Here is a 55,680-nt window from a genome sequence, read left to right as displayed (position 1 = left end):
GACTGGGGGATGTCCCCCTCCGCGTCCCGGAGGGTCTCGGCGTAGGTGCGGACGTTGGTAAGGGGGGTGCGGAGCTCATGGGAGACGTTGGCCACGAACTCCTTGCGCCGCTCCTCGTTGCGGTGCTGCTCCGTCACGTCGTGAAGGACGATGAGCACGCCGCCCCGCTCCCGGTCGGAGAAGGGGGCCAGGTAGACCTCCAGGGTTTTATCCCCGGCCTCCAGCTCCCCCTCGGCAAAGCTGGGCCGCTGGAGGGCCAGCATATCCCCAAAGGGGAAGAGACTGCCGAACAGTTCCTCATAGGTGCACTCCGGCCCCACGGGGCGCTGGAGCATGTCATTGGCGGCGGGGTTGCAGTGGATGAGCTTTCCGCCGTGGTCAAAGGCCACCACGCCGTCGGTCATGTGAAGGAAGAGTGTGTCCAGCTTGTTCCGCTCGTTCTCCACGGCGGCCAGGGTGGACTGGAGGACCCCCGCCATCTCGTTGAAGGTGCCGGTCAGCACGCCGATTTCGTCCGTGGACTCCACGGGCAAAGCGCCGCCGAAGTCCCCGGCGGCCATTTTCTCCGCCCCGGCGGTGAGCTTTTCAATGGGGCCCACCATGGTTTTGGAGAGGGGGAAGCTCAAGAGCACGGAAATCAAAAGGCCGATGACCAGGGCCTGCATGATGATTTGGAAAAGCTGGCTGTTGAGGCCGGAAACGGTGTCCCGGTTGTCCAGAATATAGATGATAAAGGCGTTGTCCCCCCCGAAGATGGGGATGGCGGCGTCCATGTAGTCGGCGGTGATGTCGCTGACGTCCCCGATGCCCGCCTCGTCCCGGCGCAGGACGGCGTTCCGGGCGGTGAGGAGGTTGGGGCTCTGCTCCCGGGGCATGGCGCCCTCGGCGGCGGAGCCGTTGAGATAGGCCCCCGTCTCCCCGTCCAGGACGAAGTAGTTCCGGGTGCGGTAGTCGATGCCGAGCTTTCCGGCGGTGAGCTCCATCATGTCGTGGACCCGGTCGGCGCCGTCGTCCTGGGCGGCCTCGCCCCGGAGGGAGGTGACGAACTCCCGCTGGTCCGCGCCGAAGACGCTGTCGATCTGCTGGTAGAAGGTGTTGGTGAAGAAGTTGGAGACGTTGATGGTCAGGAAGGCCCCCACCACCGCCATGAGGGAGGTAATGAGCAGCAGGAGTATCAGCGTCAGCTTCATGTGCAGGCTGCGGAACACGGCGGCGCCTCCTTTCTAGAGAGCTGGCCTTTCGGTCAGTTCACCGCAAAATAGTACCCCGCCCCCCGGCGGGTCAGGATGAACTGGGGGCTGGCGGGATTTTCCTCAATCTTCTCCCGGAGGCGCCGGACGGTGACGTCCACGGTCCGCACGTCGTCCCCCACATACCCGTAGTTCCAAACCTGCTCCATCAGGTCCACCCGGGAGTAGACCTTGTTGGGGTGGCTGGCCAGGAAGGTCAAAAGCTCATACTCCCGCTGGGTCAGGTCAATGGCCTTTCCCGCCCGGAAGACCTGATGGCTGTCTGTGTTAATCGCCAGGTCCCCCGCCACCGGCATGGCGCTGTCCGCCGCCGCGGCTCCGGCGGGGGAAGCCATGGAGGTGCGGCGGATGTTGGCCTCCACCCGGGCGATGACCTCCCGCATGGAAAAGGGCTTGGTGATATAATCGTCCGCCCCAATTTCCAGGCCCCGGACCTTGTCGTCCTCCTCCTCCCGGGCGGTGAGGAGCAGGATGGGCACGTTGTCCCCGTCCTTGCGCAGGGCCCCGCACACGTCAAAGCCGATCATCTTGGGCAGCATGATGTCCAGCAGAATCAGGTCCGGCTTTTCCGTCCGGGCCATCCGCAGTCCCTCCTCGCCGTCGTAAGCCTCGATTACGCGGTAGCCCTTCCGCTCCAGGTTGAAGCGCAGGATGTCCACGATGTTTTTCTCGTCCTCTACAACGAGAACGGTCTTTTCCTCCGTCATGCTCGACCTCCAAACTGATTTGCGCCCCTGGGACGGCCCGTTTCACGGCGTCACAGGTTCAGCAGGATTTTCGCCTTCAGCACCGCCGCCACGGTCTTGGCGTCCTCGATTTCCCCCTCCAGGCAGCGGCGGACCATCTCGGCGAAGGGGATGCGCTCCACGCTTAAAAACTCGTCCTCGTCCAGGTGCTGGGCCTCCATTTTGAGATCCTGGGCCAGGTAGAGGTGGAGGGTTTCGCCGTAGCAGCCCGGGGAGGGCAGAATGCGGCCCAGGGAGCGGTAAATCCCAGGCACCGCGCCGGTCTCCTCCCTCAGCTCCCGGAGGCCCGCCGCATAGGGGTCCTCTCCGGGGTGGTCCAGCTTCCCGGCGGGAATCTCCATCAGGGTCCGGCCGAAGGGATAGCGGTACTGGGTCACCGTCAGCACGTTGTTGTCCCCGTCCAGGGCCAGGACGGCGACGCCTCCCGGATGGTCCACCACCTCCCGCGAGGCGGTTTCGCCGTCCGGCAGCTCCACCGTGTCCACATGGACGGACACAATCCGGCCGGTGAATTTATCCTCCCGGCCAAGCTTCCGCTCCGTCAGGTCCATCTGTTCGCGCATAGCTCCGCGTCCTTTCCAAACAGGCCCCGGAGGGGCCCGGTATTTCCTGATATTGCCGTTCCTGGTAGGGATTATACCACGCCGGGGGAAAAATGAAAAGAGAAAATGTCCCCGGAGTTCGGAGCTTCTAAAAAAGTTTGGCCCGTTCATAAAATACCTCTTGTATTTGGGAATGAAAAGGCGTATGATGAATGCAATAAGCCACAAGATATAGTGGGATTGGAAAGGAACGGCAACAAATGAGATGGAGCAAACGGGCGGCGGCGCTGCTGGCATCGCTGCTGCTGCTTTTGACCGCAGTCCAGGCGGGAGGCATGGGCAAGGAACCCTCCGCAAGGGAGAGGCCGGTTTTGAACACCCGGCTGACGGCCCCCGGCGAGGAGAGGGAAGCCTCGAAAATTCCGGAGCTGACCGTGGTAACGCCGGAGCCGGTGAAGGAACCGGAGAGGGCCGCGGAGAGCGCCAAACCCGAGGCCCGGACGGCGGAGGCCGCTTCCGGGAAGGAACGGAAGGACCCTGTTTTTCCGGAGGCGGAGGACTGGCAGATTCTCCTGGTGAACCCCTGGAACGAGATGCCGGAGGACTATGAGGTGACCCTGAAAACCCTGCCCGACGGGAACAAGGTGGACGAGCGGGCCTATGAGGATCTCACCGCCATGCTGGAGGCCTGCCGGAAGGCGGGGCTGCAGCCCAAGATCTGCTCCTCTTACCGGACCCAGTCCAAGCAGACCTACCTGTACAACAACAAGATCGCCCGCCTGCGGAACGCGGGCTACAGCCGGAAGGCCGCCGAGGCCGAGGCGGGCCGCTGGGTGGCCCGTCCGGGCACCAGCGAGCACCAGCTGGGCCTGGCGCTGGACATCGTGTCCCAGTCCTATCAGGCCCTGACCAAGAAGCAGGAGAAGACCGCCGAACAGAAGTGGCTGATGGAGCATTGCTGGGAGTACGGCTTCATCCTCCGCTATCCCAACGACAAAAGCGAGATCACCGGTATCGGCTACGAGCCCTGGCACTACCGCTATGTGGGCCGGGAGGTGGCCCTGGACATCCGGGACAGCGGGCTTTGCATGGAAGAGTACTTACTGCTGCGGGAGGAGACTCTGGAAAAACAGGCGTGAATATGGCGGAGGCGGCGGAAGCCGTCTCCGCTTTTTGTCGAACTTGTCCAAGGTGACTTGGATTTTTCGTGAAAAAGTCCCGAAAAATGTGGATTCTTCCGTTGAAAAGCGGCGGGGAGTGGCATATAATAAGAAACCGTGAAATTTTGTCTTCCATTCTACGGCGGGACCTCCGCCCTTTCAAAGGAGTCTGTGAACTTATGCGGAATGAACATCTGAGAAATATCGCCATCATCGCCCACGTCGACCACGGCAAGACCACGCTGGTGGATGAGATGCTGAAGCAGGGCGGCGTTTACCGGGAAAACCAGGAGGTCGTCGACCGGGTCATGGACTCCGGCGACCTGGAGCGGGAGCGGGGCATCACCATCCTGGCCAAAAACACCGCCATCCAGTACGGGGACACCAAAATCAACATCGTGGACACCCCGGGCCACGCCGACTTCGGCGGCGAGGTGGAGCGGGTCCTCAAGATGGTCAACGGCGTTATCCTCCTGGTGGACGCCGCCGAGGGCCCCATGCCCCAGACCCGCTTCGTGCTCTCCCGGGCGTTGGAGCTGGGCCACCGGGTCATTGTGGTGGTGAACAAGATTGACCGGCCCGACCAGCGGGTCTATGAGGTCATTGACGAGGTGCTGGAGCTTCTCATGGACCTGGACGCTACCTCCGAGCAGCTGGACAGCCCCATGCTCTTTTGCTCCGGGCGCAACGGCACCGCCTCCTGCTCTCCCAGCGTCCAGGGGACGGACCTCAAGCCCCTCTTCGACACCATCCTGGAGTATATCCCCGCCCCGGAGGCGGAGGTGGATCTGCCCTTCCAGATGCTGGTTTCCTCCATCGACTACAACGAGTTCGTGGGCCGCATCGCCATCGGCCGCATCGAGCGGGGGACTTTGAAGCAGAATCAGGAGATCGCCGTTTGCAACTACCACGACCCGGAGGCCGTCCTCCGCAAGGCCAAGGCCACGGCGATTTACGAATTTGACGGCCTGGGCCGCAAACCTGTCACCGAGGCCTTCGCCGGGAACATCATCGCCATGAGCGGCATCCCCGACGTCACCATCGGGGACACCATCTGCGTCCCCGACACGGTGGAGGCCCTGCCCTTTGTGAAGATCTCCGCCCCCACCCTGGAGATGACCTTCTCCGTCAACGACTCCCCCTTCGCCGGGCGGGAAGGGAAGTTCGTCACCTCCCGCCAGATCCGGGAGCGCCTTTTCCGGGAGACCCTGCGGGACGTGTCCCTGCGGGTGACGGAGACGGACAAGGAGACCGCCTTCAACGTGGCGGGCCGGGGGGAGATGTCCCTCTCCATCCTCATCGAAACCATGCGCCGGGAGGGCTATGAGTTCCAGGTGTCCCCGGCCCGGGTGCTCTATAAGGAGATCGGCGGAAAGAAGTGCGAGCCCATCGAGCGGCTGGTGGTGGACGTGCCCGCCGACTGCGTGGGCGCGGTCATTGAGAAGCTGGGCCAGCGGAAGGCGGACATGGTGGAAATGACCCCCGTGGGAAGCCGGATGAAGGTGGAGTTCCTGGTCCCCGCCCGGGGCCTCTTCGGCTACCGCAACGACTTCCTCACCGACACCAAGGGCGAGGGCATCATGGCCTCCGTCTTCGACAGCTACGCCCCCTATAAGGGCGACATTCAGCGCCGGGGCAACGGGTCCCTCATCTCCTTCGAGACTGGGGAGTCCATCACCTACGGCCTCTTCAACGCCCAGGAGCGGGGCACGCTGTTCATCGGCGCGGGCATCCCGGTCTACGGCGGCATGGTCATCGGCGTCAGTCCCCGGAGCGAGGACATGACGGTGAACGTGTGCAAGAAAAAGCAGCTGACCAACACCCGGGCCAGCGGCTCCGACGACGCGCTGCGGCTGGTGCCCCCCAAGCAGATGAGCCTGGAGCAGTGCCTGGAATTCCTGGCGGACGACGAGCTGCTGGAGGTGACCCCCAAGAGCCTCCGGATGCGCAAGAGCATTTTGGATCACGAAAAGCGGATGAAGGCCCTGCACGGGAAGAAATAAAAAGGACGGAGGCGCACAGGCGGCGCCTCCGTTTTTGCGTATTCCCTTGGGGGGGCTCAGGAAATCATCTCGCTGCCGATCTGGTAGCCGTTCCAGGTCGAAACCTGCCCCCACCCGGCGGAGCAGTCGTAGAAGCCGTACGCCCCCAGGGAGGACCGCCACTTCTCCGCGTTGAAAAACAGCGTGGGCAGGGAATAGCTCTCCCCCTCATGGTCCTCGCTGGGCGTGATGGAGAAGAGGCACCCGTCCTCCCAGCGGACGAACGCCGCCCCCTCCGGCGCGCCGTTCCCCAGGGGCTCGGAGGCTAGATAGCCCTGCTCCTTCAGCTCCTCAAACGTGGCGGCAAAGGCCACCACTCCATGGAGCTCCCCAAAGCGGTGGACCAGCGCCAGCTTCTCCCCCTCCGTCAGCTCCCCGGGGGCCTGGGAGAGGTCCAGGGCAATTTGGGAAACGTCCTCGTTCAGCGCCGGGTCCTTCTGCCAGAGGTCGTCCAGCACCTGGAGGTACAGCCCGCAGAGATCAAACATAGTCCCGCCGCCGTTCCGCCCCCGGCCACGGGACCAGGCGGAGACGGAATACACCTCCCCCAATTGGGCCGGGAAGCTCTCCAGCACAGTGCCGTTGAAGGCCACGTCCACCGCCATGCCGTCCTCCAGGACCGACGGCTCCGCCGCCTCGCCGTCCAGGGTCACGGGCACGTCCTTTACGTTCAGCCGGTAAACCCCGGTCCCGCCGTAGAGCCCTTCGTCCAGCTCCGCCAAAAGCAGATTTCCGTCCTCCGCCCCGTCCACAACGCGGCAGGTGAGGACCGTGGGCTCTTCGTCCTCCGCCAGGGAGGACGGGACGCCCGCGGGGTCCGCCGGGGCCGCAGGGCCCTCCGTCCGGGCCGGGGACTCCGGCGTTTCCGCCGCCGGGGCGCAGCCCGTCAGCAATAGGCAGAGGGCCAGAATAAACACGCGTTTCCAGAGCTTCATAAAACCGCCTCCTTTTCCCGTTTAGACGGAAAGGGAGGCGGTTTGGTTCCAGGGTTATTCCCTTTTTTTCAGCCGCCGCAAAACCACGCCCAGCAGCCCCCCTGCCAGGGCGGCGGCTCCCGCCGCCCACGCCTGAAACAGGGCCGTGTAGTTGTACAGCCAAAACACGCAGGGCAGGGTCAGCGCCGCGCACGCCGCCGGGTAGAGAAGCCACCAGCGGCGGAGCCGGGTTCCCAGAGGACAGGCGCTGAAAAAGCAGAACAGCGGCAGGACCAGGAAGGGGTAAAAAATTCCCGTCAGCACCGGGAAATCCCGGGCGTCCGCCAGCCGCAGGCCCGGGGGCAGCAGCAGCTCCACCGCCGCCGCCAGAAGAAGGTACGGGGCCAGGGTTTTCCAGGGCGGGTCCGCCCCCTCCAGGCCGGAGGATTTCCGAATGGCCCACACGTCGGACTGCCACTCCAGAAACCGGACGGACCATTTCAGCACGTACAGCAAAAGCAGCAGGCCCAGGAGGCACAGCCAGCTCTCCCGGATGGGGAACCACCGGCACCGCCACCCCGCCAGGGAGAACACCGCCGCCGTCCCCAGAAAATGGGCCCCGGACCAGAGGAGGGTCCGCCGCTCCAGGAGGAAGGGAACCTCCATGGTGTTCAGCGCCGCCCCCAGGAGGCCGGACCAGAAAAACTGGGCCAGGGCCGCCGCCACCGGGCTTCCATAGGCCTCCGCCATGGCCCCGGGCACCACCAGCAGATTTCCGCCCTCCGGCCTGGGGATGGTGAAGGCGTTTCCCAGCACAAACACCAGATAGACCAGGGCGATTCCCCAGGGGAAGCCCGCCTTGGCCCGCCGGAGGAATTCCCGCCGGACTTCGGATTTGCTCATATCCCCAGCACCTCCTTGATTTTCTTCACGTACCGCCGGGAGACGTAGGTGGCCACGCCGCCCTCCAGGGTCACCCGGATGGTGCCGGAAAGGCTCAAATCCAGGGCCGTCACCCGCTTCCAGTTGACGATTTCCGAGTGGGACACCCGGACAAAGGCCTTCCGGTCCAGCCGCTCCTCCAATTCATACAGCCGGAGGCGGACGGTGTAGATCTCCCCGCCCAGGGCCTGGGCCCGGACCTCCTTGTCCTCGCCGTAGAACCGCAGGACCTCCCCCGGGTCCAAGGGCACGGCGGTCCCCTCCCGGAAGAGCGTCAGCCGCTCCGGCTCCTCCAGCCGCGCCAGCAGGGCCCGGAGCTCCTCCGTCTCCCCCGGGGAGAGCACCTTTATCAGCAGCTCCTCCAGGGCCGGGTCCAGGGTCACGTCGATTTTCAAAGCGCCCGCCTCCTCTCTGCCCTCAGTATACCCAAAGCGGGCCCCGCCGTCCAGGGCTCTTGGACCATCGGCCCCGGAGGGGGGACGGACGGTCAAAACGCCTCCCCCGCGTTTGGCAGGGGAGGCGCGGCTTTATTCGGGGCTTCTGGGATAGGGCTTCGGGTCGTCGGTCAGGCCGACTAAATAGTCGATGGAAACCTTGTAAAGGCGAGCAATTCTGGCAAGAATGCTCAATTTTGGTTCATGCACGCCCAATTCATAATTTTGGTATGCCTTTTCCGTAATATCGCAGTAAATGGCAACCTTGATTTGGGTCAAGCCTGCCTCATCCCGGCATTTTCTCAACCGTTTTGCCAAAATATCTCTCACCCCAAACACCTACAATCGTTCTTAACAAATGAAGTATAGGAGATTAGAATGCAAATAATACCAAAGAAACTTCCGGTATGATTATAGGTGAGGTGAGTGCAATGAATTCTGAAATTCCCCAGGCCTTGTATGAAAAGACCCTTGAGCAGATGGTCATGGTTTACGTAAATTCCCTTTTGCAAAATTTTTTGAAATGGGGCTTGACAAAGCGAAAATTATGTGTAAAATAAGCAATAGATTAAGAAACTAAAGAATTGCTTATACGGAGGTGGACCATGACCAAGCGGGAGCGGCAGCTTTTGAACTGGATTGAGGAAAACCCCCTCATTTCCCAAAAGGAGCTGGCGGACAAGGCGGGGATCACCCGCTCCTCCGTCGCCGTGCATATCTCCAACCTGATGAAAAAAGGCTACATCACCGGCAAGGGCTACATCGTCCAGACCGCCCCCTATGTCACCGTCGTGGGGGGCGTGAACGTGGACATCGGCGGCCGCCCGGAGGCGGCTTTGGTTGCGCGGGACTCCAACCCCGGCGCGGTCCACTCCTCCCTGGGGGGCGTGGGGCGGAACATCGCCCACAACATGGCCCTGCTGGGCCTGGACGTGCGGCTGCTGACCGCCTTCGGGGACGACCTCAACGCCCAGAAGCTGGCCGCCAGCTGCGGGGAGCTTGGCATCGACATCTCCCAGTCCCCCGTCATTCCCGGCGGGCGGACCTCCACCTACCTCTTCATCAACGACGAGCGGGGGGACATGGCCCTGGCCGTCAGCGACATGGAGATTTACCGGCACCTGACCCCCCAGGCCCTGGCCCAGCGGCACAAGCTCCTGGACGCCAGCCAGGTGGTGGTCATCGACACCAACATCCCCGAGGAGAGCATCGCCTGGCTGGCGGAGAACTGCGCCGCCCCCCTCTTCGCCGACCCGGTGTCCACCGCCAAGGCCGTGAAATTAAAGCCTGTCCTGGGCAAGCTCCACACCCTGAAGCCCAACCGCCTGGAGGCGGAGCTTCTCTCCGGCGTGCCCATCACCGGCGAGGCCAGCCTGAACAAAGCCGCCGACGCCCTTTTGGAAACCGGCCTGCGCCGGGTGTTCATCTCCCTGGGGGCGGAGGGCGTGTTCGCCGCGGACCGCAGCGGCCGGGTGCAGCTGCCATGTCTCCCGGCGGAGCTGGTGAACGCCACCGGCTGCGGGGACGCCTTCATGGCCGCCATCGCCTGGGCCTATCTCCGGGGCACGGATTTGGCGGACACCGCCCGGGCGGGCCTGGCTGCCTCCTCCATCGCCATGGAGAGCAGGGAGACCATCAACCCCGCCATGAGTGAGGAGGCCCTGGAAAGCCGCCTGATCAACGCTTGATCCATCTCAAATTCATATATTTTTGGAGGTCAGCATCATGAACATGAACAAGTATCTGGACGTCGCCCCCGAAGTCAAGGAAGCCCTGGAAGCCGGGAAGCCGGTGGTGGCCCTGGAGTCCACCATCATCTCCCACGGCATGCCCTATCCCCAGAACGTGGAAACCGCTTTGAAGGTGGAGGCCATCATCCGGGAGAACGGGGCCGTCCCCGCCACCATCGCCGTCCTGGGCGGCCGCCTGAAGGCGGGCCTCTCCCCCGAGGAGATTGACTATCTCGGCAAGACCGGCGCGGGCGTGGCCAAGGCCAGCCGCCGGGATCTCCCCATCCTGGTGGCCCAGGGACGGGACGGCGCCACCACCGTCACCACCACCATGATCATCGCCCACATGGCGGGCATCCAGGTCTTCGCCACCGGCGGCATCGGCGGCGTGCACCGGGGAGCCGAGACCACCATGGACATCTCCGCCGACCTGGAGGAGCTGGCCCGGACCCCCGTCATGGTGGTCTGCGCCGGGGCCAAGTCCATCCTGGACCTGGGGCTGACCCTGGAGTACCTGGAGACCCACGGCGTGCCCGTCATCGGCTACGGCACCGAGGAGCTCCCCGCCTTCTACACCCGGAAGTCCGGCTTCGGCGTGGACTACCGCATCGACACCCCCGCCGATCTGGCGAAGTCCTTCTATGTGAAGCAGGACATGGGCCTGGTGGGCGGCATGCTGGTGGCGAACCCCATCCCGGAGGAGTACTCCATGGACGCGGACGTCATCGGAAAAGCCATCTCCGACGCGGTGGACGAGGCGAAGGTCAAGGGCATCCACGGCAAGGAAACCACTCCCTTCCTGCTGGCGAAGATCAAGGAGCTCACCGGCGGCAGCTCCCTGGACAGCAACATCCAGCTGGTGTATAACAACGCTAAGCTCGCCGCCAAGACGGCGGTGGAGCTGGCAGCTCTTGCCAAGAACTGAAACCTGTGTTAAAATGGACCGGCTGGGAAAGCAGCCGGTCCATTTTTCCCGCTCCGAAATGAGGTGTACATATGAAGACCGCCCTTCTCTCCGCCGGGTCGCGGGAAAAATTTCTGTATCTGCCGGAGGAGCATAACGACTTCCTCTGGGCCGTTGTCGGCTCCCCCTGGGGGCTCCTGGCCTGCTGGCTGGTGCTGATCAATCTTATCACCTTCCTGGCCTTCGGCCTGGACAAGTGGAAGGCCAAGCGGAAGGAGAAAAAGGAAACCGTCCGCCGGATTCCCGAGAAAAACCTCCTCCTCCTGGCCGCCGCCGGGGGCAGCGCGGGGGCCCTTTTGGGGATGAAGGTCTTTCACCACAAGACCCTCCACAAGGCGTTCCGGTTCGGTGTGCCGCTGATTCTGGCCCTGCAAATAATCATTCCCTTCGGCCTCTGGCTGTACTTCGCCGTCATTCGATAATCCAAAAGGACAACGTTTGCGTACCGGCGGGCGGAATGCCCGCCTTTTCTATCCGGCAAAACGCCTAAAACCCGGGTTTCTATTTGTCAATCCCGCCGAAAAGACGCTCTTTAAGGCGGAAAACGTTGACAATGCTTCCCGGGCTGTCTATAATAATTAACAACTCAGCGACCGGGGCGGCTGGCGCATCGCAAACGTTTCCGGTCTTTTTGAACAGGTGATGGAAGAAGCGGTTTCCGCCGCTCCTTCCCTTTTCTTTGCGCCCGAAGGGGCATTTATTTGGAGAGGAGCGAGTCCAGTGCTGCACCAATTGGATTACCTGCGGGAGGTCAACACCGTCTCCGTGCTGCTGCGGCTGACCCTGGCCATGTTCTGCGGCGGCATGATCGGCCTGGAGCGGGCCAGGAAGCACCGCCCGGCGGGCTTTCGCACCTATATGCTGGTGTGCATGGCGGCGGCGCTGACCATGCTGCTGAGCCAGTATGAGTCCTATATGCTCCACCACGTCTGGGCGGAAAAGGCCGCGGAAATCGGCATCCGCACCGACGTGAGCCGCTTTGGCGCCCAGGTCATCAACGGCATCGGCTTTTTGGGCGCGGGCACCATTTTGGTGACGGGCCAGCAGAAGGTGAAGGGCCTGACCACGGCGGCGGGCCTGTGGGCCTCGGCCTGCATGGGCCTGGCGGTAGGCGCGGGGTTCTACGAGTGCGTGGGGCTGGCGTTCCTTTTGATCTTCCTGGTGGTTCACCTGCTTCCGGCGGTGGAGCTTTACATTGTGGAAAACGCGAAAAACATGAATATCTACGTGGAGTTCCAGTCCCTGGACAACGTGGCGGAAATCATCAACCGCATCAAGGCCAAGGATGTGACCATCTACGAGGTGGAGGTGGACCACGGAAAGCAGACGCCCTCCCAGCACCCCAACGCCATCTTCTCCCTGCGGATGAACCGGCCGGGCACCCACGCCAAAATCCTGGCCGCCATCTCGGAGCTGGAGGACGTGTATGTCGTCCACGACATCTAAGCGGATAGGAGGAGAACGGGATGTTGACGTTATTTGACGGCCTGCGGGACGTGACCATCTGGTCCGTGGCCCTGCGGATGACCCTGGCGGTTGTCTGCGGCGGCATCATCGGCATCGAGCGGGAGTACAAGCGCCGCCCGGCGGGCTTCCGCACCCATATTTTAATCTGCCTTGGCGCGGCCATGACCACCCTGACCAGCCAGTACCTCTACCTGGTCCTGGGCCAGTACACCGACATGGCCCGCCTGGGTGCCCAGGTGGTGGCGGGCATCGGCTTCATCGGCGCGGGCACCATCATCGTCACCCGCCGCCAGCGGGTGAAGGGCCTGACCACGGCGGCGGGCCTCTGGGCGGCGGCCATCATCGGCCTGGCCCTGGGCGGCGGCTTCTACGAGGGGGGCCTCTTCGCCACCTTCCTGATTCTGATTGCGGAGCTTTTCTTCTCCCGGGTGGAGTACCGGATGCTGCAAAACGCCCCGGAGGTCAATCTCTACGTGGAGTACAGCGACAACAAGACCATGGACACGCTGCTCCAGGAGTTCCGGGAGCACGGGCTGAAAATCCTCAACATGGGCATCATCCACTCCAAGTCCAACGAGGAGCACAACGCCTGTGCCATCTTCACCCTGCGGCTCCACAAGGGGCTGGACGTGGAGCATTTGAAGCAGGAGATTCTGGCCACCGCCGGAGTGGTTTCCGTGCGGGAGCTGTGAGCGGATGGGACCGGGGGCGCGCGGCGTTCCCGGTCTTTTGTCCGCCTACAGAAAATATCCGTCTCTATATTGCGGACATTTTGTGAAAATGCACGATTGACAACGGGGGCGGGGCGTGTTAAGGTAATACCAAATTGGATACCGGCAAAGGAAATCCCCGGAAACAGGCCCTCGGGCCGAGGGACCGGGGACGGATGCGGCTCTGGAGAAGCCCGGAAACGGGTACCGAAGGTGCAAGGCGGCGCGTGGGAGCGTCCGCCGAATCTCTCAGGTAAAAGGACGGAGTGGAACGGCACGGGGGGGATTCCCCTGTTTCCGTCCTCTTGTTCGGAGCGGCGCGGGCCGTTCCTTTTATTTTTAGGAGGGAAACAATCTATGTTACAGCAAGTGCAAGCAACGCTTCTGCCCATTGTGCAGGCCATCAACGCCTATCTGTCCGACTACATCCTGGTGGGGCTTCTCATCGCCGTGGGCCTGTGGTTCTCCATCAAGACCCGTTTTGTCCAAATCCGCTGCTTCGGCGAGGGCATGGGGAAGGTGTTCGGCAGCCTCTCCCTCTCCGGCGGGCGGCATGAGGGGGGCATGAGCTCCTTCCAGGCCCTGGCCACCGCCATTGCCGCCCAGGTGGGCACCGGCAACATCGTGGGCGCTTCCGGCGCGATTCTCACCGGCGGCCCCGGGGCCATCTTCTGGATGTGGATCATCGCCTTCTTCGGCATGGCCACCATCTATTCCGAGGCCGTCCTGGCCCAGGAGACTCGGGTGAAGGACAAGGACGGCAGCATCCAGGGCGGTCCCGTGTACTACATCACCACGGCTTTTAAGGGGGCCTTCGGCAAGTTCCTTGCGGGCTTCTTCTCCATCGCCATCATCCTGGCCCTGGGCTTCTTCGGCTGCATGGTCCAGTCCAACTCCATCGGCTCCACCTTCCAGACCGCTTTCGGCGTGCCCTCCTGGATCATCGGGGTCATTCTGGTGGTGATCTGCGGCGTGATTTTCCTGGGCGGCGTGCAGCGCCTGGCCTCCGTCACGGAGAAGGTCGTCCCCATCATGGCGGCCCTCTTCGTCCTGGGCGGGCTGGTGGTGCTGGTGGTCCGGGCCAAGTACCTCCCCGCCACCGTGGCTATGATCTTCCGGTACGCCTTCCAGCCCCAGGCCATCCTGGGCGGCGGCTTCGGTGCGGCGCTGAAAATCGCCCTGAGCCAGGGCGCCAAGCGGGGTCTCTTTTCCAACGAGGCCGGTATGGGCTCCACCCCCCACGCCCATGCGCTGGCCAACGTGTCCTGCCCCCACGATCAAGGCGTGGTGGCCATGATCGGCGTGTTCATTGACACCTTCGTGGTGCTGACCCTCAACGCCCTGGTGATCATCTCCACCCTCTACACCGAGGGCGGTCCCCTGGCGGGCGGGTATACCGGCTCCGTCACCGAGGTCATCGGCAAGGCCAATCTGGCTCAGACGGCCTTCGGCGTGGTGTTCGGGGAGAACCTGGGGGCCATGTTTGTGGCGGTGTGCCTGTTCTTCTTCGCCTTCTCCACCATCCTGGGGTGGAACCTCTTCGGCAAGATTAACATGACCTACCTGTTTGGAAAGAAGTCCATCGTGGCTTATACGCTGATTGCCCTGGTGTTTATCTTCCTGGGCACCCTGGCGTCCAACGACCTGGTGTGGGAGCTGTCGGATATGTTCAATAACCTGATGGTTATTCCCAATGCCATCGGCCTCTTCGGCCTGACCCGCCTGGTGGTCAAGTGCGTGAAGTGAGATTTCGCCTTTCGGCAGAAAAAAGAGACAGCTCGGAATGGGCTGTCTCTTTTTACGGGCCCCCACAGGGGGGGATTGTACTCGCCCTTCGGGCGGGGAGGATTTCAGCCATGATGATGGCTGGTGCATTGCACCCCCCATTTTCTCTTTTTCTTGCCAGAAGAAAAAGAGAAAACGGGCCGTGCACGGTCCAAAAGAGAAAAAGAAGTATCGCCCCTGCGGGGGGACGAGGGACGGGGGGCGCGCAAGGCGTGCCTCCGTTTTTTACGAATGTCTCCAGCCCGCGGCGTAGCCTTAGCGGGGGTTTTGGTGGTTGTCGAATGGACCAGCTCCTCTTTCCGCTGCCGCTGATGCTCCGATAAACGAACCCGTAGGGGCCGCCGCCCTGCGCCCGCCGTTAGCGGCTTTGCCGCTTACGGCGGCGGCGTACCCCTTTCGGGTGCTCGGCGGCCCGCTTTCCCGGAACCTCCATGCTACCCATGGCCCATTCTTTCCGGGCCCACCCTTCTCCCGGTAGACCATTTCCATAATGGGACCATTCCGGTAGACCAGAAAACCCTCTTTGTGGGGCCTGACCCCCTGGTCAGGCCATTCCCCCAGGAATTGCCCTTCTCCCGGCAGACCATTCCTTCCGGGATTGCCTTCCTACCGATAGACCACCCTGTAGGGGCGGACCTATGTGTCCGCCCGCTTCCGCAACCACTCTTTTACCGGTGTTCCTCCTCCAAGGGCAGCGGAGCAAGGCCCACCAATTGGTCCAAGGTTACTCCATAGAGATCGGCCAACTTTACCAGCGTAGGAGCTGTGGGTTCCCGTTCATCTTTTTCATAACGTTCATAGGTTTTGGCGGAAAGCTCAAGAACCCTGGATACCTTTTCGCGGGACAATTTCTTAACTCCGCGCAAGGCCAATAAATTTTTAGCTAATTGTTCCATCGTGATACCTCAAAAGCCTTGACAGACCTTTCGGTCTAATGTTATAATGGTCGTAGACCGAAAGGTCTAGAACAAAGACGCCCTGTTCCCTTTCAAAAAACGGAACTGACTAAGGTTTTCTCTTTATGAAAGGAGCCGATTTCATGGAAGGATTCCTCCACGCTCTCTACGAATACGCCCAGGAGCAGCACGTCCCGTCCTACCTGGAAACCTGGGAATACCGCCGGGCCACCTGTGACCTGGAGGAGGACTGGGCCTCCTTCCGCTCCACGCTGACGGCGGAACAGGAGCAGCGCCTGAAAGCCCTCCTGAACCGGGAGCGGAACGCCGCCTGTCTGGAGGACCAGGCCATTTTCTCCTGCGGCCTCTCCATGGGGGTGGGCCTTGGGCGGCTTTAGGCCCCCCGCAGCTCCGCAATCCGGGCGGGGATGTCCGCCGCTTTATAAACCGCGCTTCCCGCCACCAGCACGTTGGCCCCGGCGTCAATGCAGGTCCGGCAGGTGTCCGGGGCCACGCCGCCGTCCACCTCCAGCTCACAATCCGGGTTCTTCTCGTCGATGAGCTTCCGCAGGGCCGTCACCTTCGGCATCATATCCGCCATGAACTTCTGCCCGCCAAAGCCCGGCTCCACCGTCATGACCAGAATCAGCTCCACCTTCGTAAGGTACGGCAGAGCCGCCTCCGCCGGAGTCTTAGGCTTGAGCACAATCCCCGCCTTTTTCCCCTTGGCGTGAATTTTGCCGATGGCGGCGTGGATGTTCTCCTCCGTGTCCGCCTCCACATGGACCGTCACCAGGTCCGCCCCGGCGTCGCAGAACTGCTCCACGTACCGGACGGGCTGGGTGATCATCAGGTGTACGTCCAGGGGCAGCTCCGTGGTGGGCCGGATGGACTTCACCACCGGGACGCCGATGGTGATGTTGGGGACAAACACCCCGTCCATCACGTCCACATGGACGTAGTCGGCGGCGGCGATGCGTTGGATATCCCGCTCCAGATTCGCAAAATCGGCGGAGAGGATGGACGGCGCGATTTTGATCATGAAAAGCCCCTCTTTTCTCTCGGCGCGGCGGCGGAAGGACCGGGACACGCGGTCCGGGCCCGGTGACGGGCGCGCGGGGCGGCGCATAGGATGGCTTGAGCGGCCCGAGCGCCTCCAACTCCGCGCAGCGTCCGCCCCTACGTCCGGCGCCGCCGCTTTTTTGAATATAGGGAACCGGCCTCCGGACCCCCGTCCGGCGGGCCGGTTCCCCCCTAGTGTAACAAACTTCCGGCCCAAAAGCAACCGAGGACCGGGATATTTTTTGTCCGCCGGCGGGGCGGAAAATTTTGTTGCAAAAACATCTGCAAAATTTCCCGAAAGTGTGATAGGATAAAGAGTAAAGACGATTTGAAAAGGAGGCGGCGCTATGGCGTATGACGTGCTCGTCATCGGCGGGGGCCCGGCGGGGCTGTCGGCGGCCCAGAACGTCCGGGCCCGGGGGAAAACCGCGCTGGTAGTCTCCAATCCCCTGGAGGAAAATCCCCTCTGGAAGGCGAAGGAAGTGGACAACTACCTGGGCCTTCCCCGCCTCAGCGGAGCGGAGCTGCTGACGGCCTTCCAGCGCCACGCGGAGTCCTCCGGGGCGGAGTTTCTGGAGGGCCGGGCCCTCAGCGCCCTGCGGTCCGGGGAGAGCTGGTATGTGAGCGTGGGCAACACGATGGTTCAGGGAAAAGCCGTGGTCCTGGCGGCGGGCGTCGTCCGGGGAAAGAAGCTCCCCGGAGAGGCGGAGCTTCTGGGCCGGGGCGTCAGCTACTGCGCCACCTGCGACGGGATGCTTTACCGGGGAAAGCGGGTGGCCGTCCTGGGCTGGACCCCCTCGGCGGAGAAGGAAGCCGCCTTCCTGGAGGGCATCGGCTGCCAGGTTCTCTACCTGGATAAACCCCGGGACTGCGCGATCCGGGGCGCGGAGAAGGTGGAGGCCGTAACCTGCGGCGGCGTCACGGAGGCGGTGGAGGCCGTCTTCCTCCTGCGGCCCGCCATGGCCCCGGGGGACCTGTTCCCGGGCCTGGAGACGGGGGGCGGCTTTGTGGCGGTGGACCGGGAGATGCGGACGAACCTCCCCGGCGTGTTTGCCGCCGGGGACTGCACCGGCGGGCCCCTACAGGTATCCAAGGCCGTGGGCGAGGGCCTGACTGCCGGGCAAAAAGCGGCGGCTTTTGCCTCGGCGGTGAAATAACCAATCAAAAAAAAGGAGACGAACGAAATGACATTGCAGCACTTGACAACGGCGGAATTTGACGCGGCAGCGGGCAAGGCCCCTCTGGCCATGGTGGACTTCTGGGCCCCCTGGTGCGGGCCCTGCCAGATGCTGGGCCCCGTCATGGAAAACTTGGCGGCCCAGTACGAGGGCAAGGCCCTGGTGGCCAAGGTCAACGTGGACGAGGAGCCGGAGCTGGCCCGGCGCTTCGGCGTGATGAGCATCCCCACGGTGGTCTTTTTGAAGGAGGGCCGGGAGTTTGACCGGAAGGTGGGGGCCTTCCCTCCCGCCGCTTACCAGGAGGTATTGGACAAGTCCCTGTAAGGGCCGTCCCAAAACGCGAACAAGCGCCCGGAATCAAGAGATTCCGGGCGCTTGGTTTTATGGCGCGGAGGCAGGACCAGGGGGCTCTTACGCCTCCCCCTTCTCCCCGTTGGCCCGGGCCTCGTTGTCCAGGTCCTCCTGGTCCTTGGGGATGGCGATGTTGAGGATGATGGCCAGCACCGCCGCCGGCACGATGCCGGAGCCGCCGAAGATCAGCTGCACCGGCTGGGGCAGGCCCGCCAGGGCCCCGGCGGTGGCGCCCAGGCCATAGCCCAGGCCCATGGCGATGGACACGATGGTCACCACCCGGTTGGTAACGCCGTACTTGGTCAAAAGCTTGATGCCGGACACGGCGATGGAGGCGAACATCATCACCGCCGCGCCGCCCAGAACGCTCTGGGGCATAATGGAAATCACCGCCGCCAGCTTGGGGCTCAGCCCCGCCAGCACCAGGAACACCGCGCCGCAGGTCAGGGCCATGCGGTTGACCACCTTGGTCATGGTCACTAGGCCCACGTTCTGGGAGAAGGACGTGGTGGGCAGGGAGGAGAACAGGGAGGAGATGACGGAGCCCACGCCGTCGCACACCACGCCGCCGGAGAGCTCCTTGGCGGTGGCCTCCCGGCCCATGCCGCCCTCGATGCAGCCGGAGATGTCCCCGATGGTCTCCACGGCGGTGACCAGGAACATGATCAGGATGGAGAGGATGGCGTGGAGGTTGAAGGTGGGCTTCACCGGGAGAATCTGCGGCACGGAGAACCATTTCGCCTCGGCGATCCGGGACCAGTTCACATACCAGGAGGCGGTGAAGGCGTTCCCCTCCGCGTCCACCAGCTCATGGGGCAGCAGAATGCCCATGACGGAGGCCACAATGTAGCCCACGATGATTCCGCAGAGGATACAGGAGGTGGATGTAATACCCTTTGTAAAGTGCTTCAGTACCACGATAACCGCCAGCACCAGCAGGCCCAGCAGGAGGTTTGGCAGGGAGCCGAAGTCCTTGGCCCCGCTGCCTCCGGCGAAGGAGTTCACGCCCACGCTGATGAGGCTCAGGCCGATGGCCAGCACCACGCTGCCGGTGACCACCGGCGGGAAGAACTTCCGCAGGGGCTTAATGAAAAAGCCCAGGGCCGCCTCGCAGACGCCGCCCACCATGGCCGCGCCGATGATGGCGCTGTAGGCCAGGATGCCGCCGCCCATGGCGGGGTTGGCGGCCACGCCCTTCATGACTCCCAAAAAGCCGGAGCTGGTGCCCATGATGATAGGCACCTGCCCGCCCACGGGGCCGATGGACCAGAGCTGAATCAAGGTGATGAGGCCCGCCGCCAGCATGGCGTTTTGGAGCAGGGTGACGTACAGCGCGGGCTCCTCGCTGGTAATGCCGCAGATGCCGCAGATGATCATCAGCGGCGTCAGGTTGCCCACGAACATGGCCAGTACGTGCTGCATCCCCAGGGGGATGGCCTGGCGCAGGGGAATGCGCCCGTGGAAATCGTAGGGGCTGGCGTACTCTGCGGTCTTCTGCTTCACTTCGTTTTTGTTCATCTTTCTTTCCACCTCATTTTCTGCGCCCCTTGGGCCGGGGCAGGCCGCGGAACCGCCGGACGCCCGGCCCCGTCTTTTTCTCCCTCAGCATTCTGGATCAATCGGCCGTGCGCACCCCCTTAAAGCGCAAAAAAGAAGACTACAAAATCCGCTGCTCATAAATCAGGGACAGCAAACAATGTAGCCTTCCGGCATTGTTATCATAACATAGGTCCACCTCTTTGTCAATCCTGTTTGCAGTATTTACAGGCCCGAAAAAATGTGCTACACTAAATCCGTTTGACAAGGAGGGATGCTATGAGCAGCCGGGAAGCCGTTTTGTCGCTTCTGCGGGGGGAGGAGGGCTTCCTCTCCGGCCAGGAGCTGAGCCGCCGCTTGAAGCTCAGCCGCGCCGCCGTGTGGAAGGCGGTGGACGCCCTGCGGGGAGAGGGCTACGAAATCGAGGCCCGGACCGGCCTGGGTTACCGCCTCACCGCCGCGCCGGACGTGCTGACGGAAGCGGAGATTCGGAGTTTTTTGGGCCCCACCCGCCTCGTGGGCCGGGAGCTGCGGTGCTTCGAGGAGCTGGACTCCACCAACAACTATCTGAAGTCCTGGACGGACGGGCCGGACGGCGCGGCGGTCACCGCCGAGAGCCAGACGGCGGGCCGGGGCCGGATGGACCGCTCCTTCCAGTCCCCCAGGGGCCAGGGGATCTACCTCTCCGTGCTTCTCCGGCCGCCCCTGCCGCCGGACCGGCTGCCGCCGGTGACGGCCCTGGCGGGCGTGTCGGTGTGCGCCGCCGTGGAGCGGGTCTGCGGCGCGCGGCCGGGGCTGAAATGGCCCAACGACCCGGTGCTCTGCGGGAAGAAGCTCTGCGGCATTTTGACGGAGCTGTCCCTGGAGGCGGAGACGGGGCGGGTCCAGTCCCTGGTGCTGGGCATCGGCGTCAACGTGGCCCAGGGGGAGGAGGACTTCTCGCCGGAGGTGCGGGAGGTCGCCACCTCCCTGCGCCAGGCCCTGGGGCGGTCTGTGTCCCGGCCCCAATTGACGGCGGCGCTGCTGGAGGAGCTGGACCGGGCTTACGCCGCGCTGCTGGCCGGGGACCTGTCGGCCTATCTTGCGGCCTACCGGAGCCGCTGCGTGAACCTGGGGAAAACCGTCCGGCTTCTTCCCTTCGGCGGCGGGGAGCCGGAGACCGCCCAGGCGGTGGACATCGACGAGGAATTCGGCCTGGTGGTCCGGGGGGCGGACGGGAAGGAGCGGACGGTCCGCTCCGGCGAGGTCTCCGTCCGGGGCCTGTGGGGCTATACGGAGTAACAATAAGGAAAGAGGCATTTCAATGAACGGCAAGAACAAATTCCAGCAGCTCTGGGAGCTCTTTTGGACCTTCGCGAAAATGGGGGTCATGACCTTCGGCGGCGGCATGGCCATGCTGCCCATCCTCCAGCGGGAGGTGGTGGACAGCAAGGGCTGGGCCACCGAGGAGGAGCTGACGGATTATTACGCCATCGGCCAATGCACCCCGGGCATCATCGCCGTCAACACGGCCACCTTCATCGGGCAAAAATGCGGCGGCATCTCCGGGGGCATCGTGGCCACCCTGGGGCTGGTGTTCCCCTCCGTGGTGATCATCTCCATTCTGGCGGGGCTGATTTCCAACTTTGCGGACCTCAGCTGGGTGAAAAACGCCTTCGCCGGGATTCAGGTCTGCGTCTGCGTGCTGATTTTCAACGCGGTGCTGAAGCTCTTGAAAAAGTCCGTGGTGGATAAGCGGACGGCGGCGATCTTCGGCGTGGTCCTTCTGGGGGGCGTATTTTTGAAGCTCTCCCCGGTGTGGTTCGTCGTCGGCTCGGCCCTGACGGGCATTTTATTGAAAAATCTGGAGGCGAAGAAGGCATGATTACCACCTGTTTGCAGCTCTTCTGGGAGTTTTTCAAGACCGGCCTCTTCGCCGTGGGCGGCGGCATGGCGACCCTGCCCTTTCTCCAGGCCATCGGCGAGTCCACCGGCTGGTACACCTACACGGATCTGATGAACATGCTGGCGGTGTCGGAGTCCACCCCCGGTCCCATCGGCATCAACATGGCCACCTACGTGGGCTTCACGGCGGCGGGCATCCCCGGGGCCATCATCGCCACCCTGGGGGAGGTGACGCCCTCCATCATCGTCATTTTGATTGTGGCGGCGGTGCTCCACAGCTTCCGCAATAACAAGTACGTGGACCAGGCCTTCTACGGCCTCCGCCCCGCCTCCACGGGGCTCATCGGCGCGGCCTGCGCGGCGGTGGTGCTGGAGGTGCTGACCACCGTCCAGCTGGCAGCCCAAAGCGGGGGCATCGTCAAGACCCCGGCCCTCAGCGGCGGGAGCCTCCTCAACGTGCCGGGGCTGCTGCTGGCGGCGCTTTTGATTGTGCTGACCAACTTTGCGCCCAAGAAGGTGACCGGCCTCCACCCCGTCGTCTTCATCGGCCTTTCCGCCGTGGTGGGCGTGGCCTTCGGCTTTGCCGGGGCGTGAGAACAAACGGAAAGAGAGGGACCGGACGGTCCCTCTCTTTTTCATTTCTGATACTCGAACTCAAAGCCGTCCATGGACACGGTGTCTCCGTCCTGAATGCCCATTTCCTCCAGCCGCCGGAACACCCCCGCGTCCCGCAGGGCCTTGTCGAACCACATGCGGCTCTCATAGTCGGCGAAGTTGACGTTGGCCATCAGACGCTGGAGCCAGGGGCCCTCCACCATCCAAACGCCGTCCTCATGCTGGATGTCCAGGGGGGCGGAGGCGTCCGCCTTGGGAGCCCGGGGCACGTAGTCCGGCTCGTACACGGCGATGGGCGGCAGCACGGACAGCCGCTCCGCCGCCAGCTGCACCAGCTCCCGGGTGCCCTTGTGGGCGGCGGCGGAAATCTCCACCAGGGGATAGCCCAAGGCCTCCACATGGGCCCGAAGGGCCTCCAGCAGGGCCGGGTCCTCCAGGATGTCCGTCTTGTTGGCGGCCACAATCTGGGGCCGCTTTGCGAGATTCGGGCTGTAGCGCTTCAATTCCTCGTTGATGGCGTCGAAATCGGCCACCGGGTCCCGGCCCTCGCTGCCGGACACGTCCACCACATGGACCAGCAGGCGGCAGCGGTCGACGTGGCGGAGGAAGTCGTGGCCCAGGCCCGCCCCCTCGCTGGCCCCCTCGATAATGCCGGGGATGTCCGCCAGGACGAAGCTGACGCCATCCTCCACCCAGACCACCCCCAGGTTGGGGAAGAGGGTGGTGAAGTGGTAGTTGGCGATCTTGGGCTGGGCCTTGGAGACAACCGACAGGAGGGTGGACTTGCCCACGTTGGGGAAGCCCACCAGGCCCACGTCCGCCAGAAGCTTGAGCTCCAGAATGACATCGTGGCTCTCTCCGGGAAGGCCCGCCTTGGCGAAGCGGGGGACCTGGCGGGTGGGGGTGGCGAAGTGGCTGTTGCCCCAGCCGCCCCGGCCCCCCCGGCAGAGGACGAAGGGCTCGCTGCCGCTCATGTCGGCCATAATCTCGCCGGTTTCGGCCTCCCGGACCAGGGTGCCCCGGGGGACGTGGATGGTGAGGGACTGGCCGTCCCTGCCGGACTTCCGGCCCCCCTGGCCGTCGGCGCCGTTAGCGGCGGAATATTTGCGCTTATAGCGGAAGTCCATCAGGGTGGACATATGGTCGTCCACCTGGAGGATGATGGAGCCGCCCCGCCCGCCGTCGCCGCCGTCGGGGCCGCCTGCGGCGACATATTTCTCCCGATGGAAGGCGATGGCGCCGTTGCCGCCATTGCCGGCTTTTACCGTGATTTTTGCTTTATCAATAAATCCTGATGCCATGGGGGCCTCCTTGCGTTTTCCCCCTGAAAAGGGGGGGATTTTTCCGGCCCTTCGGGCGGGGCGGATTGGATACCAGCGATGGCTGGTGCATTGCACCCCCCATTTTCTCTTTTTCTTCCAGAAGAAAACGAGAAAACGGGCCGTGCACGGTCCAAAAGAGAAAAAGAAGTATGGGCCCTGCGGGGGGACGAAGGACGGGGGACGCGCAAGGCGTGCCTCCGGTTTTTACGAATGTCTCCAGCCCGCGGCGTGGTGCGGGCTGGGGTTTGGAGGTTATCGAATGGACTTTCTCCTCTTTTCGCTGCCGCTACCCTGGCGGTAACGGCTCACGGCCCGCCAGCTGGTCCAGGGTGATGCCGTAGAGATCGGCAAAGGCGCAGAGAACGGTTAAGTTTGGTTCGCGCTCCCCGGTTTCATAGCGGCGATAAGAGCTGTAGGAAATGTTGCACTTTACAGCTACAATTTCTGCACTGTAATTGTGGCCTTTTCTTAGTGTGAGTAAATTTTCAGAAAAAACGCTCATAGTTTTTCCCTCACCTATTGACAGGCCAACTTGGCCCGAGTATAATGTCTATATGGATTAACCCAAACGGAAAAACCCAAATAGAAAGCGAGTGGTTTTATGGAACTGCTATTCCATACGCTCTACTCTTACGTCCAAGAAAATCAAGTTTTCCGCTATCTCCAAACGCCGGAATACCGTCGGGCGGTATCAAACATAGAGAAGGACTGGGTAAGGTTTCGATCGACTCTGACGGCAGAGCAAAGTAATCAGCTGGACGCGCTGTTGGCGCGCGAGAGGGAGGTTGCGCTTATAGAGGATAAAGCATCATTTTGCAGCGCTCTATCTATCGGAATCAGTTTAGGACGGCTTTGAGCGGACCAGGTAGCGCCAGCGGAAAGAGCAGCTTGTCCATTCATCGAGGAGCAAACCCTCGCCCGCACTACGCCGCGGGCTGAAGACATGCGTACCCGGAGGAAGCACCCCTTGCGCGTCCCCCGTCCCACGTCCCCCCGCAGGGGCGATACTTCTTTTTCTCTTTTGGACCGTGCACGGCCCGTTTTCTCTTTTTCTTCTGGAAGAAAAAGAGAAAATGGGGGGTGCAATGAACCAGCCATCATCATGGCTGAAATCCTCCCCGCCCGTCAGGGCGAGCAAAAGCCCCCTCCCCTGCCAAGGGGAGAAAAAAGGACCCGGACAGGATGTCCAGGCCCTTTCAACGCTCACTCAGCCTCGTAGACAGAGACCTGCTTGCGATCCTTGCCCAGCCGCTCGAAGCGGACCGTGCCGCTGGCGGTGGCAAACAGGGTATCGTCGCTGCCGCGGCCCACGTTCACGCCGGGGTGAATGTGGGTGCCGCGCTGGCGGACGAGAATGTTGCCCGCCAGGACGAACTGGCCGTCCGCCCGCTTGGGGCCCAGGCGCTTGGCCTTGGAGTCGCGGCCGTTCTTGGTGGAGCCGCCGCCCTTCTTGTGGGCAAAGAACTGTAAACCAATGCGAATCATGTCAGGGACCATCCTTTCTGAAAGATTTTAGATGGGGAAGGGGACCTCAGTCCGCTTCCAAAACCTCAATGTTGTCCGGGTACTCGTCGTGGAGCATGGTGAAATAGACCATCAGCCCCGTCAGAAGGGTCTGGCAGGTGCTCTCCGCCGTGGGGCCCAAAGCTCCGGGAAGGCGCAGGGAAACCAGCGCCTTGTCCCCGTCAATCCGCACCGCGGCGGCAAGGCCCAAAACGTCGTTGACGGTGGCCTCCACCAGGGTGACGGCGGCGGTGATGGACGCGCAGAGGAGGTCTTCCCCCGCCTCGGCCCAGCCGCTGTGGCCCTTGGCCTCAAAGCCGGTAATCCGGCCCGCTTCCGTGTGGAAGGTGACGCTGGTCATGCTCAGACGGAGATCTTGCCGATCTCGACCTTGGTATAGGGCTGGCGATGGCCCTGACGCTTGCGGTAGCCCTTCTTGGGATTGTACTTGAAGATGCGGATTTTCTTGCCCTTGCCGTTTTTCACGACCGTGGCTTCTACAGAAGCGCCGGCCACGGTGGGAGCGCCGAAGGTGGCCTTGTCCCCGTCGATGACGGCCAGGACCTGGTCGAACTTCACGGCGTCGCCGGCCTCCTGGGGCAGCTTTTCGATGTAGACCACGTCGCCCTCGGCCACCTTGTACTGCTTTCCGCCGGTCACGATGATTGCGTTCATGCTTGTTTCAACTCCTTCATTTACGGGCTCGCTGTCGGGGGCGGCGTCTGCGCGCACTTATTCAGGCCCATTCAAAGCGGCTTCCCTAGTATATCAGCAGAATTTGGGCTTGTCAATGGGGTTTGGCGATTTTTTGGAAAACCGGGCGGGCTTCTTGCTCTTTCCTCCAAAATGTGCTATTTTACAGATGGCGCTGCCAGTAACGGTAGGCGGTCCGTCCCCCAGCAATGGGGGCCTTGTCCCCCGGAAAGGGGGGATTGCTATGGTTACATACAGTGAGCTTTTCGCTTACTCCCTGGTGATCATCAGCGTTGTAAGTCTGGTACTCCAGTTTTGCAAAAGGAAATGACCGCCCCTCCGTCCAAGAGCGCGGTCATTCCTTGACTAAACTTTAGGGACGGGCCGTCTGCCGGCAGCGCCCTTATAAATTTATTATACCAAATCCTTTGCGATTGTCAAGCTTCTCTCAGCGGGTCAGCAGGACGCCAGCAAAGCCTCCAGCTCTTCCCGGGAGAAGCGCTGCACGTTGTCGCAGAAGCGGCAGGTCAGCTCCGCGCTCCCCTGCTCGTCGATCATGGCCCGCAGCTCCTCCCGGCCCAGGCTGATGAGGGCCCGCTCCATCCGCTCCCGGCTGCAATCGCAGCGGTACGCGATGGGCCGCTTCTCCAGCACCTCCAGCGCAAGGCCCGGCAGGGCCGCGCGGAGCAGGGCCTCCGGGTCCGGGTCGGCCTTCAAAAGCTCCGTCACCGGCCCGGCGGCGCGGAGGGAGGCCTCCAGCCGCTCCGCCGTCTCCTCGCCCGCGCCGGGGAGGAGCTGGACCAGATACCCTCCGGCGGACAGGACGCTCTGGTCCCGGTCCACCAGCACCCCCAGGCCGCAGGCCGTGGGAATCTGCTCGGACTCCACGAAGTAGAGGGCGATGTCCTCGGCAATCTCCCCCCAGAGAAGGCCCACGCTGCCCACATAGGGCTCCTTCATCCGCAGGTCCCGAATTACCGTCAAAGTCCCTTGGTTTCCTACGGCGGTTCCCACGTCCAGCTTCCCGTCCTCCCGCAGGGGGATGTCCACGGCGGGGTTTTCCACCGTGCCCCGGACATTGCCCTCGTGGTCCGACACCGCCAGCAGCGTCCCCAGGGGGCCGCCGCCCTTGATTTGCAGGGTGAGGCTGGCGGCCTCCTCTTTTAGGGCGCTGCCCATCATGGAGGCCCCCGCCAGAAGGCGGCCCAGGGCCGCCGTGGCCACCGGCAGGGTCTTGTGAATCTGCCGGGCCCGCTCCGTCAGGTCCCGTGTGGACACGGCGGAGACTTTAATCAGGCCGTCCTGGGAGATGGCCCGGATCAATTGGTCGCTCATGGTTCAAACTCCTTGCTTCAGCAGCATTGAAATTGCCAGCGGTCCTCGTTGAGCCGCGGGGGCTTGTCCGTCAGGTCCCCCGTCAGATGGACGGAGGAAAAGCCCGCCTCGCTCAGGGCCTCCCGCAAAAACGCCTCGCTCCAGGCCCGCTCCCGGTGCTCCTCGAAGGAGCGGTCCCAGGCCCCGCCGGGGCGGAGGCGGAACAGGTCCACCTGATAGGTGCAGATCTGCTTTTTCTCGGAAAAGAAGGTCCGCCAGACGCAGAAGCTCTCCTCCGTCTCGTCCATGTAGAGCTGCCCGTCCATCCGCCGGAGCTTGTAGGGGGTGTTCACGTCGAAGAGGAACAGGCCCCCCGGCTTGAGCCAGCGGCGGACATGGCGGAAAGTCTCCTTCAAATCCCGCTCCGCCGTCAGGTAGTTCAGGGAATCCAAAGTGGAGACCACCGCGTCCGCCGGCTGGGCCAGGCGGAGCCTGGGCATGGCCTGGTGGAGGAACAGGGGCGGGCGCTCCAGGCCCGCCGCCTTGGCCGCCGCCTGGGTCAGCATCTCCTCGGACCCGTCGGCGGCGAGGACCTGATAGCCCTTCTTCGCCAGAAGGCACGCGATGGTCCCCGTGCCGCACCCAAGGTCCAGCACCGTCTCCACGGGGATGGGGCTTTTGCGGAGCCGCCGCGCAAGAAACGCCGCCCGGCGGCGGTAGGACCCGTCGGCCATGAGGCCGTCGTAGCTGGCGGCCAGGGCGTCATAGGCGCTCATGACGGTTTGTCCTTCATCCGGGCGAAGAGCTGGGCATAGGCCCCGGTGCCGTAGTTCAGCGAGCGGTTCACCCGGCTGATGGTGGCGCTGGACGCGCCGGTGCGCTCTAAAATCTCGTTATAGATCATGCCGTCGTCCAGCAGGGAGGCCACCTCGAAGCGCTGCTCCATGCTCCTGAGCTCCGCCACGGTGCAAAGGTCCTGAAAAAACTGATAGCACTCCTCCTCGTCCCGGAGCTGCAAAATGGCCCTATAGAGCTGGCCGCTTTTTTCTTTCTTGCCGATCTTCACACTGAGACCTCCTGTCTTTGTTTTCAGCACTCCTATTTTAACCTTTCAGAGCGTGAAAGTAAAGGGGGCTTTGGAGGAAATTTTCGGGAAAAACGCCCGCCCTTGTCACCGCCTCCCCCTCCGGCGCATAGGCTGGAGAAATACGGGGAGAGGAGCGGTGGCTGTGGGAGAGCGTCTGGCCCTGAAAACGGAGCCCTTCGCGGCGGAGCGGGAGTGGACGGTGGAGGGGGTGCCGGTGCTGTCGGCCCTGGCCCAGGTGCCGGAGCCGGAGGGGAAGGACCGGACGGCCCGGCGAATCAAGCGCTTTTACCGGCTGCAATGCCGCGCCTTTCTGCGCTACTGCGAGAAATGCCTCCTGCCCCAGGCGGCGGCGGAGTACCGCGCGGCCCTGGAGGCCAGCCGCCCCCTGCCCGCCTTCCGGGCGGAGCTTTCCTACCGGGTGACCTATCACGAGGGGGGCCTTTGGAGCGTCTGCACCCAGACCCGGGAAACCTTGGGCCCCGGCCCGGCCCTGGTGACCCGGCGGGGGGACACCTGGGATCTGGCGGCGGGATACCCGGTGCCGCTGAAGGACTTCTTCCCCGCCGGGGCGGCCTGGAAAAAGCGGATTCTCCGCCATGCGGAGGAGGAGATCCGGCGGCGGGAGCGGGCCGGGGCGGGCCGCTGGCGGGAGGACTGGCGGCGCCAGCTCCGGCGGCGGTTCAACCCCCAGAACTTCTACTTAACGGCGGAGGGCCTGGCCTGTTTCTGGCCCATGTACGCCATCGCCCCGGCGTCGGAGGGGGTGCCGGTGTTCTTGCTGCCCTATGGGGAAGGGGTATCGCCGGAGCGGAAAGCGGAAGCCTGAGAAAAAGACCCCAGTTCGCTGGGGTCTATGTTAATATCCCAAACGCCCAGAAGAATACAAACGCGGCGCACCGCGTCCTTTTCGTCCCGGGCAACTTGGATGGCTCGGGCAATAGCGATGCCCAGAGGGCATGCTTCCCGGTCTTTCAGTTGGCACGCAGGAGACTTGTGCTTCATTCTGAGTCGCCTCCAAAACACCGGTTTTCTACATATATGTAGGCATTATAGCAGATGATTTGCATATCATCAAGATATATCCTATATATATGGAGTTTTTTATGAAACGCAGCACGCCCATGCGCCGAAACATTGGCGCGAAGGTCCAGCATTACCGAAAGCAGTTGGGCCTGACGCAAAAGGAATTGGCGGCCCGTCTACAGGTGAACGGCTGTGATTTATCGGCGACCATTGTTGGACATATTGAGACCGGGCACCGGGCCGTCTCCGTTTTTGAAATCGACAAATTAGCCGAGGTCCTCCATGTGGACTACAATGCCCTGTTTGCCCAGGATTGAGCCGGGCAGACCTTGGAGGAATGGCCTACCGGGAGAAGGGCAATTCCTGGGGGAATGGCCTGACCAGGGGGTCAGGCCCCACATCGTCGGAAGAAATTCCGCCCGCTGCGTCCCCGCCTGACGGCGAGGACTCCGCTCTGCTCCATTCCTTCCTCCTCTCCCCACCGGACCCGCTTCGCTGGGCTCCGGCGGGGGCCCCTATAGGGTGGTTTATTGAGAGAAGGCAGTCCCGGAAAAAGGCGGACACATACCCCCTACCGCCAGGTGAGCGGCAGCGAAAAGAGGAGGGAGTCCATTCGGTGACCTCCAAAACCCCCGCCCGCACCACGCCGCGGGCAGAAGACATGCGTAAAAAACGGAGGCAGGCCTTGCGCGTCCCCCGTCCTTCGTCCCCCCGCAGGGGCGTTACTTCTTTTTCTCTTTTGGACCGTGCACGGCCCGTTTTCTCTTTTTCTTCTGGAAGAAAAAGAGAAAATGGGGGGTGCATTGCACCAGCCATCGCTGGTATCCAATCCCCCCCGCCCGAAGGGCCGGAAAAAAACCCTCCCCCCGGCAGGGGGGAAGACAAAGGAGCCCCCTATGGAATACTTCCCCCCTCCCCTTGAAAAGCTCGTAGAGCAGTTCGCCCGCCTCCCGGGCATCGGCGGCAAATCCGCCCAGCGGCTGGCCTTCTTCGTCCTGGGCCTCCCGGAGGCGGAGGCTCAGGACTTCGCCGACGCCATCGTGGACGCCAAGCGCAGCATCACCTGCTGCCCCGTGTGCCAGAACTTCACCAGCGGCGGGCTCTGCCCCATCTGCGCCTCCCCCAAGCGGGACGGGTCCACCGTCTGCGTGGTGGCGGACCCCCGGGACGTGGCCGCCATTGAGCGCAGCCGGGAGTACGGCGGCCATTACCACGTCCTCCACGGCGTCATCTCCCCCATGAACCGGGTGGGGCCCGACGACCTGGCCATCAAGCCTCTGCTGGAGCGGGTGGCCAAGGGGGAGGTCCGGGAGGTCATCATGGCCACCAACCCCGACACGGAGGGGGAGGCCACCGCCATGTACATCGCCCGGCTTCTGAAGCCCTTCGGCGTCCGGGTGACCCGCCTGGCCTACGGCATCCCCGTGGGAAGCCATCTGGAGTTCGCCGACGAGGCGACGCTGACCCGGGCCCTGGAGGGGCGGCGGGAAATCTGACTTGACAGCGCGGCGGAATTTTGCTATCATGAAAATACAAGGATGCCGCAGCAATTGCGGCTGGCCCTCGTTGGTTTAGTGTTTCACAAAAGAAACCGTCACCGTGCAGGGTGGCGGTTTCTGCGTTTAATTACAAACGTACAATCGTAACCGTGAAGATCCCGATGTGCAATGTAATCCGCATGCAGCCTCACCCCCTTTCGGAAGGTGTGGCCAGCCGCCTTTTCAAACCTGATTGCTGCGACATCCTTGCTGTCAGCAATACCACAGCGTTTGACAAAAAGCAAGCCCCGGCGCGAGAGCGCCGGGGCTTGCTTTCATTCCTGCGGGAAAGCGTGTCTCACAGCAGCGTGTACAGAATCTTCGCCATCTGACCCCGGGTGATGTTGGCCTGGGGGCGGAAGGTGCCGTCGGCGTAGCCGCTGATGATCCCCTGGCCCACCATGGTGCGGATGTAGAAGGAGGCGTAGCCCGGGATGTCCGCCGCGTCGGTGAAGCTCAGGTCCGCCAGGGCGTAGCCCTTGTCCTGGGTCCGGCCGATCATGGCCGCGGCCTGAGCCCGGGTCAGGTTCCCGGCGGGGTTGAAGTACAGCTTCCCGTCCTTGCCCTGGGTGCCGGTGACCACGCCCTCGGCGTACAGCGCCCGGACGGCGGGCAGGGTCCGCTCAGGCAGCTTCTCCAGGTCCGCGAAGGGCAGGGCCACCTCGGCGTACTTGGCCGGATCCAGCTTCAGGGCGTTGTACAGCATGACGGCGAAGTCCAGCCGGGTCAGCAGGCTGTCGGGCCGGAAGGTGCCGTCGTCATAGCCGCCGGAGATGCCCCGGTCATACAGGAAGTCGCAGTAGTCCGCCCCCCAGTACTCCGCCGTGTCGGTGAAGCGGCGCGTCCCACCGGCGGCGGGAATGTCCACGGAGGTCCGGCCGATGTTGCCGGAGTAGTCCCGGGCCCTGACGGTGACCCGGCTGATCCCCTGTCCCTCCTGGGGGACGGGGAGGGTCACGGTGAAGCGGCCCGTGGCAGGCTCATACACCCCGCCGGCGGAGATGCTGATCCGCTCCGCCGGGAGGATGCCGTCCGCCCCGTCGGTGACGGAGCCGGTGATGGTCCAGCTCTCCTGGTCCAGCTCCGCCGTGATGACGGGGGCCTCGCTGTCCACGACGCCGTCAAAGGTGGCGACGATCTGGTCCAGGTAGATGACGCCGGTCCCCGTGCCGTCCACCGCCAGACCCCGGAGGGTGATGCCCGGCGTCAGGTTGTTCACGGACACCTGCTTCCAGCCGGAGACGTCCAGGGTGGTCAGGGGCAGGGTCTGGACCTCCTCCTCGCCGATGGAGTAGAGCAGGGACAGGGTGTTGCCGGAGCCGTTGCTGTCCACCCAGAGGTTCAGGCCCGTGTAGGGCTCCTTCAGAACGGCGGGCTGAACCGTGGCGTGCCACTGGGCGGAGCCCTCGGTGAGGTCGTACTCCAGCTTGCCGGAGGCCTTGCCGTAGCGGACGTAGTTCCCGTCCCGGTTCAGGCTGAAGGAGGCCCGCTCGCCGGAGCCCCGGAAGATGGTGGTCTCGCCCTCGAAGTCCTCCAGGGTCTCCAGATGCTGGGTGGAGACGGTGACGTCGATGGAGGCGCTCTGGGTGCCGGCGGTGACGGTGATCCTCCCCGTCCCCAGGGCGGAGGCGGTGAAGAGCCCGTTCTCGTCGATGGTCCCGATGTCCCCCTCCAGCGCCCAGGAGAAGACCTCCTGGTCCGCCTTCAGGGGCAGGTGCTTGTAGGCGGCGGAGCCGTGGAGCTGGACGGCGGTGCCCGGGGCGGCGTTCAGGGAGGTGATGATGGCGTTCTGGTCGTCCCGGACCGCCACGGCGTCCGGCGCGGTGATGGCGTGGACCACGGTGGAGCCCCGCCCGCCGCCGCCCTCGGCGGTGACGGTGATGTCCCCGCCCTCCGGGGGGGTGATGAGGACGTCGCCCCGCAGGGTCCCGGCGGAGGCCGTCAGGTCATAGCGCTGGTTCATGGGGATGAAGTTGGTGTCCACGGCGGCGGCGGAGATCTCCGTGCCGCTGCCCGCCAGGACATAGGCGTTCTCCGCGCTGACGTGGAAGTGGCTCAGCTGCCCCGTGGGCTGGTTGGAGGCCACCAGGAAAATCTGGTTGGATACGGAGCGCTCCACCCGGTCGGAGGGCTGGTTGATCCGCTCCGCGGCGGTGTCCGTGGGCTTCGTGACGGCCAGGGTGGTGGAGCCGCCGCCGTCCAGGCCCAGGGCCGTAACGCAGCCCAGCTCGATGAGCCGCCGGGCCACCTGGTCCATCGTCGCGCCGATGGAGTGGCCGGGCTTCCGGCCGTCGATGGTGTAGAAGACGAGGCTGCCGTCGTAGCGCTGGCCCACGGCGGTCCGGGGGGCCGCCCCGGTGGGGAGGCCCGAGGCCGCGGACCCGTTCTCCACCAGGGAGTAGAGGGCCCCGGCGGCGTACTGCACGTCGTTCCAGCCGGGGTCGGCGGGGGTAAGGGCCAGCGTGAGCACCGTCCCAACGGGGATGGAGCGGAGGGCGTTCAGGGTTTCCTCCCCGGCCTTTGCGTTGGCGCTGAGGACCACATGAGTGGGCCCCAGGGGCGTTGGCTCCTTCTCCGTCTCGGCGATGCGCTCCACCTTTAGGAAGGTGGTTCCGCCCAGGGCCAGGTTTCCCTCCTGAATGGTGCAGACCACGTCCACGCCGGGCTGGGTGGCGCCGGTGGTGTGGGAGGCGTTGAAGTCGTAGGTATAGAGGTAGATGCCGGATTCCGTCCGGGCCTTGTTGAGGGCGGCGGGCCACAGGGTTTTCTCCGCCGCCTGGCCCGTGCCGCTGGTGAGGGGGTTCCCCAGCTCGTCATACAACGGTTCCCCCGCCTCGTTGTAGAGGGGCTCTCCGGCGCCGCCCTGGGCGGTGTAGCGGACGCTCATGGTGATGGCGGGCTTGCCCAGGATGGCGGTGCCGTCGGAGCGGAAGCCGATGGCGTGGTAGCCCCCGTCGCTGGAGCGGAGCCGTCCCTGGGTGACCACGACGCCGATGGGCAGGCCGTTGTTCACGTTGTAAAAATCCCCGTTGATGCCCGCTACCACCCGGTAGCCCTGTTCCTCCAGGGCTTTGGCGGTGTTGGAGACGGAGCTCCGGTCCGTCAGGGCCCCGCCGTAGGTGACGATGGGGGTCACGCTGGCGTTGGGGGTGTATGTAATCAGGTTCTCCGTCCGGTAATCGGAGCTGATGGTGCTCCAGAAGACGTTGGTGGAGAGCTGAGTCTCCCGGTTCAGCAGGGTGTCCGTGGCGGTGAGGTCGTCCCCCATGGCCTCGGAGGCCAAGGCGGGGGAAACGGTCAGGGCCGCCAGCAGGGAGAGGGCCAGCAGCAGGGAAAGCGCTCTGGGAAAAATTCGTTTCATAGGGTTCCTCCATACTTGTCCAGGGTCGTTGAACGGCTTCCATCATACCACAAACCGGGAGGGAAGTAAATGACAATCCGTGAACAAAATCCGACGGTTTCCCCGGGATTTTCCAGGCTGGACAAACCGCCCCGCCGGCGTTATGATGGAGAAAGCACATGGCAAGGAGGTCTGTCATATGACCGTCACTGTGGACGAAAAACGCTGCATCGCCTGCGGCATGTGCGCTTATGCCGCGCCGGAGGTCTTCCGGGTTGTGGGAAGCGCCTCCACCGTCGTTGCCCAGCCGGAGGGGAAGAGCCCCCGGGTCCGGGACGCCGCCAACGGCTGCCCGGTAAACGCCATCCGGGTGGAGGGATGAGCGCGCAAAAAAAGGCCCGGAGGGGCCTTTTTTTGTTATTTCGCCTGTTTCATGGAAAGGGAGATCCGCTTTTTCTTCTCGTCCACCTCCAGCACCTTCACCTTTACCACGTCCCCCACGGACACCACCTCCGAAGGGTGCTTCACCCGGCGGTCCGCCACCTGGGAGATGTGGACCAGCCCGTCCTGGTGGACGCCGATGTCCACGAAGGCGCCGAAGTCGATGACGTTGCGCACCGTCCCCGTCAAAATCATGCCGGGCTTCAAGTCCTTCATCTCCAGCACGTCCGTCCGCAGCACCGGCTTTGGCAGATCGTCCCGGATGTCCCGGCCCGGCTTCATCAGCTCCGCCACCACGTCCCGCAGGGTGGGCACGCCCACTCCCGCCTCTCCGGCGGCCTTTTCCTCGCCGTAGGCGGCCACCTGGGCGGAGAGGTTCTGGAGCTTTCCCGCCTTCACGTCCGCCAGGGAATGGCCCGTCAGGGCCAGCAGCTTCTCCGCCGCCGGATAACTCTCCGGGTGGACGGCGGTGTTGTCCAGCACGGAGGCGCTCTCCGGCACCCGGAGGAAGCCCGCGCACTGCTGGAAGGCCTTGGGGCCCAGCTTGGGGACCTTTAGGAGCTGCTTCCGGGCGGTGAAGGGGCCGTTCTCCTCCCGGTAGGCCACAATGTTCTTCGCCGTGGCCGCCGTCAAGCCGGAGACCCGCTGGAGAAGGGAGGGGGAGGCGGTGTTCACATCCACCCCCACGGCGTTGACGCAGTCCTCCACCACGCCGTTCAGCGCCTCGTCCAGCCGCTTGGGCGGGCAGTCGTGCTGGTACTGCCCCACGCCGATGGACTTGGGGTCGATTTTCACCAGCTCCGCCAGAGGGTCCTGGAGCCGCCGGGCGATGGACACGGCGGAGCGGAGGTTTACGTCGTACTCCGGGAACTCCGCCGCCGCAAGCTCGCTTGCGGAGTACACGGAGGCCCCGGCCTCGGAGACAATCATGTAGCGGACCTGGGCCCCGGCGGCGCCCACCTGCCGGATGAGCTCCACGGCCATCTGCTCCGTCTCCCGGCTGGCGGTGCCGTTGCCGATGGCGATGTGCTCCACGCCGTGCTTTTGGATGAGCCGGGACAGCAGGGCGATGGCCTCGGCCTTCTTCCGCTCGTTGTAGGTGGGGTACACCACGGCGGTGTCCAGCACCTTCCCCGTGCCGTCCACCACCGCCACCTTGCAGCCCATGCGGTAGCCCGGGTCCAGGCCCATGGTCACCTTGCCCTTCACCGGGGGCTGCATCAAAAGGGGCTTTAAATTCAGGGCAAACTGGCCCACGGCCCCCTCGCCGGCCTCCTCCGTCAGGGCGGAGCGGGCCTCCCGCTCCAGGGAGGGGAAGATCAGGCGGTCGTAGGCGTCCTCCGCCGCGGCCTTGACAAACTCCATGGCCCGGCTTCCCGGCATGACCACCCGGCGGCGCAGGGTCCGCAGGGCCAGCTCCCGGTCCAGCCGGACGGAAACCTTCAGCTTCTCCTCCTTCTCCCCCCGGTTGATGGCCAGGACCTGGTGGCCCTGCATCCGGGAAAGGGGCTGGGTGAAGTCGTAATAGAGCCGGTAGACCGTGTCCTCCTCCACGGCGGCCTCGCTGCGGAGGGTTCCGTTTTTCGCCAGCAGCGCCCGGAGGGCCTTGCGCAGCTCCGCGTCGTCGCTGAGCAGCTCCGCCACGATGTCGGAGGCCCCCGCCAGGGCGTCCTCCGCCGTCTCCACGCCCTTTTCGGGGTCGATATACCTGGCGGCTTCCTCCGCCGGGTTCGGGCAGTCCGGCCCCTGGGCGAAGAGGAGCTCCGCCAGGGGCTGGAGGCCCTTCTCCCGGGCCATGGCGGCCCGGGTGCGGCGCTTTTGCTTATAGGGGCGGTACAGGTCCTCCACCTCCGCCAGGGTGGCGGCGGCGTCGATGGCCTGGGCGAGCTCTTCGGTGAGCCTGCCCTGCTCCTCGATGGATTTTTTCACCGCCTCCCGCCGCTCCTGGAGGCCCCGGAGGTATTGGAGCCGCTCCTCCAGATTGCGGAGGGTGGTGTCGTCCATGGCTCCGTGGTGCTCCTTGCGGTAGCGGGCGATGAAGGGGATGGTGTTGCCCTCGTCCAGAAGCTGGACAACATTGGCGACATACTGCGGGTTCTGGTCCAGCTCCTGGGCCAGCTGGGTGATGATGGGTTCCATATAACCTCCTTTGACGTCTGCGTCAGCCCTGGAGGGCGGCGATTTTTGCCTCCGCCGACCGCATGGTCTTGCGGAGGAAGATGATGCTCAGTACCAGGGACACCAGCTCCGAGATGGGGAAGCAGAACCACACCAGGTCCAGCTTTCCCGTCTGGGCCAGCAGCCACGCCGCCGGCAGCAGGGCCACCAGCTGGCGGCAGACGGAGCAGATCAGGGTATGAACCGGGTTTCCAATGGCCTGGCACACGGACCCGGCGATGATGTCGAAGCCCGCCATCAGGAAGGAATAGCTGATGACCCGCAGGGCCATGGTGCCGATGGACAGCATCTCCGCCGAAGGAGAGAAGAAGCCCAGCAGCACCCCCGGAATCAGGTTGAAAGCGGAACAGCCGATGACCATGATGACTGTAGCCACTGTGGCAGTGAGCTTGATGGTGTCCCGGACCCGGTCCAGCCGGACCGCGCCGTAGTTGTAGGAAATGATGGGCACCATGCCGTTGTTCAGGCCGAAGACCGGCATGAAGATAAAGCTCTGGAGCTTGAAGTAAGCCCCGAAGACCGCCGTGGCCGTGTCCGTAAAGGAAATCAAGATCTTATTCATGCCGAAGGTCATGATGGAGCCGATAGACTGCATGACGATGGAGGGCACGCCCACCCGGTAGATCTCCCGGACCACGGCCCGGTCCGGACGGATGGAACGGAGGCGGATGTGGATGTCCTTATTGAACCGGAGGTTCATCCAAAGACCGATAAGGGCGGCCACAATTTGGCCGAAGACGGTAGCCACGGCGGCCCCCGCCACCTCCAGCCGGGGAAAGCCGAACAGGCCGAAAATCAAAATGGGGTCCAGAATGATGTTGAGGATCGCGCCGATGAGCTGGGTAATCATGGAGTAGACCGTCCGGCCCGTGGACTGGAGCAGCCGCTCAAAGCAGAACTGGCTGAAAATGCCGATGGACAGCCCCAGGCAGATGCGGGCGTAGTCCGTGCCGTAGTCCACAATGGGCTGGATGTCCGTCTGGGCCAGGAAGAAGGGCCGGGCCAGCAAAATGCCGCACACACCGAAGACCACGGCGCTGACCAGGAAGACAAAGATGCCGGTGTTGGCGGCCTGGTCCGCCAGGTCCTGCTTCTTCTCCCCCAGGGAGCGGGAGAGCAGGGCGTTCATGCCAACGCCCGTGCCGCCGCCCACGGCAATCATCAGGTTCTGGAGGGGGAAGGCCAGGGAGACGGCGTTCAGCGCGTCCTGGCTGATTTGGGCGACGAAGACGCTGTCCACGATGTTGTAGAGGGCCTGGACCAGCATGGAGATCATCATGGGCACCGCCATGCCCGCCAGCAGGGGGGCGATGGGCATGGTGCCCATCTTGTTTTCCTGGGGGGCGGGTGATTGCAGATTGTTGTTCTTCATCTCTAGTATCCTTTCTGTATACGGGGGGATTTGCGGAAAAAGGACGCGGCTCTATGGCCGCGCCTTTTGGAAGGCTGGGGAGTTATTCCGGGTAGCGGGTGAAGATGACGCGGACGGACTCGCCGGGCCAGCGCGGCTCGGCATTTACCCGGGTGGGGTAGTTGGGAACGGTGTCAAACCATTGGACCTTGCCCCCCACATTGCCGTCGGCGGTTCGGATGCAGGGAAGGCCCCCCTGGTCATGGGCGGTGGTCATGGCGATGTTGACATGGGCCGCGGCGCCGTCGGGATTGACGCGGAAGACAATGTCCCCGGGGCGCACCTGGGTGTTGTCGTCCAGCCTGCGGACGGGGTTGGCGCTGGGGCCGAACACATAGTCGCTGAGCATGGCCGCGAAGGCTCCGCAGGCCTCCTCGTGGGAGAGCTGATATCCGGCGACGCAGGCGGCTCCTACGGATGTCTCCGGGTCCGAGCCGTATACGTTGTTGCCGGACTGCACCCGGCTGGAGTACGTCCAGGTCATGCCGTCGGGCCAGAGCCGCTTGGCCTCCGCCAGCAGGGCCAGGACGTTTTCCTGGGTGACGGGCTGGCCGTTCCGCAGGGTTCCCGTGGGGTTTTGGGGGTCCGTGACGGACCAGGCGGTCCCGGTTTCCGTGACCTCGCTGATCACGGCACCCTCCTCCGCCTCCGGGACGGCGCCGCCCGCCGGGAGCGGGCAGGTCAGGCAGAGGACCAGGGTCAAAAGCAAAATCGGTTTCATGCCGCTTATTTCTTCAGCTCTCCGGTGGCCAGCTGGGTGAGGTAGGCGTTGAGGAAGCCGTCCAGATCCCCGTCCATGACGGCGTCGATGTTGGCGGTTTCAAAGCTGGTCCGGGTGTCCTTCACCATCTGGTAGGGCATGAAGACATAGGAGCGGATCTGGCTGCCCCACTCGATTTTCATCTGGACGCCCTTGATGTCGGAGATCTTTTCCGCGTGCTGCTGGGCTTTCAGCTCCAGCAGCTTGGCCCGGAGCATCTTCATGCAGTTGTCCTTGTTTTGGAACTGGCTCCGCTCCTGCTGGGAGGCTACCACGATGCCCGTGGGCTTGTGGATCAGCCGGACGGCGGAGGAGGTCTTGTTGACGTGCTGGCCGCCCGCGCCGCTGGCCCGGTAGACCTGCATCTCGATGTCCTCGTCCCGGATTTCAATGGTTTCGTCGTTTTCAATCTCCGGCATGACCTCGATGGCGGCGAAGGAGGTCTGCCGCCGGGCGTTGGCGTCGAAGGGGGAAACCCGGACCAGGCGGTGGACGCCGTTCTCGCTTTTCAAAAGCCCGTAGGCGTTTTCGCCCTCGATGGAGATGGCGGCGGACTTGATGCCCGCCTCGTCCCCGTCCTCATAGTCCAGAATTTTATAGGTGAAGCCCTTCCGCTCCACCCAGCGGGTGTACATGCGGTAGAGCATCTGGGCCCAGTCCTGGGCCTCGGTGCCGCCCGCCCCGGCGTGGAACTGCAAAATGGCGTTGCAGCCGTCGTACTCCCCGGAGAGGAGGGTGGCCATCCGCGTCTCGGCGGTCCGGTCCTCCAGGGCGGCGAACTCGGCTTTCAGCTCCTCCAGAATCTCGGCGTCGTCGGCCTCCTGGCCCATCTCGCAAAGGGTGGTCAGGTCCTCCCAGGCGGAGAGGAGCTTTTCCTGCCTGGTGATTTTATTCTGGAGCTGCTTGAGCCGCTGCTGCACCTTCTGGGACCGTTCCAGGTCGTTCCAGAAGCCGTCCTGGGCGGTCTCGTCCTCCAGCCGCGCGGCCTCCTGCCGCGCCGCGTCGATGTCCAAAGCGGCGGAGAGCTCGTCCAGCTCCGGCTTTAAGTCCCGGAGCTTCTGCTTGTAAGCGTCGTATTCAATCAAAGCCATGGTCATTCTCCATCCTTACAGATTTCTCAGCCTATGTATTATATAGGAGGGAAATTTATTTGTAAAGAGAAACCTTTTCCGGGGTTCGCAATCAGAAAAATTGACAAAAAACACCGCCGCATGGTATGATATTTCCGGCGCTGCTCTCAGGCAGGCGGCCGGTCCCCTGCGGCAGGGGGCAGCTTCTTGTCCCCTGATCGAGAGAAAGGGGGGCTGTTCTATGATTACATATTCAGATCTCTTTGAGTTCTGTCTGGTCGTCATCGGCGTTTGCAGTCTGTTTCTACAGGCCCGTAAAAAGAAGTAACCGCCCCTGGCTCCAACCGTGGCGGTTACTTCTTTGTAACTAGCAGGGGGCCAGCCGTCTGCCGGCAGCGCCCTATAGCTTTATTATACACATTTCCGCCCCGTTGTCAACCTTGGCAAAGGGGGCTTTTGTCACAATATGATACCAAAATGTTGCCGCATGTTCACAATTCGTTCACAATTGCGGAGGCGGTTTCCGCTATGATGGTACAAGTGAGATTGTCCCATTGCGAGTATCCAATTTTCGGCAGGCACGGAGGTAACCTTATGAACAATTTTTGGAAGAGAAAAGTACCGGCGTTTCTCCTGACGCTGGTGATGCTGGCGAGCCTTGCGCCCGCTGCTTTGGCGGTGTCCGCCTTATGTACAGATGGCAAGGCGCACACCTGGAGCGAATGGGCTACCACCGAGCCCACCTGTAAAGATCCGGGCGTGCGAGTTCGGATTTGCAGTAAATGCCAGGAAACGGAAAAAGAAACCTTAAACAAGACGGATATCCACAATATGAAGCCCGTTGCCGGTGCCGGTAAACCGGCTACCTGCCTTACGGAGGGTATCGAAACGCTCAAATGCGATATCTGCGGGCTTACTTACACCAATAAACTGCCTAAAACCCAGCATACACCGGGCGCCAACGGCGTGTGCACCGTCTGCCACGCCCAGGTTAACACGCCGTCCACAACCACCTATACCGTGACCTACCGGGTGGGCAGCGGCACCCCCTCTTCCGAGACCGTGGCCAAGGGCGGCTATCCCGCCAGAGTGCCCTCCAGCCCCGCGCTGACCGGCGTCCCCGGCAGCCACGCCTTTGTGGGCTGGGTCAAGGGCGACCTCTCCTATCCCGGCTACCGGAATCAGGCCACGACGACCCCCGGCGCGACCACCGTCACCGGAAACGTTACCTACACCGCTGTCTACCGCCTCAACGCCACGGGGCGGAACGACACCCTGGCCGTGGGCACCACCGCCGGGAAGCTGGTGGGCACGGAGCTGCGCAATAAGATCGCCGCCATGTTCGGCTCCCTGACGGGGGAGAGCAGCTTTTCCTCGGTCGCCTTCTCCACCAGCGGCAGCGGGAGGCTCTACCACAACAGCAAGCAGGACTCCCTCAACTACACCTACACCTACAGCGAGCTGTCCAGCTATGTTTACTGCGTCCCCAGCGCCGCGGGGAACTTGAACGTGGCCTACACCGCCGTGGATAAATACAGCAACCAGATCTCCGGCACCATCACCCTCTCCGGCACCCCCAAGAACTCCTCTGAGATCGTCCTCCGGGTGGCCCCCGGCGGCACGGTGAACTTCAAGGCGGAGCGGTTCGAGGATGCCTATGAGGAGCTCAGCGGCAAAACCTCCCGGCTGGAGACCGTGGAGTTCCTGGTGGACAGCGACTATAAGAACTTTGACGGAAAAATCTACCGGGGAAACAGCAGCCTCAGCGCCGCCGACCTGGACGACTTCGACTTCTACGTCGACGACAGCCGCTACGGCGACTACGACCTGGACACCCTCAGCTTCCGGGCGGACAGCCGGGCCGACGCGGGGGACGAGCTGGAAATCACTGTCCGCTACTATGACCGCTCCAATTACCATTATGACGGCACCCTCCGCGTCATTATTGACAAAAGCGGACGGCAGGAGGGCGAGGTGGTCTACCGGGTGGCCCCCGGCGGCTCCGTCACCTTCAACCGCAGCGACTTCAACCAGGCCTATCAGGATCTGGCCAACACCAGCCGGACCCTGAACTACATCGAGTTCGTCCCCGGCGACGCCTACACCACCTTCGGCGGCAAGATCAGCGTCGCGGGCCACTCCGACTTCACCAAAAACGAGCTCTCCCGGGAGTGGTTCTATTACTCCACCGACCGGCGGGACAGCTACGGCATCGACGACCTGGTCTTCCGGGCCTCCAGCGGGGCCAGGGACGGGGACTCTCTGGAGATTCCCTTCTGGGCCAGCTATGACCGGGACGACGAGGTAAAGTGCACCCTGCGGATTGTCATTGACAAGAACGGCTCCCAGGACACGGTTACCCTGAACGTGGCCCCCGGCGGCACCGCCCGGCTGGACAAGGCGGCCTTCAACAAGGCCTACCAGTATCTCTCCGGCTATTCCAACCGGACCATCCGGGCCGTGTCCTTCTACGCGCCGGACAGCTACCGGAACTTTGACGGGGCGCTGTACGTGAAAAACGAGGACCTCCGCCTCCAGGACCTGACCCATGACGAAACCTGGTTCTACTACAGCTCCCGCGACGCGGGCCGGGACGACTACCTCTTGGAGGACGTGACCTTCCAGGCGGACCGGAACGCCCGGGAGAACGCCAGCCTGGCCATCCCCTTCCGGGCTTACTACAGCAATGACCGGGAGGACTATGAGGAAGGCACCTTCCGCATTGTGGTTACTTCCGAGGCCAACACCGTTTCCTATGAGGCGGCCCCCGGCGGCTCCGTCGTCTTCACCGCCAGCGACTTCGACCGGGCCTATCAGGCCATGTCCGGCACCAGCCGGACCGTCAGGTACGTGGCCTTCGAGGCGGGCAGCGACTACGCCAGCTTCGCCGGAAAGCTCTATGCCGGAAACGTGGCCCTGACCCGCAGCGATCTGACCTACTCCAAGGCCCAGTTTTACAACGGCACCCCCAGCTACGGCTCCTACTCCATCGGCAGCCTCTACTTCCGGCCCGACGCCGCGGCCAAGGACGGCAGCTATCTGACCATGCCCTTCCGGGCCTACTACGACAGCAGCGATTACGAGCAGGGCACCTTGAAGCTGACGGTGGGCTCCGGCGGCGACATTTCCTACACCGTCACCCCCGGCAAGACCGTGAACTTCGACCGGACCAAGTTTGACGACTTCTTCCGCAAGACCTACTCCAGCTCCAGCCTGGACTACGTGATCTTCGACGTGCCCGGCACCGCCGATCTGCCGGATTCCTCCGGCACCCTCTACACCGGGTACGGCACCAGCTACTCCACGTCCTTCAACCGCAGCGGCCTCCGGGACGTCCGCTTCTACTACAACTCCAGCGACGCGGGCCGGAACGACTACGCGCTAAACGATCTGACCTTCGCCGCCGCCAGCTCCTTCACCAGCGGCAAGGTGTCCCTGCGCTTCACCGCCTACGGCACCAACGACCGGGAGGTGGAGGGCACCCTGGTCATCACGCCGGCGACAGCCTCCGTTACCTCCAACTTGATGGGCAGCGTGCGCTACGCCGTCACCGCCGGGACAAACGTCCAGATCAACGCCAACGACCTGGCCCGGTTCTATAAGAGCGCCTACCCCGCCGGGACTCTCCAGTACGTGGTGCTGGGCGACGTGCCCGCCGCCGGGGCCCTGTACTACAACTATTACGGCGCCAGCCGGTACGGCACTTCCTCCCGGGAGCAGATTACCGCCTCCAACCGCAGCCGGAACTTCTACGTCAGCCCCGCCTCCCAGGCCGAATACGCCTTGACGGAGCTTACCTATGTGCCCTCCGGCTCCAACTACTGCGCCGCCATCCCCTTCACGGCCTACGGCACCAACGGCCAGTCCGTCACCGGAGGCATCCTCATCAGCGTCACCGCCAAGGCGGTCTCCGAGGTCTACGGCCCCACGCCCAAGAACACCGCCGTCACCTTCCCCGCCTCCTCCATCGCCGCCGCCGTCTCTGCGGCCACCGGCACCACCCCCAGCGGCGTCCAGCTTCTGAAGCTCCCCGCCGCCAATGTGGGCACGGTCTATGTGGGGAATTCCACCACCCCGGCCAACACCTCCACGGTCTACGGCTATAACACCGGGTCCGAGCAGCTGGGCCAGCTGCGCTTCGTGCCCCAGACGGGCTACACCGGCCCGGTGGAAATCCCCTACGTGGCCGTGAACGCCAGCAACGTCCCCATCGCCTCGGGCCTGTTCTCCCTGGGCGTGCTGACCACCAACAAGAAATTCGGGGACATCAACGCCGCCACCTGGTGCTATAAATACGTCACGGAGCTGGCGGACGCCGCCGTCATCGACGGATACGCCGACGGAAACTTCCGCCCCGACAGCACCATCACCTATGGCGCGGCATTGAAGCTCATTATGCTGGCGGCGGGCTATCCCGAGCAGGCCCCCACCGTTCCCGGCAGCACCTTCAGCGGGTATCTGGCCAAGGCCCAGGCCGACGGCCTGGTCACCCGGAGCAACGTGGCCCTGAACGGGCCCATCACCCGCCTCCAGGTGGCCCAGCTGGCCGCCGGGGCACTGAAGCTGGACATCAACAACCTCTCCAGCGTGAAACCCTTCACCGACACCGCGGACGTCTATGTCCAGGCCCTGAACGCCGCGGGCATCGTGGAAGGCTACTTCAACAACGGCACCAGCACCTTCCGTCCCTCCAACACCCTGACCCGGGGCCAGGTCTCCGCCATCGTCTGGCGGATGCAGAACTACCGGAAATAAGCGTTTGCCCACAGGGCTGCCCTCCGGGGCGGCCCTTGTGCGTTCCATCCGGAATTTTCTCCCGGGGGAACGCCTCCGCCGCTCTTGAAGCGGGCCGGGGCCCCGTGGTATAGTAGAGAAAAGAACCAAAGGAGATTCGCCATGCGCCGAGAGACCTCCCCGGAGGAAGAGGCCCTGGAGGAGCTGCGCCGCCTGAAAGGGCGGGAGCCCCCCAGGCGGAAAAAACGGCCCCCCTGGGTCCGGTATATCGCCGCCGTCCTCCTGGCCGCGGCCTGCATCGGCGGGGCGGAGCTGACGGCCTGCCGCTTCTTCGCCCCGGCCCTCTACGAGGAGCTGATGGAGCCGGTGCGGGAGACGGCGGGCCGGGCCCTGGAGGCCGCCGTGGGGGCGGGAACCGCCGCCGCCGGAAAAGCGGGGGAAGCGGCCGCGGCCCTGACCCTCCGGGTCCGGGAGCTTCGGGAGGCCCTCCGGGACTGGATGGAGGAAGCCGCCGCTCCGCCTCCGGAGGCGGAGCCCTTGGCGGAGGCCGATTCCGCCCTGGCTCAGCCGGAGATTGCCCCGCCCAAGGACATCCTGGATCCCCTTATCAGCGACATCATCCTGCGGGAGGGGCAGGAGGTCCTCACCGGGGGCGGGGTGGACATAGTCTACTTCAACCAGACGGACGAGCTTCGGGCGGAACAGCGCTACGGCTCCGATCCCCTGGCCACCCACGGCTGCGGCCCCACCGCCATGGCGATGGCGGTTTCCTCCCTCACCGGGGAGACTGTGGACCCGGCGGACATGGCGGCGTTCTGTGTGGAGCAGGGGTATTGGTGCAGGGGCCACGGGTCCTACCTTTCCATTGTTCAGGGCGTGGCGGAGTCCTGGGGGCTGGACTGCGAGTCCCTGTCCCCGGAGTCCCTGGAGGCGGACGAGATATACCGCCGCCTGGCGGGCGGGGATGTCGCCGTGGCCCTGATGACCAAGGGCCACTTTACCAAGGGCGGACACTTCATCCTCCTCCGGGGGACGACCCTCAGCGGGGAGATTTTGGCAGCGGACCCCGCCAGCCGGGACCGAAGCCTGATCCCCTGGGATTTGCCGCTGATTTTAGAGGAGCTCTCCCCCAGCCGCCACGACGGCGCGCCGCTGTGGGTCCTCTCTAAACCGGCGGAGTAGCGGACAGGCCCCTTTTTAAGGGGCCTGCTCCCGGCGGCGGGGGAGGAGGCTTCTTTTTCAAACCAAACTTTTTTTGCGGCGCCGCGAAACCGGGGCGGCGCTTTTTTCGTCTATATGGGCAGAAGGAGGGAGGCGGAAGCGCATGGAGGACGGACGGATCATCGAATTGTATTGGGACCGGGACCAGAGGGCCATTCCGGAGACTGCCGGAAAGTATGGGCGGATGCTGCACGGCATCGCCTGGAACCTGCTCCGCAGCCGGGAGGACGCGGAGGAGTGCGTCAACGACACCTACCTCCGGGCCTGGGAGGCCATTCCCCCCGCCCGGCCCGGGGCCTTTCGGATCTGGCTGGGGCAGATTACCCGGAATCTCTCCCTGGACCGCTGGAAGAGCCTCCGGGCGGAGAAGCGGGGCGGCGGCGCGGAGCTGCTGCTGGGAGAGCTGGAGGACTGCCTTCCCGCGTCCGGCAGCGGGCCGGAACGGGAGCTGGAGGACCAGGAGCTGGCGGAGCTGCTGAACGTGTTTTTGCGGGGCCTCTCTCGGGAGGGACGGGCTATGTTCCTGCGGCGGTACTGGTACGGCGAGAGCGTGGCGGAGGTAGCCCTGGCCCTGGGCTGCGGGGAGGGGAAGGTGAAATCTTCCCTCTTCCGAAGCCGGAAGGCTTTGCGGGAGTATCTGGAAAAGGAGGGGATCGCGGTATGAGAGCGGAGCGGCTGTTCCGGGCGCTGGGCCTGGTGGACCCGGCGCTGGTGGAGGAGGCCCTGGAGATCCGGGCCCGGCGGGTGGAATGGAAGCGCTGGGCGGCCCTGGCGGCGTGTTTGGCGCTGGTACTGGGCTTTGCGGTTTCCGGGGGCTTTCGGGGCGATGGCGGCATGGCTCCGGGGGGCACGGATGCCGGGAGCTCCGGCGGCGCGATGGACGGGGACGCCGGTGCCGACGGCGGCGGGGACGGAAGCGGCGGCGCGGAAGGCGGCATTGCCTTCTTATCCTACGCCGGGCCGGTGCTGCCCCTGGACACGCTGGAAAATCCGGCGGAGCTGACGGCGGAGCGGACGGTCACCTGGGACTTCGCCCCGGGAGCCTATCCCGACGGGGAGCGGCGGCAGTGGGGGGCGGAGGTGACGGACGCCTATATCCTTCGCAACGGCACGGAGGAGGACCTCGCCGTGACGGCCCTGTACCCCTTTGCCGGAAGCTTCGCGGAGCTGGCCCTGCCCGCCGTGACGGTGAACGGGGAGGCCGTGGAGCCCGCGCTGTACGCCGGGGCCTACGCCGGGGGCTTCCAAAGCGCCGCCGGGCCGGAGGGGGCGGATACCTTGAATCTGGCGGGCCTTAGCAGCTGGAGGGAGTACAAGGCCCTGCTGGAGGATGGGGCGTACCGGGAACAGGCGCTGGGAGAATACCCGGCGCTGGACAGTCCGGTGACGGTGTACGAGTTCTCGGACTTTGAAGCGCCCCACGGGGAATACCGGGCGGCGACCCAGGCGGTTTCCTTTACCATCAACCCGGAGAGGACCACTGTGTTTACCTACGGTTTCAACGGCTGCGAGTGGGACGGCGGCTTCCGGCGGTACAGCTATTTCGTTCCCGACGGCATGCGGCGGGAGACGGAGCGGAAACTGCTGGTGGTTTGGGGGGAGGACATCGGGGAGTATGCTCTCCAGGGCTATCAGAACGGCGGCTGTAACCGGGGAGAGGAAATTGACGGGGTGTCCTGCTCCGTTGCCCGGCGGGAGACCACCTTGGGCGCGGCGCTGGATTTGGCCTGCCGGGATTCCGCTGCATGGTATGGGGAGGACTGGGTTTCGGAAGAGGGCCCCGTTACCTTTGCAATGTACCGGGGGGCGGCGGCGGAGCTACTGAGCCAGTATGGGCCCCTCTCCGGCACGCCCATGGACCGTTATGCCGACGGGCGGCTGGACGACCTGATACAAGAGACCCTGCACCAGGAGCGGGTGCTGTACCTCCGTTTCCCGGTGACGGTCCCCGCCGGGGGGAGCGCGGAGGTGGAGTGCGCCTTCTGGAAAGCGCCCAGCTATGACTTTGGCTGCTCCGGCTCGGAAAACGAGGGGCTCCAGGGCTATGACCTGGTAACCCGGCTGGGGTCCTCGCTGAACTTCACCCGGCAGAGCGCCGCCCTGGTGAACGCGGAGAACGTTCAGATTACGGGGCAGGATTTCGGCTTCGATCCGGAGGGCGGCGTCACCTCTGTGGAGCTGGATTTGGAACAGGAGCACTATTATTTGGAGGTCCGGCCCGTGGAGGAATGACCTCGGAACAGGAAAAGCCCCTCCGGCACGTTCGCCGGAGGGACTTCTTTGTCAAATGTTCAAGAGGGTAAAGGTGTAGGTGAGCTCCTTCCACTCGCCCGGGGCCAGGGTGAGGGCGTGGGGCTTATCCTGGAAGCGGCCCGTTTCGCCGGTATAGGCGGCGCAGCCGTGCCAGGGCTCCATGCAGAGGAAGGGCGCGCCGGGCTTGGTCCAAAAGGCAATCATGGGAAAGCCCCGGAAGTCCAGGGAGACGCCCCGGCCCGTCTCTTTATGCAGAAGGGAAACCCGCTGGGAGCAGAGGCCCTGGAAAATGAGGGTGTCCAGGCGGCGGAAGGTTTCGTAGTCCAGGGTTACCTTCCCGCCGCGGAGCATGGGCTCCCTCCCGCCGCCCCGGAGGAGGCCCTGGGGGGTGAGGAGGAGGGTGTCCGCGTCCTCAGGCTGGTCGAACACCAGCTCATAGTCCTCGAAGCGCTCGCCGCCCAACAGGGGGCAGCGGATGGCGGTGTGGGCCCCGATGCAGAAGGGCAGGGGGGCCGGGCCGGGGTTCTCCACGGCGAAGGTGGTGGAAAAGCCGTTTGCGAGGAGCTGGTGCCGGACCTGAAGGACGAAGGGGAAGGGATACCGGGCCAGGCTCTCGGGGCTCTCCCGGAGCTCCAGGACGGCAAAGTCCGGCGCCCGGTCCGTCAGGGTGAATGTGCTTTGCCGGGCGAAGCCGTGGCGGCCCATTTCAAAGCTCTGGCCGTTGATGTCCACCCGGCCGTCTTTCAGGCTGCCCACGATGGGAAAGAGGATGGGGTTCTGGCCGGACCAGAAGGCGGGGTCCCCCTGCCAGATGTATTCGGTACCGGCGCTGTCCTGAAGGGAGACCAGCTCGCCGCCCAGGGGGCGGACAGAGGCGGTGAGGGAGGGGGTGGAGAGGGTGATGGACATGGGGGTGTCCTCCTGTTATTCGTATTCAATCGTCGCCGGGGGCTTGCTGGTGATGTCGTAGAGCACCCGGTTGATGTGGGGCGCCTCGTTCACCACCCGGACGCTGACGCGGTCCAGGACCTCATAGGGAATCCGGGTCCAGTCCGCCGTCATAAAGTCGCTGGTGGTGACGCTCCGCAGGGCCAGGGCGTAATCGTAGGTCCGGCCGTCCCCCATGACTCCCACGCTACGCAGGTTCGTCAGCACGGCGAAGTACTGGTCCATGGTCCCGGCAAGGCCCGCCTTGGCAATCTCGTCCCGGAAGATGAAGTCCGCCCGGCGGAGCAGATCCAGCTTCTCCTTCGTCACCTCGCCGATGCAGCGGATGGCAAGGCCCGGCCCCGGGAAGGGCTGGCGGCTCACCAGGTACTCCGGCAGGCCCAGCTCCCGGCCCAGCTGGCGCACCTCGTCCTTGAAGAGCATCCGCAGGGGCTCCACGATTTCCTTGAAATCCACATAATCCGGCAGGCCCCCCACGTTGTGGTGGCTCTTGATGACGGCGGCGTCCCCCGCCCCGGACTCGATGACGTCGGGGTAGATGGTCCCTTGGGCCAGGTAATCCACCCGGCCGATCTGTTTGGCCTCCGCCTCGAAGACCCGGATGAACTCCTCGCCGATGATTTTGCGCTTACCCTCCGGCTCGGTCACGCCGGAAAGCTTGGAGAGAAAACGATCCTCCGCGTTGACCCGGATGAATCGGATGTCCCGCTGGGAGAAGACGGACTCCACCTCGTCCCCCTCGTTCAGGCGCATGAGGCCGTGGTCCACGAAGACGCAGGTGAGCTGGGGCCCCACGGCCTCCGCCAGCAGGGCGGCGGCCACGGAGCTGTCCACCCCGCCGCTGAGGGCCAGGAGGACCTTTCCGTCCCCAATGGTTTCCCGGAGGCGGCGGACGGCGGTTTCCTTATAGTCCTCCATGGTCCAGTCGCCGGAGGCTCTGCAGATTTCATAGAGGAAGTTCCGCAGCATGGCCGCGCCCTGCTCGGTGTGGTTCACCTCCGGGTGGAACTGGACGCCGTAGAAGCCCCGGGCCTCGTCGGCGATGGCCACGTTGGGACAGGCGGCGCTGCGGGCCGTCAGGCGGAAGCCCTCGGGGACCTTTTCCATATAGTCGCCGTGGCTCATCCAGGTGACGCTTTTCGCGGGAAGGCCCCGGAAGAGCTTACAGTCCGTGTCGAAGGCGGTTTCGGTCTTGCCGTACTCCCGGGCGGAATCGCTCTGGGCGGCGGCGACTTTTCCCCCCAGGTGGTGGGCCAGGAGCTGGCAGCCGTAGCAGATGCCGAGGAGCGGCACGCCCAGCTGGAAGATCTCCGGGTCCGCGTGGGGGGCGGCGGGGTCGTAGACGCTGCCGGGGCCCCCGGTGAAGATGATGCCGATGGGGGCCAGGGCCTTCAGGTCCGCGACGGGGGTGGTGTGGGGCTTGACCTCGCAGTAGACCCCCTGCTCCCGGACCCGGCGGGCGATGAGCTGGTTGTACTGGCCGCCGAAGTCCAGAATGACGACGGTTTGATGGGGCATAAATGGTTCCTCGGTTCTTTTGTTAGATTTGGCCGCCCCGGAGGCGGGAGGACGCGGCGGACAGGGAGGCGCGTCAGGAAGAAAGCTCCGCCCCGCCCCACTCCACCACGGTGAAGCCGGTGCGCTTAAAGGGGGGAAGCTCCTGGGCGGGGAGATCCGCCGGGGCCTCCAGGGGTTTCCAGGCCATAAAGACCCGGAGGAGGCTGTCCGGCTCCGGGGTGACGGTAAGGCGGGCGTGATTCGTGTAGTCCTCCGCCTGGAAGGCGATCAGGTTATAGGGATTGGCCTCCATCCGGGGAAGCCAGTAGACGATGAATTCGTTGGCCTCCCGGCGGGTGAGGCCCAGGCGGCTGAGGGTGTCCTCCAAAAAAGCGGCGGTGTCCGCTCCGGGAACGCAGAAGCCCCGGGAGAAGTTGTACTCCGTCCGGGCCACGCCCTCCCAGTAGAGGTAGCTGTAGGTCTGGCCGGACTCGTCCCTCAGGGTGCCGTCCGGGGCGGCGGTGACGGTCCAGCCGTCTTCATAGGCGGGATAGGTGCAGGTGAGCGTTCCGTCGTAGTCCAGGCGGACGGTGACTTCCGTCTCCTCCTCCGGGTAGAGGTAGATCACGGGCTTGGCGTCGCCCGCCTCCGCCTCCCGGCAGGCGGAGAGAAGCAGCAGGGCCGCGAGGCACAGGGGGAACAAAATTCGTTTCATGGGAAAGCCTCCTTTTCAAAATCAGTCTATCTGCATCTGTAAAGACGAGAAAAGGGGCGGGGAGGTTGCGGGGAGGGGGAATTATTCCTCCCGGAAGACGATGCTGCCCGGCTCGGCGGACTCGATGACGGCCAGGGAGTGGAGGTTTACCCCCGCCTCCCGGAGGCGGTCGCCGCCGCCCTGGAAGCCCTTTTCCACGGCGCAGCCGATGCCCACGAGCTTCGCCCCGGCCTTCTCCACGATGTCGCACAGGCCCCGCATGGCCTCGCCGTTGGCCATGAAGTCGTCCACCACCAGCACCCGGTCCCCGGCGTGGAGCCACTCCCTGCTGACCAGGAGGGTGACCTTCTTTTTATAAGTATACGAGAAGATGTCGCTTTGATACAGGCCGCCCTCGATGTTGTCGCTCTTGGCCTTTTTGGCGAAGATCATGGGCTTGCCGAAGTGGCGGGCCACCACGGCCGCCAGGGCGATGCCGCTGGCCTCGGCGGTGAGGATGACATCCACGCCGTCCATGTCGAAGTGCCGTCCCAGCTCCTGGGCGATGTGGTCCATCAGCTCCGTGTCCACGCGGTGGTTCAGGAATCCGTCCACCTTGATGATGTTTCCCGGGAGGACCTTACCCTCCTTGACGATGCGGTCTTTCAGCTCCTGCATAGCGCGTTCCTCCTTATATCATATGGTTACCCTTCTTATTATGTCGAATGACGGCGGATTTTGCAATTGCCGTTCCCCACAAAATCGGGGCGGGGTCTTGTGCGGTCAGTACATATTTTTGGAAAAAGCGGCGCGCCCCGCCCTGGGATTCCGGGGACGGAGCGCGGTTTTGGCTTAGGTTTTCTCCAGCAAATCGGCGGCGGCGTCCAGCCAATTGCCCTGGAAGGATTCGATGTCCCCCGCGTCCGCCAGGGCCGCCAGGGCCGGGTCGATGGGCATTTCCGCCAGCAGGGGCAGGCTGTGGCGCTTTGCCGCCCCGGCGGTCTTCCCCTCGCCGAAGAGGCGGAGCTTCTTTCCGCAGTCCGGGCAGAGGACATAGCTCATGTTCTCGATAAGGCCCAGGATGGGGACCTCCATCATCTCCGCCATCTTCACGGCCTTCTCCACCACCATGGAAACCAGCTCCTGGGGAGAGGCCACCACCACGATGCCGTCCAGAGGGATGGACTGGAAGACGGAGAGGGACACGTCCCCGGTGCCCGGGGGCATGTCGACAAAGAGATAGTCGCAGTTCCAGAGGACGTCCGTCCAGAACTGCTGGACCACGCCGGAGATGACCGGGCCCCGCCAGATGACCGGGTCCGTCTCGTTGGGCAGGAGCAGGTTCGTCGACATCATCTGGATGCCGGTGCGGGACTCCATGGGGTAAATGCCGTCCTCCCCGCCCACGGCCTGGCCGTGGACGCCGAAGGCCTTGGGGATGGAGGGGCCGGTGACGTCCGCGTCCAGAATGCCGGCGGCATGGCCCCGGCGGCGCATGGTCACCGCCAGCTGGCTGGTGACCATGGACTTGCCGACGCCGCCCTTGCCGGAGACGACGCCGAAGACCTTGCCCACCCGGGCGTGGGGGTTCAGCTCTTTTAAAAGGGACTGGGGCTCCTGGCGGTCCGCACAGGACTCGCCGCAGGTGGAGCAGTCGTGGGTGCATTCGCTCATGGTGATGATCTCCTCTTTCATGAAAATAGACGAGTGTATTTTATACCCCCTCCGCCGGGGCCGTCAAGTGCCGGATGGAGACGGCGGGGTCGTCTTGGAAATACGCCGCCTCCCGGCTGTGGCAGGTGAAAAGCAGGATCTGGCGCTTCTCCGCCTCCTTGCGGAGATAGTCCAGGGCGGCGGCGCAGCGCTGGTCGTCAAAGCTGGAAAGGGCATCGTCCAGGACGATGGGCACGGCGTTCTCCGGGGGCAGGACCAGATCGCAGACCGCCAGGCGCACCGCCAGGTACAGCTGGTCCGCCGCCCCGGCGGAGAGATAGCCCACGTCCCGGGGGACGCCGGTGCCCGCGGGCTCCGCCGAGACCCGGAGGGTCCGGTCCAAAATTACGCCGCCGTAGGCCCCGCCGGTGAGGCCGTCGAAAATCTCGGCGGCGCGCTTCCCCAGGGCGGGGGAGAAGCGGCCCTGAAGCTGGGTGTTGGCATGGGCCAGGGCGGACATGGCCAGCTCGATGGCGGCGTACTCCGATTCCAGGGCGGCGATCTCGTCCGTCAGACGCTCGGCGGCGGCTTGGAGGGCCAGGGGTTCCCCGGCGGCGTGGAGCCGCCCGGCAATGCGGTCCAGGCTGGAGCGGAGGGCGGACAGGTCCGCCCGGACGGCCTCCAGCTCTTCCAGGACGGCATCCCGGTCCCGCTCCGGCGGGAGGAGGGGCGGGGCGTTCGGGTTCTCCTGGGCGGGAGTCTGCCCGGCTTGGAACTCCACCCGGAGGCGGGCCTCGTGGGCGGCTTTCTCCGCCTCGCCAAGCTCCCTGCGGAGCAGGGCGCTGGCACGGAGGGCCGCGTCGGCGGAGGGAATGTCGTAAGCGGCGGGGGCGAAACGGCGGACCTCCTCCAAAATGCCGTCGGCGTTCACATCCACGGACTGCCAGAGGCCCTGGGCGGCGGCGGATTTGGCGGAGGCCTCCTGCTTGGCGGCGTCCCGGTCCGAAAGAAGGGCGGCGTAGGCGTCGGCCAGGGTCTGGATCTCCGCTGAATCGGCGGTGCCGTAGCGCTCCGTCAGGGCGGCGGACCGGGCCTGCTTCCCCGCCCGTTTCCAGAGGACCAGGGTGAGGAGGAAGGTCAGCGCCAGCAGCCCGGTGGCGGCGCCCAGGGCGGCGGCGGGATTTTTGAAATAGAAATACACCCCGTAGCCCGCCCCCAGAGAGACGCAGAGGCAGGCCAGGGCCGTCAGCAGCAGGGGAAGCGGGGAGCGCCTGGCTTTGGGCAGGGGGCCGGCGGCTGTGCGCCGGGCCTCCTCCGCCGTCTGCCCGGCGAAGGGGCTGGCGGAGAGCTTTTCCTCCGCCTGGGCCAGGGCGGACTTGGCGGCGTCATAGGCCTCCTGGGCCTTCTCGGCGCTTTTGCGGACGGTGTTCAGGTTCACGATGGCCCCCCGGAGCCGGACGGTCACGTCGTTTTCGGGGACCTGCTCCTCCTCCAGGCGGCGGCGGAGGGCGGCGGCCTTCTCCTCCGCCTGGACGGCGGCGTCCTCTACCTTTTGGAGATCCTGGCGCTTCCGGTGCTCCGCCCAGCGGTCCAGGCCGGCCAGCTCCTCCTTTAAAGAGGATTCCCGGGCCTCCAGCTCCGCCGAGCGGGCCAGCAGGTTCTCCCGCTGGCGGGCCAGCTCCGCCTGGGAAGCCAGCTGGGCCTCCGTCTCCTGGAGCTCCGCCTCCAGGGCGGGAAGCTGGCCGGTCTTGTTGTGGCGGCGGCGGTTGAGCTGCTTTTTCAGAGCCTCCACCGCCTCCGTATAAGAAGTATCCTCCTCCCCGGAGGTGACCAGGGCGGCAATGCGCCGCTCCAGCCCCGAATCCTGGGTGACGGCCACGCCCCCCTGGCGGATGAAGGCGCTGCGGGCGTACACCTCCCGGCTGACGCCCAGTAGGGTTTCCCCGCAGTTGGCCCCGGTGAGGCCGGGGACCGGGTCGGCGGTGCCGGTGTAGAGGGCCTGGAAGTCCCCCATGGGGGCCGTCTGGCGGCGGGTGGTGCGGAACAAGGTCAGGGCGTCGTCTCCCGCCCGGCAGTCCAGGCGGCCGGACATGGAGCCGCCGTCCCAGGGGGCGTAGCGGTTTTTGTCCGCCAGGACGCCGGCCCGGTCCCGCTCCTTGGTGTTGACGCCGTAAAGCATGGCGAGGAGGAAGGCGCACCAGGTGGACTTCCCCGTTTCGTTGGGGGCCTGGAGGATGTTCAGGCCGTCCTGAAGCTCCAGGGTCTGCTCCCGGAGGCGGCCGAAAGTGGCGGTCATGCGGCGGATCAGCAAGAGGATCAGCTCCTTTAAAAACGTGATTTCTTAACGGTAACCAGAAAAAGGCCCGGCCTCCGCCTTACATATTTACAAAGAAGGCGGGAAACCATAGGGACAGTATAGCACAGGCGGAGGGGTTTGCACAGAAGGATTTTAAAATTGACCAGAGGTACGACCAAATTTCGGCCCGTTCTCCGGCATTTTACAAAAAACGAAAAAAATTCAAAAAACCGCTTGACAAACAAGGAGGGGCGTGGTAATCTAACAAAGCTGTCTGACACGGCGGCTGGGGCGCAAGGGTTTGCGGTTCGGACTTGAAAAGTTTCCGAAAAAAACACTTGACAAACCGGAAACGGCGTGATAGAATAGCAAAGCTAAATTCTAAAACGTGAGGCCCGGCGGCAGGCACGAAACGAGATGAAAAAAATCTCAAAAAAGTGCTTGACAAACGGAGATGAACGTGCTAGAATAGCAAACGTTCCGCCGATGAGGCGTG

52 protein-coding genes and 1 riboswitch (1 of these 53 only partly in view) are annotated in these 55,680 nt (G+C 64.1%); of the genes, 23 read left to right on the top strand and 29 right to left on the bottom strand.

Going from position 1 to position 55,680, the window contains the following annotated elements:
- The 3 genes in view from Q1M04_RS00255 to Q1M04_RS00245 are tightly spaced (at most 50 nt apart) and all read right to left on the bottom strand, a layout consistent with a single transcriptional unit that may run on beyond the window.
- Positions 1-1,208, bottom strand: partial view of an ATP-binding protein gene (locus Q1M04_RS00255; RefSeq protein ID WP_297996721.1) — the 5' portion only. Its footprint begins 601 nt before the window's first position; 1,208 of the gene's 1,809 nt are visible here — the first part of the coding sequence; the start codon lies at positions 1,206-1,208; its stop codon lies off the left edge, out of view.
- A 35-nt stretch (positions 1,209-1,243) separates the two neighbouring features.
- Positions 1,244-1,957: a response regulator gene (locus Q1M04_RS00250; RefSeq protein ID WP_293280345.1), complete on the bottom strand. Its 714-nt coding sequence runs from the start codon at positions 1,955-1,957 to the stop codon at positions 1,244-1,246.
- Positions 1,958-2,007: 50 nt separating this feature from the next.
- Positions 2,008-2,559 carry an NUDIX domain-containing protein gene (locus Q1M04_RS00245; RefSeq protein WP_297996723.1) on the bottom strand — a complete coding sequence of 184 codons (552 nt, stop codon included), beginning with the start codon at positions 2,557-2,559 and terminating at the stop codon, positions 2,008-2,010.
- Positions 2,560-2,798: 239 nt separating this feature from the next.
- Between Q1M04_RS00245 and Q1M04_RS00240 the strand changes: the two genes are divergently transcribed.
- A complete protein-coding gene (locus Q1M04_RS00240) occupies positions 2,799-3,677 on the top strand; it encodes a M15 family metallopeptidase (RefSeq protein ID WP_295755597.1) in 879 nt (292 codons plus the stop codon).
- A gap of 200 nt (positions 3,678-3,877) precedes the next feature.
- Entirely contained in the window at positions 3,878-5,701 is a 1,824-nt protein-coding gene (gene typA / locus Q1M04_RS00235) for a translational GTPase TypA (RefSeq protein WP_297996725.1), read from the top strand.
- A gap of 56 nt (positions 5,702-5,757) precedes the next feature.
- On the opposite strand, the gene Q1M04_RS00230 is transcribed toward typA, so the two are convergent.
- Genes Q1M04_RS00230 through Q1M04_RS00215 form a run of 4 tightly spaced genes read right to left on the bottom strand, consistent with a single transcriptional unit; the run spans position 5,758 to position 8,360 of the window.
- Positions 5,758-6,675 (bottom strand): hypothetical protein, encoded by a 918-nt coding sequence (locus tag Q1M04_RS00230; protein WP_297996727.1) that lies wholly within the window; start codon positions 6,673-6,675, stop codon positions 5,758-5,760.
- Between the two features lie 54 nt (positions 6,676-6,729).
- Entirely contained in the window at positions 6,730-7,557 is an 828-nt protein-coding gene (locus tag Q1M04_RS00225; protein WP_297996729.1) for a DUF3021 family protein, read from the bottom strand.
- Complete coding sequence (locus Q1M04_RS00220) at positions 7,554-8,087, bottom strand: LytTR family DNA-binding domain-containing protein (protein ID WP_300345894.1); 534 nt, start codon at positions 8,085-8,087, stop codon at positions 7,554-7,556. Before Q1M04_RS00220 ends, Q1M04_RS00225 begins: the two co-directional genes overlap by 4 nt.
- Before the next feature lie 36 nt (positions 8,088-8,123).
- The gene (locus tag Q1M04_RS00215; protein WP_297996733.1) at positions 8,124-8,360 is read right to left on the bottom strand and encodes a helix-turn-helix domain-containing protein; all 237 of its coding nucleotides are present in this window, start codon (positions 8,358-8,360) and stop codon (positions 8,124-8,126) included.
- A gap of 275 nt (positions 8,361-8,635) precedes the next feature.
- Here Q1M04_RS00215 and Q1M04_RS00210 point away from each other — a divergent pair, with 275 nt between their 5' ends.
- The 6 genes from Q1M04_RS00210 to Q1M04_RS00185 all read left to right on the top strand — a co-directional run bounded on the left by Q1M04_RS00210 (position 8,636) and on the right by Q1M04_RS00185 (position 14,647).
- Complete coding sequence (locus Q1M04_RS00210) at positions 8,636-9,718, top strand: PfkB family carbohydrate kinase (RefSeq protein ID WP_293280785.1); 1,083 nt, start codon at positions 8,636-8,638, stop codon at positions 9,716-9,718.
- A gap of 37 nt (positions 9,719-9,755) precedes the next feature.
- Positions 9,756-10,685: a pseudouridine-5'-phosphate glycosidase gene (locus Q1M04_RS00205; RefSeq protein WP_297996736.1), complete on the top strand. Its 930-nt coding sequence runs from the start codon at positions 9,756-9,758 to the stop codon at positions 10,683-10,685.
- 71 nt (positions 10,686-10,756) lie between these two features.
- The gene (locus tag Q1M04_RS00200) at positions 10,757-11,146 is read left to right on the top strand and encodes a DUF1294 domain-containing protein (protein ID WP_297996738.1); all 390 of its coding nucleotides are present in this window, start codon (positions 10,757-10,759) and stop codon (positions 11,144-11,146) included.
- A 298-nt stretch (positions 11,147-11,444) separates the two neighbouring features.
- Positions 11,445-12,170: an MgtC/SapB family protein gene (locus tag Q1M04_RS00195; RefSeq protein ID WP_297996740.1), complete on the top strand. Its 726-nt coding sequence runs from the start codon at positions 11,445-11,447 to the stop codon at positions 12,168-12,170.
- 20 nt (positions 12,171-12,190) lie between these two features.
- A complete protein-coding gene (locus Q1M04_RS00190; protein ID WP_297996742.1) occupies positions 12,191-12,883 on the top strand; it encodes an MgtC/SapB family protein in 693 nt (230 codons plus the stop codon).
- Between the two features lie 192 nt (positions 12,884-13,075).
- A riboswitch (glycine riboswitch) is annotated at positions 13,076-13,176 on the top strand.
- Between the two features lie 82 nt (positions 13,177-13,258).
- On the top strand, positions 13,259-14,647 hold the full coding sequence (locus Q1M04_RS00185) for a sodium:alanine symporter family protein (RefSeq protein ID WP_297996744.1): 1,389 nt from the start codon (positions 13,259-13,261) through the stop codon (positions 14,645-14,647).
- Positions 14,648-15,354: 707 nt separating this feature from the next.
- On the opposite strand, the gene Q1M04_RS00180 is transcribed toward Q1M04_RS00185, so the two are convergent.
- Positions 15,355-15,582, bottom strand: a complete 228-nt coding sequence (locus tag Q1M04_RS00180; RefSeq protein WP_297996746.1) for a helix-turn-helix domain-containing protein — start codon at positions 15,580-15,582, stop codon at positions 15,355-15,357.
- A 143-nt stretch (positions 15,583-15,725) separates the two neighbouring features.
- On the opposite strand from Q1M04_RS00180, the gene Q1M04_RS00175 reads away from it, so the two are divergent.
- A complete protein-coding gene (locus Q1M04_RS00175) occupies positions 15,726-15,980 on the top strand; it encodes a DUF6809 family protein (protein WP_297996748.1) in 255 nt (84 codons plus the stop codon).
- On the opposite strand, the gene rpe is transcribed toward Q1M04_RS00175, so the two are convergent.
- Positions 15,977-16,624, bottom strand: coding sequence for a ribulose-phosphate 3-epimerase (gene rpe / locus Q1M04_RS00170; RefSeq protein ID WP_297996750.1), 648 nt, complete (start codon positions 16,622-16,624; stop codon positions 15,977-15,979). The two genes, Q1M04_RS00175 and rpe, sit on opposite strands and share 4 nt — an antisense overlap.
- Before the next feature lie 367 nt (positions 16,625-16,991).
- On the opposite strand from rpe, the gene Q1M04_RS00165 reads away from it, so the two are divergent.
- Both Q1M04_RS00165 and trxA read left to right on the top strand, forming a co-directional pair.
- Positions 16,992-17,801, top strand: coding sequence for an NAD(P)/FAD-dependent oxidoreductase (locus Q1M04_RS00165; RefSeq protein ID WP_297996753.1), 810 nt, complete (start codon positions 16,992-16,994; stop codon positions 17,799-17,801).
- Between the two features lie 27 nt (positions 17,802-17,828).
- Entirely contained in the window at positions 17,829-18,146 is a 318-nt protein-coding gene (gene trxA, locus Q1M04_RS00160; RefSeq protein ID WP_293280987.1) for a thioredoxin, read from the top strand.
- 87 nt (positions 18,147-18,233) lie between these two features.
- On the opposite strand, the gene Q1M04_RS00155 is transcribed toward trxA, so the two are convergent.
- Positions 18,234-19,691: a uracil-xanthine permease family protein gene (locus Q1M04_RS00155; RefSeq protein ID WP_297996755.1), complete on the bottom strand. Its 1,458-nt coding sequence runs from the start codon at positions 19,689-19,691 to the stop codon at positions 18,234-18,236.
- Positions 19,692-19,988: 297 nt separating this feature from the next.
- On the opposite strand from Q1M04_RS00155, the gene Q1M04_RS00150 reads away from it, so the two are divergent.
- Genes Q1M04_RS00150 through Q1M04_RS00140 form a run of 3 tightly spaced genes read left to right on the top strand, consistent with a single transcriptional unit; the run spans position 19,989 to position 22,187 of the window.
- Positions 19,989-20,990, top strand: coding sequence for a biotin--[acetyl-CoA-carboxylase] ligase (locus tag Q1M04_RS00150; RefSeq protein ID WP_297996757.1), 1,002 nt, complete (start codon positions 19,989-19,991; stop codon positions 20,988-20,990).
- 22 nt (positions 20,991-21,012) lie between these two features.
- Positions 21,013-21,573, top strand: coding sequence for a chromate transporter (locus Q1M04_RS00145; protein ID WP_204790914.1), 561 nt, complete (start codon positions 21,013-21,015; stop codon positions 21,571-21,573).
- On the top strand, positions 21,570-22,187 hold the full coding sequence (locus Q1M04_RS00140; protein ID WP_297996759.1) for a chromate transporter: 618 nt from the start codon (positions 21,570-21,572) through the stop codon (positions 22,185-22,187). The genes Q1M04_RS00145 and Q1M04_RS00140 overlap by 4 nt, the downstream gene beginning before the upstream one ends.
- A 41-nt stretch (positions 22,188-22,228) precedes the next feature.
- Here the strand turns inward: Q1M04_RS00140 and obgE are convergent, their stop codons facing one another.
- Positions 22,229-23,509 (bottom strand): GTPase ObgE, encoded by a 1,281-nt coding sequence (gene obgE / locus Q1M04_RS00135; protein WP_297996761.1) that lies wholly within the window; start codon positions 23,507-23,509, stop codon positions 22,229-22,231.
- A 307-nt stretch (positions 23,510-23,816) separates the two neighbouring features.
- A complete protein-coding gene (locus tag Q1M04_RS00130; RefSeq protein WP_297996763.1) occupies positions 23,817-24,032 on the bottom strand; it encodes a helix-turn-helix domain-containing protein in 216 nt (71 codons plus the stop codon).
- 99 nt (positions 24,033-24,131) lie between these two features.
- On the opposite strand from Q1M04_RS00130, the gene Q1M04_RS16085 reads away from it, so the two are divergent.
- Positions 24,132-24,386, top strand: coding sequence for a DUF6809 family protein (locus Q1M04_RS16085; RefSeq protein ID WP_366131362.1), 255 nt, complete (start codon positions 24,132-24,134; stop codon positions 24,384-24,386).
- Positions 24,387-24,733: 347 nt separating this feature from the next.
- On the opposite strand, the gene rpmA is transcribed toward Q1M04_RS16085, so the two are convergent.
- The 6 genes from rpmA to Q1M04_RS00100 form a co-directional block, all read right to left on the bottom strand.
- Positions 24,734-25,015 carry a 50S ribosomal protein L27 gene (gene rpmA / locus Q1M04_RS00125; RefSeq protein WP_204791606.1) on the bottom strand — a complete coding sequence of 94 codons (282 nt, stop codon included), beginning with the start codon at positions 25,013-25,015 and terminating at the stop codon, positions 24,734-24,736.
- A 46-nt stretch (positions 25,016-25,061) separates the two neighbouring features.
- Positions 25,062-25,394 carry a ribosomal-processing cysteine protease Prp gene (locus tag Q1M04_RS00120; protein WP_297996765.1) on the bottom strand — a complete coding sequence of 111 codons (333 nt, stop codon included), beginning with the start codon at positions 25,392-25,394 and terminating at the stop codon, positions 25,062-25,064.
- A gap of 2 nt (positions 25,395-25,396) precedes the next feature.
- Positions 25,397-25,708 carry a 50S ribosomal protein L21 gene (rplU, locus tag Q1M04_RS00115; RefSeq protein WP_295755622.1) on the bottom strand — a complete coding sequence of 104 codons (312 nt, stop codon included), beginning with the start codon at positions 25,706-25,708 and terminating at the stop codon, positions 25,397-25,399.
- 474 nt (positions 25,709-26,182) lie between these two features.
- Positions 26,183-27,061: an Hsp33 family molecular chaperone HslO gene (hslO, locus tag Q1M04_RS00110; RefSeq protein ID WP_297996767.1), complete on the bottom strand. Its 879-nt coding sequence runs from the start codon at positions 27,059-27,061 to the stop codon at positions 26,183-26,185.
- 17 nt (positions 27,062-27,078) lie between these two features.
- Entirely contained in the window at positions 27,079-27,816 is a 738-nt protein-coding gene (locus Q1M04_RS00105; RefSeq protein WP_297996768.1) for a class I SAM-dependent methyltransferase, read from the bottom strand.
- Positions 27,813-28,100: a YerC/YecD family TrpR-related protein gene (locus tag Q1M04_RS00100; RefSeq protein ID WP_293281596.1), complete on the bottom strand. Its 288-nt coding sequence runs from the start codon at positions 28,098-28,100 to the stop codon at positions 27,813-27,815. Before Q1M04_RS00100 ends, Q1M04_RS00105 begins: the two co-directional genes overlap by 4 nt.
- Before the next feature lie 169 nt (positions 28,101-28,269).
- Here Q1M04_RS00100 and Q1M04_RS00095 point away from each other — a divergent pair, with 169 nt between their 5' ends.
- From Q1M04_RS00095 to recR, 3 genes are all read left to right on the top strand, one after another.
- The gene (locus Q1M04_RS00095) at positions 28,270-28,953 is read left to right on the top strand and encodes an RsiV family protein (RefSeq protein ID WP_297996771.1); all 684 of its coding nucleotides are present in this window, start codon (positions 28,270-28,272) and stop codon (positions 28,951-28,953) included.
- Positions 28,954-29,230: 277 nt separating this feature from the next.
- Entirely contained in the window at positions 29,231-29,467 is a 237-nt protein-coding gene (locus tag Q1M04_RS00090) for a helix-turn-helix domain-containing protein (protein ID WP_297996773.1), read from the top strand.
- A gap of 579 nt (positions 29,468-30,046) precedes the next feature.
- Positions 30,047-30,646, top strand: coding sequence for a recombination mediator RecR (gene recR, locus Q1M04_RS00085; RefSeq protein WP_297996775.1), 600 nt, complete (start codon positions 30,047-30,049; stop codon positions 30,644-30,646).
- Between the two features lie 340 nt (positions 30,647-30,986).
- Here the strand turns inward: recR and Q1M04_RS00080 are convergent, their stop codons facing one another.
- Positions 30,987-34,049, bottom strand: a complete 3,063-nt coding sequence (locus Q1M04_RS00080; protein ID WP_297996778.1) for a phosphodiester glycosidase family protein — start codon at positions 34,047-34,049, stop codon at positions 30,987-30,989.
- 178 nt (positions 34,050-34,227) lie between these two features.
- Here Q1M04_RS00080 and Q1M04_RS00075 point away from each other — a divergent pair, with 178 nt between their 5' ends.
- A complete protein-coding gene (locus tag Q1M04_RS00075; RefSeq protein ID WP_293281258.1) occupies positions 34,228-34,410 on the top strand; it encodes a ferredoxin in 183 nt (60 codons plus the stop codon).
- Between the two features lie 35 nt (positions 34,411-34,445).
- Here the strand turns inward: Q1M04_RS00075 and Q1M04_RS00070 are convergent, their stop codons facing one another.
- The 4 genes from Q1M04_RS00070 to prfB form a co-directional block, all read right to left on the bottom strand.
- Positions 34,446-36,608, bottom strand: coding sequence for a Tex family protein (locus Q1M04_RS00070; RefSeq protein ID WP_297996779.1), 2,163 nt, complete (start codon positions 36,606-36,608; stop codon positions 34,446-34,448).
- Between the two features lie 22 nt (positions 36,609-36,630).
- Positions 36,631-38,019 carry an MATE family efflux transporter gene (locus tag Q1M04_RS00065; RefSeq protein WP_297996781.1) on the bottom strand — a complete coding sequence of 463 codons (1,389 nt, stop codon included), beginning with the start codon at positions 38,017-38,019 and terminating at the stop codon, positions 36,631-36,633.
- Between the two features lie 82 nt (positions 38,020-38,101).
- Positions 38,102-38,779, bottom strand: a complete 678-nt coding sequence (locus tag Q1M04_RS00060; protein ID WP_297996784.1) for a hypothetical protein — start codon at positions 38,777-38,779, stop codon at positions 38,102-38,104.
- A gap of 5 nt (positions 38,780-38,784) precedes the next feature.
- Positions 38,785-39,909 carry a peptide chain release factor 2 gene (gene prfB / locus Q1M04_RS00055; protein WP_297996786.1) on the bottom strand — a complete coding sequence of 375 codons (1,125 nt, stop codon included), beginning with the start codon at positions 39,907-39,909 and terminating at the stop codon, positions 38,785-38,787.
- Between the two features lie 573 nt (positions 39,910-40,482).
- Here prfB and Q1M04_RS00050 point away from each other — a divergent pair.
- The 4 genes from Q1M04_RS00050 (at position 40,483) to Q1M04_RS00035 (ending at position 48,075) form a co-directional block, all read left to right on the top strand.
- Positions 40,483-44,643 (top strand): S-layer homology domain-containing protein, encoded by a 4,161-nt coding sequence (locus Q1M04_RS00050; protein ID WP_297996788.1) that lies wholly within the window; start codon positions 40,483-40,485, stop codon positions 44,641-44,643.
- A gap of 141 nt (positions 44,644-44,784) precedes the next feature.
- A complete protein-coding gene (locus tag Q1M04_RS00045) occupies positions 44,785-45,804 on the top strand; it encodes a C39 family peptidase (protein WP_297996791.1) in 1,020 nt (339 codons plus the stop codon).
- Positions 45,805-45,946: 142 nt separating this feature from the next.
- A complete protein-coding gene (locus Q1M04_RS00040; RefSeq protein ID WP_297996793.1) occupies positions 45,947-46,507 on the top strand; it encodes an RNA polymerase sigma factor in 561 nt (186 codons plus the stop codon).
- Complete coding sequence (locus Q1M04_RS00035; RefSeq protein ID WP_297996796.1) at positions 46,504-48,075, top strand: hypothetical protein; 1,572 nt, start codon at positions 46,504-46,506, stop codon at positions 48,073-48,075. Before Q1M04_RS00040 ends, Q1M04_RS00035 begins: the two co-directional genes overlap by 4 nt.
- A gap of 51 nt (positions 48,076-48,126) precedes the next feature.
- Here the strand turns inward: Q1M04_RS00035 and Q1M04_RS00030 are convergent, their stop codons facing one another.
- The 6 genes from Q1M04_RS00030 to Q1M04_RS00005 all read right to left on the bottom strand — a co-directional run bounded on the left by Q1M04_RS00030 (position 48,127) and on the right by Q1M04_RS00005 (position 55,199).
- On the bottom strand, positions 48,127-49,005 hold the full coding sequence (locus Q1M04_RS00030; protein ID WP_297996798.1) for an aldose 1-epimerase family protein: 879 nt from the start codon (positions 49,003-49,005) through the stop codon (positions 48,127-48,129).
- A gap of 15 nt (positions 49,006-49,020) precedes the next feature.
- Positions 49,021-50,562 carry a glutamine-hydrolyzing GMP synthase gene (gene guaA, locus Q1M04_RS00025; RefSeq protein ID WP_297996800.1) on the bottom strand — a complete coding sequence of 514 codons (1,542 nt, stop codon included), beginning with the start codon at positions 50,560-50,562 and terminating at the stop codon, positions 49,021-49,023.
- A 73-nt stretch (positions 50,563-50,635) separates the two neighbouring features.
- Positions 50,636-51,256 (bottom strand): hypothetical protein, encoded by a 621-nt coding sequence (locus tag Q1M04_RS00020; RefSeq protein WP_297996802.1) that lies wholly within the window; start codon positions 51,254-51,256, stop codon positions 50,636-50,638.
- 81 nt (positions 51,257-51,337) lie between these two features.
- A complete protein-coding gene (locus Q1M04_RS00015; protein WP_297996804.1) occupies positions 51,338-51,913 on the bottom strand; it encodes a xanthine phosphoribosyltransferase in 576 nt (191 codons plus the stop codon).
- Positions 51,914-52,087: 174 nt separating this feature from the next.
- Positions 52,088-52,909: a P-loop NTPase gene (locus Q1M04_RS00010; RefSeq protein ID WP_295755661.1), complete on the bottom strand. Its 822-nt coding sequence runs from the start codon at positions 52,907-52,909 to the stop codon at positions 52,088-52,090.
- Between the two features lie 40 nt (positions 52,910-52,949).
- Positions 52,950-55,199 carry an ATP-binding protein gene (locus Q1M04_RS00005; protein WP_297996806.1) on the bottom strand — a complete coding sequence of 750 codons (2,250 nt, stop codon included), beginning with the start codon at positions 55,197-55,199 and terminating at the stop codon, positions 52,950-52,952.
- Positions 55,200-55,680 lie beyond the last annotated feature (481 nt).

This window comes from uncultured Oscillibacter sp. (assembly GCF_950073225.1).
Classification (GTDB): domain Bacteria; phylum Bacillota; class Clostridia; order Oscillospirales; family Oscillospiraceae; genus Oscillibacter.
This window is presented reverse-complemented; position numbering and strand designations above follow the sequence as displayed.

What these genes read in the sequence shown, in the direction of transcription:
- Q1M04_RS00250 (WP_293280345.1), bottom strand. Translation starts at nt 1,957, where the DNA reads ATGACGGAGGAAAAGACCGTTCTCGTTGTAGAGGACGAGAAAAACATC.
- Q1M04_RS00245 (WP_297996723.1), bottom strand. Translation starts at nt 2,559, where the DNA reads ATGCGCGAACAGATGGACCTGACGGAGCGGAAGCTTGGCCGGGAGGAT.
- Q1M04_RS00240 (WP_295755597.1), top strand. Translation starts at nt 2,799, where the DNA reads ATGAGATGGAGCAAACGGGCGGCGGCGCTGCTGGCATCGCTGCTGCTG.
- typA (WP_297996725.1), top strand. Translation starts at nt 3,878, where the DNA reads ATGCGGAATGAACATCTGAGAAATATCGCCATCATCGCCCACGTCGAC.
- Q1M04_RS00230 (WP_297996727.1), bottom strand. Translation starts at nt 6,675, where the DNA reads ATGAAGCTCTGGAAACGCGTGTTTATTCTGGCCCTCTGCCTATTGCTG.
- Q1M04_RS00225 (WP_297996729.1), bottom strand. Translation starts at nt 7,557, where the DNA reads ATGAGCAAATCCGAAGTCCGGCGGGAATTCCTCCGGCGGGCCAAGGCG.
- Q1M04_RS00210 (WP_293280785.1), top strand. Translation starts at nt 8,636, where the DNA reads ATGACCAAGCGGGAGCGGCAGCTTTTGAACTGGATTGAGGAAAACCCC.
- Q1M04_RS00205 (WP_297996736.1), top strand. Translation starts at nt 9,756, where the DNA reads ATGAACATGAACAAGTATCTGGACGTCGCCCCCGAAGTCAAGGAAGCC.
- Q1M04_RS00200 (WP_297996738.1), top strand. Translation starts at nt 10,757, where the DNA reads ATGAAGACCGCCCTTCTCTCCGCCGGGTCGCGGGAAAAATTTCTGTAT.
- Q1M04_RS00190 (WP_297996742.1), top strand. Translation starts at nt 12,191, where the DNA reads ATGTTGACGTTATTTGACGGCCTGCGGGACGTGACCATCTGGTCCGTG.
- Q1M04_RS00185 (WP_297996744.1), top strand. Translation starts at nt 13,259, where the DNA reads ATGTTACAGCAAGTGCAAGCAACGCTTCTGCCCATTGTGCAGGCCATC.
- Q1M04_RS00180 (WP_297996746.1), bottom strand. Translation starts at nt 15,582, where the DNA reads ATGGAACAATTAGCTAAAAATTTATTGGCCTTGCGCGGAGTTAAGAAA.
- Q1M04_RS00175 (WP_297996748.1), top strand. Translation starts at nt 15,726, where the DNA reads ATGGAAGGATTCCTCCACGCTCTCTACGAATACGCCCAGGAGCAGCAC.
- rpe (WP_297996750.1), bottom strand. Translation starts at nt 16,624, where the DNA reads ATGATCAAAATCGCGCCGTCCATCCTCTCCGCCGATTTTGCGAATCTG.
- Q1M04_RS00165 (WP_297996753.1), top strand. Translation starts at nt 16,992, where the DNA reads ATGGCGTATGACGTGCTCGTCATCGGCGGGGGCCCGGCGGGGCTGTCG.
- trxA (WP_293280987.1), top strand. Translation starts at nt 17,829, where the DNA reads ATGACATTGCAGCACTTGACAACGGCGGAATTTGACGCGGCAGCGGGC.
- Q1M04_RS00155 (WP_297996755.1), bottom strand. Translation starts at nt 19,691, where the DNA reads ATGAACAAAAACGAAGTGAAGCAGAAGACCGCAGAGTACGCCAGCCCC.
- Q1M04_RS00150 (WP_297996757.1), top strand. Translation starts at nt 19,989, where the DNA reads ATGAGCAGCCGGGAAGCCGTTTTGTCGCTTCTGCGGGGGGAGGAGGGC.
- Q1M04_RS00145 (WP_204790914.1), top strand. Translation starts at nt 21,013, where the DNA reads ATGAACGGCAAGAACAAATTCCAGCAGCTCTGGGAGCTCTTTTGGACC.
- Q1M04_RS00140 (WP_297996759.1), top strand. Translation starts at nt 21,570, where the DNA reads ATGATTACCACCTGTTTGCAGCTCTTCTGGGAGTTTTTCAAGACCGGC.
- obgE (WP_297996761.1), bottom strand. Translation starts at nt 23,509, where the DNA reads ATGGCATCAGGATTTATTGATAAAGCAAAAATCACGGTAAAAGCCGGC.
- Q1M04_RS00130 (WP_297996763.1), bottom strand. Translation starts at nt 24,032, where the DNA reads ATGAGCGTTTTTTCTGAAAATTTACTCACACTAAGAAAAGGCCACAAT.
- Q1M04_RS16085 (WP_366131362.1), top strand. Translation starts at nt 24,132, where the DNA reads ATGGAACTGCTATTCCATACGCTCTACTCTTACGTCCAAGAAAATCAA.
- rpmA (WP_204791606.1), bottom strand. Translation starts at nt 25,015, where the DNA reads ATGATTCGCATTGGTTTACAGTTCTTTGCCCACAAGAAGGGCGGCGGC.
- Q1M04_RS00120 (WP_297996765.1), bottom strand. Translation starts at nt 25,394, where the DNA reads ATGACCAGCGTCACCTTCCACACGGAAGCGGGCCGGATTACCGGCTTT.
- rplU (WP_295755622.1), bottom strand. Translation starts at nt 25,708, where the DNA reads ATGAACGCAATCATCGTGACCGGCGGAAAGCAGTACAAGGTGGCCGAG.
- hslO (WP_297996767.1), bottom strand. Translation starts at nt 27,061, where the DNA reads ATGAGCGACCAATTGATCCGGGCCATCTCCCAGGACGGCCTGATTAAA.
- Q1M04_RS00105 (WP_297996768.1), bottom strand. Translation starts at nt 27,816, where the DNA reads ATGAGCGCCTATGACGCCCTGGCCGCCAGCTACGACGGCCTCATGGCC.
- Q1M04_RS00090 (WP_297996773.1), top strand. Translation starts at nt 29,231, where the DNA reads ATGAAACGCAGCACGCCCATGCGCCGAAACATTGGCGCGAAGGTCCAG.
- recR (WP_297996775.1), top strand. Translation starts at nt 30,047, where the DNA reads ATGGAATACTTCCCCCCTCCCCTTGAAAAGCTCGTAGAGCAGTTCGCC.
- Q1M04_RS00080 (WP_297996778.1), bottom strand. Translation starts at nt 34,049, where the DNA reads ATGAAACGAATTTTTCCCAGAGCGCTTTCCCTGCTGCTGGCCCTCTCC.
- Q1M04_RS00075 (WP_293281258.1), top strand. Translation starts at nt 34,228, where the DNA reads ATGACCGTCACTGTGGACGAAAAACGCTGCATCGCCTGCGGCATGTGC.
- Q1M04_RS00070 (WP_297996779.1), bottom strand. Translation starts at nt 36,608, where the DNA reads ATGGAACCCATCATCACCCAGCTGGCCCAGGAGCTGGACCAGAACCCG.
- Q1M04_RS00065 (WP_297996781.1), bottom strand. Translation starts at nt 38,019, where the DNA reads ATGAAGAACAACAATCTGCAATCACCCGCCCCCCAGGAAAACAAGATG.
- Q1M04_RS00060 (WP_297996784.1), bottom strand. Translation starts at nt 38,779, where the DNA reads ATGAAACCGATTTTGCTTTTGACCCTGGTCCTCTGCCTGACCTGCCCG.
- prfB (WP_297996786.1), bottom strand. Translation starts at nt 39,909, where the DNA reads ATGGCTTTGATTGAATACGACGCTTACAAGCAGAAGCTCCGGGACTTA.
- Q1M04_RS00050 (WP_297996788.1), top strand. Translation starts at nt 40,483, where the DNA reads ATGAACAATTTTTGGAAGAGAAAAGTACCGGCGTTTCTCCTGACGCTG.
- Q1M04_RS00045 (WP_297996791.1), top strand. Translation starts at nt 44,785, where the DNA reads ATGCGCCGAGAGACCTCCCCGGAGGAAGAGGCCCTGGAGGAGCTGCGC.
- Q1M04_RS00040 (WP_297996793.1), top strand. Translation starts at nt 45,947, where the DNA reads ATGGAGGACGGACGGATCATCGAATTGTATTGGGACCGGGACCAGAGG.
- Q1M04_RS00035 (WP_297996796.1), top strand. Translation starts at nt 46,504, where the DNA reads ATGAGAGCGGAGCGGCTGTTCCGGGCGCTGGGCCTGGTGGACCCGGCG.
- Q1M04_RS00030 (WP_297996798.1), bottom strand. Translation starts at nt 49,005, where the DNA reads ATGTCCATCACCCTCTCCACCCCCTCCCTCACCGCCTCTGTCCGCCCC.
- guaA (WP_297996800.1), bottom strand. Translation starts at nt 50,562, where the DNA reads ATGCCCCATCAAACCGTCGTCATTCTGGACTTCGGCGGCCAGTACAAC.
- Q1M04_RS00020 (WP_297996802.1), bottom strand. Translation starts at nt 51,256, where the DNA reads ATGAAACGAATTTTGTTCCCCCTGTGCCTCGCGGCCCTGCTGCTTCTC.
- Q1M04_RS00015 (WP_297996804.1), bottom strand. Translation starts at nt 51,913, where the DNA reads ATGCAGGAGCTGAAAGACCGCATCGTCAAGGAGGGTAAGGTCCTCCCG.
- Q1M04_RS00010 (WP_295755661.1), bottom strand. Translation starts at nt 52,909, where the DNA reads ATGAGCGAATGCACCCACGACTGCTCCACCTGCGGCGAGTCCTGTGCG.